Annotated in this window: 41 protein-coding genes (2 of these 41 running past the window's edge); 17 read left to right on the top strand and 24 right to left on the bottom strand. The window is 41.2% G+C overall.

Annotation, left to right across the window (positions count from 1 at the left end; translation table 11 throughout):
• The 7 genes from CL667_14620 to CL667_14590 all read left to right on the top strand — a co-directional run.
• A protein-coding gene (locus CL667_14620; protein MAL18928.1) for a hypothetical protein crosses the window boundary here: on the top strand, window positions 1-1,769 show its 3' portion. Its footprint begins 148 nt before the window's first position; only the last 1,769 of its 1,917 coding nucleotides appear in the window; the start codon falls outside the window, past its left edge; it ends in the stop codon at window positions 1,767-1,769.
• 249 nt (window positions 1,770-2,018) lie between these two features.
• Window positions 2,019-4,001, top strand: coding sequence for a hypothetical protein (locus tag CL667_14615; GenBank protein MAL18927.1), 1,983 nt, complete (start codon window positions 2,019-2,021; stop codon window positions 3,999-4,001).
• A gap of 28 nt (window positions 4,002-4,029) precedes the next feature.
• On the top strand, window positions 4,030-4,959 hold the full coding sequence (locus CL667_14610) for a hypothetical protein (GenBank protein ID MAL18926.1): 930 nt from the start codon (window positions 4,030-4,032) through the stop codon (window positions 4,957-4,959).
• The gene (locus CL667_14605) at window positions 4,937-14,716 is read left to right on the top strand and encodes a hypothetical protein (GenBank protein ID MAL18925.1); all 9,780 of its coding nucleotides are present in this window, start codon (window positions 4,937-4,939) and stop codon (window positions 14,714-14,716) included. The genes CL667_14610 and CL667_14605 overlap by 23 nt, the downstream gene beginning before the upstream one ends.
• A 143-nt stretch (window positions 14,717-14,859) precedes the next feature.
• Complete coding sequence (locus CL667_14600; GenBank protein MAL18924.1) at window positions 14,860-16,194, top strand: efflux transporter periplasmic adaptor subunit; 1,335 nt, start codon at window positions 14,860-14,862, stop codon at window positions 16,192-16,194.
• 11 nt (window positions 16,195-16,205) lie between these two features.
• Entirely contained in the window at window positions 16,206-19,313 is a 3,108-nt protein-coding gene (locus CL667_14595; protein ID MAL18923.1) for an acriflavin resistance protein, read from the top strand.
• A 118-nt stretch (window positions 19,314-19,431) separates the two neighbouring features.
• On the top strand, window positions 19,432-20,379 hold the full coding sequence (locus tag CL667_14590) for a hypothetical protein (protein MAL18922.1): 948 nt from the start codon (window positions 19,432-19,434) through the stop codon (window positions 20,377-20,379).
• 199 nt (window positions 20,380-20,578) lie between these two features.
• On the opposite strand, the gene CL667_14585 is transcribed toward CL667_14590, so the two are convergent.
• On the bottom strand, window positions 20,579-21,598 hold the full coding sequence (locus tag CL667_14585; GenBank protein MAL18921.1) for a hypothetical protein: 1,020 nt from the start codon (window positions 21,596-21,598) through the stop codon (window positions 20,579-20,581).
• A 207-nt stretch (window positions 21,599-21,805) separates the two neighbouring features.
• Here CL667_14585 and CL667_14580 point away from each other — a divergent pair, with 207 nt between their 5' ends.
• Complete coding sequence (locus CL667_14580; protein MAL18920.1) at window positions 21,806-23,461, top strand: beta-N-acetylglucosaminidase; 1,656 nt, start codon at window positions 21,806-21,808, stop codon at window positions 23,459-23,461.
• Between the two features lie 21 nt (window positions 23,462-23,482).
• On the opposite strand, the gene CL667_14575 is transcribed toward CL667_14580, so the two are convergent.
• Both CL667_14575 and CL667_14570 read right to left on the bottom strand, forming a co-directional pair.
• Window positions 23,483-24,568 carry a hypothetical protein gene (locus CL667_14575; protein ID MAL18919.1) on the bottom strand — a complete coding sequence of 362 codons (1,086 nt, stop codon included), beginning with the start codon at window positions 24,566-24,568 and terminating at the stop codon, window positions 23,483-23,485.
• Window positions 24,569-24,663: 95 nt separating this feature from the next.
• Window positions 24,664-25,737 carry a hypothetical protein gene (locus CL667_14570; protein ID MAL18918.1) on the bottom strand — a complete coding sequence of 358 codons (1,074 nt, stop codon included), beginning with the start codon at window positions 25,735-25,737 and terminating at the stop codon, window positions 24,664-24,666.
• A gap of 169 nt (window positions 25,738-25,906) precedes the next feature.
• Here CL667_14570 and CL667_14565 point away from each other — a divergent pair, with 169 nt between their 5' ends.
• The 9 genes from CL667_14565 (at window position 25,907) to CL667_14525 (ending at window position 31,431) form a co-directional block, all read left to right on the top strand.
• On the top strand, window positions 25,907-27,190 hold the full coding sequence (locus tag CL667_14565; protein MAL18917.1) for an amidohydrolase: 1,284 nt from the start codon (window positions 25,907-25,909) through the stop codon (window positions 27,188-27,190).
• A 32-nt stretch (window positions 27,191-27,222) separates the two neighbouring features.
• Window positions 27,223-27,747 carry a hypothetical protein gene (locus CL667_14560; protein ID MAL18916.1) on the top strand — a complete coding sequence of 175 codons (525 nt, stop codon included), beginning with the start codon at window positions 27,223-27,225 and terminating at the stop codon, window positions 27,745-27,747.
• A 143-nt stretch (window positions 27,748-27,890) separates the two neighbouring features.
• Window positions 27,891-28,187 carry a hypothetical protein gene (locus CL667_14555; GenBank protein MAL18915.1) on the top strand — a complete coding sequence of 99 codons (297 nt, stop codon included), beginning with the start codon at window positions 27,891-27,893 and terminating at the stop codon, window positions 28,185-28,187.
• A 20-nt stretch (window positions 28,188-28,207) separates the two neighbouring features.
• Complete coding sequence (locus tag CL667_14550) at window positions 28,208-28,615, top strand: gamma-glutamylcyclotransferase (protein MAL18914.1); 408 nt, start codon at window positions 28,208-28,210, stop codon at window positions 28,613-28,615.
• Between the two features lie 67 nt (window positions 28,616-28,682).
• Entirely contained in the window at window positions 28,683-29,006 is a 324-nt protein-coding gene (locus CL667_14545; protein ID MAL18913.1) for a transcriptional regulator, read from the top strand.
• Between the two features lie 7 nt (window positions 29,007-29,013).
• On the top strand, window positions 29,014-29,571 hold the full coding sequence (locus CL667_14540; protein ID MAL18912.1) for an ATPase: 558 nt from the start codon (window positions 29,014-29,016) through the stop codon (window positions 29,569-29,571).
• Window positions 29,572-29,581: 10 nt separating this feature from the next.
• Window positions 29,582-30,019, top strand: coding sequence for a hypothetical protein (locus CL667_14535; protein ID MAL18911.1), 438 nt, complete (start codon window positions 29,582-29,584; stop codon window positions 30,017-30,019).
• 175 nt (window positions 30,020-30,194) lie between these two features.
• Complete coding sequence (locus CL667_14530; protein MAL18910.1) at window positions 30,195-30,641, top strand: hypothetical protein; 447 nt, start codon at window positions 30,195-30,197, stop codon at window positions 30,639-30,641.
• A gap of 121 nt (window positions 30,642-30,762) precedes the next feature.
• Window positions 30,763-31,431: a hypothetical protein gene (locus CL667_14525; GenBank protein MAL18909.1), complete on the top strand. Its 669-nt coding sequence runs from the start codon at window positions 30,763-30,765 to the stop codon at window positions 31,429-31,431.
• Window positions 31,432-31,485: 54 nt separating this feature from the next.
• On the opposite strand, the gene CL667_14520 is transcribed toward CL667_14525, so the two are convergent.
• The 21 genes from CL667_14520 to CL667_14420 all read right to left on the bottom strand — a co-directional run.
• The gene (locus tag CL667_14520; GenBank protein ID MAL18908.1) at window positions 31,486-33,243 is read right to left on the bottom strand and encodes a hypothetical protein; all 1,758 of its coding nucleotides are present in this window, start codon (window positions 33,241-33,243) and stop codon (window positions 31,486-31,488) included.
• Window positions 33,244-33,348: 105 nt separating this feature from the next.
• Entirely contained in the window at window positions 33,349-33,591 is a 243-nt protein-coding gene (locus tag CL667_14515; protein MAL18907.1) for a hypothetical protein, read from the bottom strand.
• Between the two features lie 47 nt (window positions 33,592-33,638).
• Window positions 33,639-34,280 (bottom strand): hypothetical protein, encoded by a 642-nt coding sequence (locus CL667_14510; GenBank protein ID MAL18906.1) that lies wholly within the window; start codon window positions 34,278-34,280, stop codon window positions 33,639-33,641.
• A gap of 232 nt (window positions 34,281-34,512) precedes the next feature.
• On the bottom strand, window positions 34,513-35,412 hold the full coding sequence (locus CL667_14505) for a GTP cyclohydrolase I FolE2 (protein MAL18905.1): 900 nt from the start codon (window positions 35,410-35,412) through the stop codon (window positions 34,513-34,515).
• 28 nt (window positions 35,413-35,440) lie between these two features.
• Window positions 35,441-35,872, bottom strand: coding sequence for a 6-pyruvoyl tetrahydrobiopterin synthase (locus CL667_14500; GenBank protein MAL18904.1), 432 nt, complete (start codon window positions 35,870-35,872; stop codon window positions 35,441-35,443).
• Window positions 35,873-36,075: 203 nt separating this feature from the next.
• Window positions 36,076-37,206 carry a pectate lyase gene (gene pelA, locus CL667_14495; GenBank protein MAL18903.1) on the bottom strand — a complete coding sequence of 377 codons (1,131 nt, stop codon included), beginning with the start codon at window positions 37,204-37,206 and terminating at the stop codon, window positions 36,076-36,078.
• Window positions 37,207-37,291: 85 nt separating this feature from the next.
• Window positions 37,292-38,329, bottom strand: coding sequence for an arsenical-resistance protein (gene arsB, locus CL667_14490; protein ID MAL18902.1), 1,038 nt, complete (start codon window positions 38,327-38,329; stop codon window positions 37,292-37,294).
• 1 nt (window position 38,330) lies between these two features.
• Window positions 38,331-38,777, bottom strand: coding sequence for a hypothetical protein (locus CL667_14485; GenBank protein ID MAL18901.1), 447 nt, complete (start codon window positions 38,775-38,777; stop codon window positions 38,331-38,333).
• A 42-nt stretch (window positions 38,778-38,819) separates the two neighbouring features.
• A complete protein-coding gene (locus CL667_14480) occupies window positions 38,820-39,434 on the bottom strand; it encodes a protein-tyrosine-phosphatase (protein ID MAL18900.1) in 615 nt (204 codons plus the stop codon).
• A 29-nt stretch (window positions 39,435-39,463) separates the two neighbouring features.
• Entirely contained in the window at window positions 39,464-40,369 is a 906-nt protein-coding gene (locus tag CL667_14475) for an arsenite S-adenosylmethyltransferase (GenBank protein ID MAL18899.1), read from the bottom strand.
• 175 nt (window positions 40,370-40,544) lie between these two features.
• Window positions 40,545-40,877 carry a transcriptional regulator gene (locus CL667_14470; GenBank protein MAL18898.1) on the bottom strand — a complete coding sequence of 111 codons (333 nt, stop codon included), beginning with the start codon at window positions 40,875-40,877 and terminating at the stop codon, window positions 40,545-40,547.
• Window positions 40,878-41,286: 409 nt separating this feature from the next.
• The gene (locus tag CL667_14465) at window positions 41,287-44,199 is read right to left on the bottom strand and encodes a hypothetical protein (GenBank protein ID MAL18897.1); all 2,913 of its coding nucleotides are present in this window, start codon (window positions 44,197-44,199) and stop codon (window positions 41,287-41,289) included.
• Window positions 44,200-44,240: 41 nt separating this feature from the next.
• Window positions 44,241-47,108 (bottom strand): TonB-dependent receptor, encoded by a 2,868-nt coding sequence (locus CL667_14460; protein MAL18896.1) that lies wholly within the window; start codon window positions 47,106-47,108, stop codon window positions 44,241-44,243.
• 130 nt (window positions 47,109-47,238) lie between these two features.
• Window positions 47,239-49,365 (bottom strand): AAA family ATPase, encoded by a 2,127-nt coding sequence (locus tag CL667_14455; protein MAL18895.1) that lies wholly within the window; start codon window positions 49,363-49,365, stop codon window positions 47,239-47,241.
• Window positions 49,366-49,491: 126 nt separating this feature from the next.
• Complete coding sequence (gene thiL, locus CL667_14450; GenBank protein MAL18894.1) at window positions 49,492-50,526, bottom strand: thiamine-phosphate kinase; 1,035 nt, start codon at window positions 50,524-50,526, stop codon at window positions 49,492-49,494.
• A 68-nt stretch (window positions 50,527-50,594) separates the two neighbouring features.
• The gene (locus CL667_14445; GenBank protein ID MAL18893.1) at window positions 50,595-51,044 is read right to left on the bottom strand and encodes a biopolymer transporter ExbD; all 450 of its coding nucleotides are present in this window, start codon (window positions 51,042-51,044) and stop codon (window positions 50,595-50,597) included.
• Window positions 51,045-51,050: 6 nt separating this feature from the next.
• Entirely contained in the window at window positions 51,051-51,593 is a 543-nt protein-coding gene (locus tag CL667_14440) for a biopolymer transporter ExbD (GenBank protein ID MAL18892.1), read from the bottom strand.
• Between the two features lie 12 nt (window positions 51,594-51,605).
• Window positions 51,606-51,872, bottom strand: a complete 267-nt coding sequence (locus CL667_14435; protein MAL18891.1) for a hypothetical protein — start codon at window positions 51,870-51,872, stop codon at window positions 51,606-51,608.
• Between the two features lie 38 nt (window positions 51,873-51,910).
• Complete coding sequence (locus CL667_14430) at window positions 51,911-52,630, bottom strand: flagellar motor protein MotA (GenBank protein ID MAL18890.1); 720 nt, start codon at window positions 52,628-52,630, stop codon at window positions 51,911-51,913.
• A gap of 169 nt (window positions 52,631-52,799) precedes the next feature.
• The gene (locus CL667_14425; GenBank protein ID MAL18889.1) at window positions 52,800-56,207 is read right to left on the bottom strand and encodes a hypothetical protein; all 3,408 of its coding nucleotides are present in this window, start codon (window positions 56,205-56,207) and stop codon (window positions 52,800-52,802) included.
• 130 nt (window positions 56,208-56,337) lie between these two features.
• Window positions 56,338-57,671, bottom strand: partial view of a hypothetical protein gene (locus CL667_14420; GenBank protein ID MAL18888.1) — the 3' portion only. The gene runs 580 nt beyond the window's last position; only the last 1,334 of its 1,914 coding nucleotides appear in the window; its start codon lies off the right edge, out of view; its stop codon occupies window positions 56,338-56,340.

Here is a 57,671-nt window from a genome sequence, read left to right as displayed (position 1 = left end):
CGAACCAAAATGAGAGTGAATCAGCAGCCATTGACCAGCTTCTATCAAAAATCGCTGTCAACATTGAATCCTCTTTCACTAATAAAGTGTCAGAGAACATTTCAGGAAACCAGGCCGAGTATAAAGAAGAGGTCGAAGGCATTGTAAAAACCTACTCCTCTGCAAAGCTTAAGAACTTAAAGACCTTTAAGGAACCTAGAGACTGCGGTATTTATGTATTCCGATATATTGAGAAAGCTTCTGTAAATGAAATTTTCGAAAACCGGAAACAACTGGTAAAAGACATTTTCGACAAAGCAGAAGAGTTTGAGGAGGAGGCTAACTATGCCAATGCTTTAAAATACTATTACTACTCAATTGTTTTGCTGAATTCCATTCCTGAAACTCAGTTGATGCATAACGGCGATAACTTATATGTTGAACCCGGTTTTAGAATTCCAGACATCATGCAATCCGTAACCTTCGACATCATCTCTGATGAGATGTTAACTGACAAGGAACGTGAGATAACAGTAGCCGTACTTTTAGACGGTGAGAAGGCTAAGACACTTGATTTCAGTTTTTGGGATGGAAGTAATTCTGTTTCCGCAAAATCAATTGATGGTACTGCAACTATAAATCTTTACGGTTCAAGCACTCAGTTTAACGACCTCCGTATTAATGTTAAATATGATTACTACGAGAATAAGGGTGAAATTAAAGAAGTGAGTGATCTTTGGGATCTCGTTCAGCGTCCAAAGTTTAACTATCCTAAAGAGCTTGATCTAGATGAGCCGATCACTCAAGCCAAGAAAGAAGAAATTCAGCAGAAAGTACCTCTTGAGCCTATGAGTGAGAGCTTTACGCTGAATACATTTTTGGAAGAATTTAGCAACTCTCAAGAGCAGGTTGAGGAGATTGAAGCTCTTGACGAAGAAGCATTAAAGGAAATAGTGCCCGATCACTTAAAAAATGTACAAGCTTATTTCAACGAGGATAAAGCAAATGATGTTTGGGAGCAGGACGAATTCCTAAGTAGCAAACTCGAAAGACTGGAAAGGCATAATAACCTCAGTATTTCAAACAATACTTCTAAGTCAAACATCAACAAAACACTTGAAGGATGGGAATTCAGACAGCTTTCTTCTACTGCGCGCTATCCTTCTGTTAACATGCAGAGTAAGGAATATTTAATTCCTGATTTTGATAGTACAGGTGCGGTTGTTGATGTCAACTTTGGAATTATGGATGGCATGTATGATGAATTCCGCAGACAATCTACCTATGGAAAAGACTGGGACAAGCGACAGGTGATGATAAAGTTCGTTGAAAAATACCGTACTGCTTACATGACCCGGGATTTAAGCCAATTAGGAACCATGTTTGCAGATCAGGCCGTGATTATTACGGGCCGGGTTTTAAGAGCTGACGCAGATGACACCAATAATTTTGCTTATGAGCAAAATCAGCCAACCCAACCTAATGTAGAATATCTCAGACAAACTAAAGATGAATTCATAGCTCGCCAGAAAATTCTATTTGAAACAAAACCTGATATTCACCTGGGCTTTTCTACCTTTAATATCATCCGTAAGAACAATCAGGAAGGTATTTATGGTATTAGCATGAGACAGAGTTATACATCTACCAACTACTCTGATGAAGGCTACTTATTCTTACTTATTGATTTTAACGGTGAAGAACCAAAGATTTATGTACGTGCATGGCAGCCTCAGGAGTGGTCTGAAGACGCACTTGTAGAATTAGGTAATTTTCGTGTGAATTTTTAAATTGATTTTAGACGGTTCACTCGTCTTTTTGGGGAGGGGAAACTAAGGGCATTAGCAATGGTGCTTGAGGTACAATATTGATTAGTTGGAATTTGGGGATTCCTGCATATCATTTCTTCTCTAACTTTATTCATGGATAGCTCCCATTGGGGGTGCTATACCACTACCCGAATACTACATATTTATGTAGTAAAAGTTTTACTAATAGTTTGTAAGCTCTGCCTAAATCACCTTTAGGGTAACGATGGCATGGGTTTAGACGGTTCTAATTTAAAGAAGTACAAAAAAGTGCATACACAAAGATCAAAGCTGTTACTACTCCCAATTTTTCTTTTCCTGACATTTGGGATATTTCCACTTAACAACCTTAACGCCCAAGAAGCTGATGATGAGCTAGCAACCATGCGTGTTGTAGGTTCAGCTAATAAGGTCTCAGGTGAGATTATTGCTGACAGGGATGATAATAGAGATATAAACGGAAATCTAACTGCCGGTTTGAGAATTGTATCAGACCTTACTGGTTTGACATTCAGGTCAAATAACGGAATTAGTAAAATTCAGCAGTTACCGGGTTATAACCTCCTATATCTATCCACAAACGAACGAGTAGTTCAAATTTTTAAAGAAGGATTCCCTCCTTTCCAGCTTGTTCTAAATGATGAGGGCATAAACTTAGCCGCTGGCGAAGTCTGGGAAATACAAATTACCGGTAATCAAAAATCCACTACTGAACCCGTTCAGTTTACTGTAACTCCGGAAAACAGCCGTATCATTATTGATGGTGAACCTAGCGAAATTGACGGAACTGTTTTTAATACGGAATTAACAACCGGTAAACACTTTATCCAGGTACGGAAAGATCAGTATGAATTTCGGGATGATTCTATCACCGTTTCAGCCGACCGCGTAAACTCTTTTCAATTTTCACTAAACAAGATTAACCCAGTTCCTGTATTGATAAGTTCTGAACCTGAGGGAGCTTCAATCTATATTAATGACAGTCCAGGGTCCAGTGGACAAACACCTCAGCGAATATTGCTTTATCCTGGAGACTTAAAGGTCAGGTTAACACTACCCGGCTATTCAAACGTAGAAGATGAGCTCGTTTTAACAAGTGAAAACCGAGAGCTTAACTATAATCTCCAAAAGTATGTCGGATATCTCACTGTTAACGCCACACCCAGCACCGCTACTGTTTTAGTTGATGATGTGCCTCAAAGCTCTACAGAAAATATTGAACTTGTTCCCGGAGTACACAGCCTTGAAGTTCGTTCTTCGGGTTTTGATGCTGTAAGCCGGACTTTTACTGTGAATTTAGGGGATACTTTAGTTGAGAATGTTTCCCTTGGACAGATTACAGGAAACCTTTTTGTAATCGCTCAACAAGAAAATGTGGAGTTTACACTTAGACAGAATGGCAACATCGTTGAAGAATGGGTTGGGCCGCGAACCATACGAGACCTCCCTGTTGGGAATTACTCTCTGACGGGTGATCTCCAGAATTTCGACCAAAAGACAGAGCAAATCGAGATTCTTCGAAACGACGATAAAACTATTAATTTTGATTTAAACAGAGTTGAAGGACGCGGCAGTTTAACTATAAATAGCTTATTCGAAGATGCAGAGCTTGAGTTAAAAGGACCGGGCTTTTCAAGAACATATACAGAATTACCGCTGCAACTTCCTTCCATACCTTTCGGACAGTATGAGATCAAAATTGAGAAAGATGGATTCGATGATATTGAGCAAAGAATACAAGTAAACTCCTTATCGCAGGAAGTTACTTTTGTTGATGAATATAACCCTCGGAGCAAAGGGAAAGCTGTCTGGCGTTCTATTTTACCGGGAGCTGTTTTTCCCGGTGTTGGGCATGGATATCTAGGTAAGGGCAGAGGATTTTTGTACTTCCTTGCAGGAGCTGGTGCCATTGGGTATTCCGTAAAGTCCTACTTGGATTATGGTTCTTCTTACGATAAATACCAAACGGCCTTAAATGAATATAATACTGCACAACAAAATTTCGTTGAACTTGAAGCCGCTTATGTTCAAGAATATAATAATGCCCAAACAGCTTTAGATGGTCTCAAGCTTGGAATAACTGCCTATTTAGCCGTTAAAGGAATTGAAATTTTTGACCTCTTACTTCAGCCTTCAAACAAGAAAAAGTTTGAGCAAGCCAAGCTGGAATTTAATGCACAGAATTCCGGAATTAGCATGAAGGTAAATTTTTAGAATTATGGACTATCCAATAAAAAAACATATGTCGAAAAAATATTTCAGCCTCCTCGCTTTATTAGGCGCAATTTTTATTGCCACCAGTTGTGATGGAATTATCGATGGAATTAATGAACTACCTGAAAACCCGGAAGATGAAAGGTCAAACCCCAACGATCCTAGATATAATCCATTTGCGTTTCCCGATCTACAGCTTGCAAATGACGGAACTTCTTTAGGTACTGTTTTTACTTTTGACGAAAATAATGAGACCATCTCATGGGAACTAGTTAACCAAACCGTTGACTACTCCAGATATTCGTTTCGTTTCGCTTATGCTGAACCGGGTCAAACAATATCAGCCGGTGACTTTGTTGATGTTGATGCTTTTGATCGGTCTTTTACCCTTACAAACCTTAAAGAAACTTTTGAAGGAAATCAGTATTCATTTGAGCTTCAGGCCTCTTACAGTAATGAGGGAGTAACCGCTGATACTTCTTTTACCGGATTTTTTGCAGTAGACGCATTTCAAAGCCGTGGATTCTTATTTAACCCTGTTACCATTACAAGCAACACCGATGGAACATTTACTGCTGAAATTTACCTTGATGAAATTGAAGAGTCGGATGACTTAACAGCTTTTTCGTTGGTGGTTAATTATCCTAGTTCAAGTTTGACAGTTTCAAATGTGCAGGTTTTTGATTCAGAAGGAAGCTTTTTAAACCCTGACGGATCCAACACTCTTATATATGTTGAGCCCGAAGTTTCTGCAAGCTTTATAACTATTGATGCTGGAATTGCGGGTAATACTTCTCCACTAAGCGGTGGCGGTAAGGTTTGTGAAATCACATTCTCCCCCACTTCCAGCTTTTCAGGAGGAGCATCTATTAGTATTTCGAGTAACTCTCAGTTAAGAACCTCGGTTGGAAACAACATAGATATCCTTGAATTCCATGGGGCGACTGTCCAGAACTAGTCAAAATTTTATACTCTTTATCGACACATATTTTCTATCAGTTTTAAATCCACGTTCAATGAAGTACACAATTAAAAGTTTAGGTTTTCTTCTCCTTTTTTCCAGCGTTGCTATGGGGCAGGCTGTATCACAAGATAGGAATATCAAAGTCGAGCAGGACCCAAGATTCAAAAACTTGGAGCAGAGCCAGAAAAAAGCACCTGCCAGTCTTGATAATTCACTACTCTATGACCTTACCTACGACTTTGAAGCAGGATACCCAAATGGCACTTACTTCTCTGGCGAACCCGGATTTCTTAGGTTTGATACTGGTCAACCAGGTGATACTGTTGCAAATGTAAACAACTACTTCCAAATTGTTCAAGCTATTGATACTACCTACTTAGATAGCTATAGCCTAATGAGCCCCGATATTAACGATTCTGAGGCGGTTAATATCAAATTCTTTGTAAAGGTAGCTCCCGGAGGTGGTGACCTTCAGTTTAGATATAAAGTAAGTTCAGAACCAGGCTGGGATTACTTGCATGTTGAAGTGGATGGTAATCGAATTTTAGATGAATCCGGAGAGATTCCCTGGACACAGAGTGGTTTATACTCCCTAAGCGAAGGAGTCAGAGAAATTGACTTTTGGTATTCCAAAGATGGAAGTAATTCTGCAGGGATTGATGCAGCATTCGTAGATAATATCTCAATTTTTAATGCTGATGGATCACTGGCCCGTATAACCAAAGTTGAGCCTGTAGCTTCAGCGAAAGGACAGGTAATTAATTTATATGGTAGCGGGCTCACCACAGAGAACATATCAAACCGAGTTTATTTTGGTGATACAGGATATTATTGGTTCAACCTTGCTCAGTCAGATAACAAAATGACTTTTCAGGTCAATGAGAATTTATCCCCTGGTAATTATGACTTAACTCTCTCCACCATCATTGGAGAATACACCTACCCTGATTTATTTACGGTTCTGGATCAAACAAATGCTTCTTTTGGAAGCCAGAACCTGATCACAAATTCCAGTGATGCTGCATTTGATGTATACCCTGCCGATTTGGACGGAGACGGCGATCAGGATGTTTTAACAGCTTCCGGTATTGACAACACCATTTCTTGGTTTGCTAACAATGGGGATGGCACCTTTGGTTCTGAATCTTTGATTACCATCAATGCCAGCGATGCAAGAAAGGTACGTGCAGCAGACTTTGATGGAGATGGTGACCTTGATGTCGTTTATACAACAGCCAACAACCAACTTGTTTGGTATGAAAATGATGGAGCAGGAAACTTCTTCACAGAAACTATACTCTCTTCTGGTTTTTATAGTGGCTTAAATGGTTTGCATACGGCAGATATTGACGGTGATGGTGATGTAGACATATTAATCACTTCTCTTTTCGACAATAGGATTGACTGGTATGAAAACTTTGGGGATGCTACTTTTGCACCGGCAGTTAACATATCTACCTCTGCAACACAGCCACAAAATGTTTACACAGCCGATCTAGATAATGACGGTGATTTAGACGTGATTTCCGCTGCCTCTGGTGTCGAAATTGCATGGTACCCAAATAACGGAGATGGCACTTTTGCAGCGAGTACAAATATTGGTGGTGGAGATGTAGCAACTGATGTATTTGCCTCAGATTTAGACAATGATGGAGACATGGATATACTTTCCAGCTCTATAAATGATGACCGTATTGCCTGGTATGAAAACTTTGGAGACGGGACTTTTTCTAATCAGAATATCATCTCAAACATTGCTGATGGAGCAGCTAGTGTTTATACAGCTGATTTGGATGGGGACGGTGATCAAGATGTTCTATCAGCTTCTACTTTCGACGACAAAATTGCCTGGTATGAAAGCTTTGGAGACGGAACCTTTGGAAGCCAACAAATAATTACCGACTTAGCTGATGGAGCTAATACAGTAATAGCTGCCGACCTGGATGGAGATGGCGACTTAGATGTACTCACTGCCTCCGAATTCAATGATGAGATTTCCTGGTATGAAAACACAGGAATTCCATTAGTTACTCCAAGTCTCCCAATCACTTTTGACGACAGCGGCGTTTTTTACGACTTCATAGATTTTGGTGGAAATTCCTCACGTGTTGTTCAGGACCCAGAGAACTCTTCAAATTTAGTAGCTGAAACTGTACGAAGTCAGCTTGCAGAAAATATAGCCGGAACCACTATGGACCTGGCTGAAGCTATCCCTTTCTCCTCCGGTAATACACTAATGAGTGTAAGAGTTTGGTCTCCGGCTGCCGGCATCCCAATTTTGCTTAAAGCAGAAAATACCTCTGATATAAATATTAGTGTTGAGACTCAAGTAAATACTACAACATCCGGTGGGTGGGAAACCTTGTATTTTGACTTTAGTAATCATTTAGATGGCACTTCTGCAATCAACTTTGGAAATATTTACGATAAATTAACCATCTTCTTCAACTTTGGAACAACCGGAGCCGATGCCGGAGAACAGACTTATTATTGGGACGATATTGAGTTCATTGGTAATTTACCTGTCACCCCTATTGCTGATGTACGGAATGCTTCATTAGGTACCACCCTGAAAACAAAAGGGGTAGTTACAAGAGTATTAGGAAATAACATTTCTATCCAAGATGGAAATTCTGGGCTGCATGTTTTTGCTCCATCAGCTTCAGCTATTGATACTGCAATAATTAATGGTGATATCGTTGCAGGAGATTCCCTGATTGTTACAGGACAGCTTACCGAATTTAATAGTCTTTTAGAATTTGATAATGTTACGGATTTCTCTGTACCGTCACGTAATAACGCGTTACCTGAACCACAGGAGATAACTCTTGCTGATTTGGGAGAAGAATATGAATCTGAATTGGTAAAGATCACAAATATTTCCACGCCTAGCTCGGGTACTTTTACAAACGACACTTCATACGACCTTATCCAAGATGGAGTTACCTATCCTTCTACTATGAGGATTGGCGGGGCAATACAGAATGAATTAGATGGTGTTGAGATACCTAGTCTGTTTAACTACGTAGGTGTTTTACGTCAGTCAACCTTAGCAACCGCGTCAGCTAACGGCGGTTACCAACTAACCCCTACCTATGAAGAAGATATAGCCGCAGGATTGAATTTTGCTATATCAAAAGTATTCCCTGAAGCGGCTGCGCCTGGAACTAATATTACTATTTATGGTAAAGGATTTGATTCAAACCCAACATCAAATGCGGTTTCCATTGGAGGCTTTTCAGCAGATGTTGTAGAAGCTTCAGCAACTAAATTGGTCGTAACGGTCCCAGCTGTTAGCCCCGGAAATGCAGAGGTCTCAGTTACAGCTAACTCTTTCTCAGAGACTTATGCGGGTAATTTTACTTCACTCCAACCTATTTCCGCTAACTTTGCCACTCAATCTGTTATTTCTACACTTGGAGATGCAGCTTATAGCGTATTTGCAACCGACCTCGATGGTGATGGCGATCTGGACGTAATCTCTGCTTCCTACACTGATGACAAAATTGCCTGGTACCAAAATAATGGCGACGGTACTTTTGGCACTCAAACCGTTATTTCTACCCTTGCTAACGGGCCTAGTAGCGTTTATGCGGCTGACCTCGACGGCGACGGAGACCAAGACGTGTTATCCGCTTCTAGCTTTGACGACAAAATTGCCTGGTACCAAAATAATGGCGACGGTACCTTCGCCTCTCAAACCGTTATTTCTACCCTCGCTGACGGTGCTGAAAGCGTATATGCGATAGACCTAGACAATGACGGTGATATAGATGTACTCTCTGCTTCTAAATCAGACGACAAAATTGCCTGGTACGAAAATAACGGCGACGGCACCTTTGGCGCTCAAACCACTATTTCTACCCTCACCAGTAGTGGCAGAAGTGTATATGCGGCTGACCTTGACGGCGATGGAGACCAAGACGTGCTATCCGCGTCTTTCTTTGACGACAAAATTGCTTGGTACCAAAATAATGGCGACGGTACTTTTGGCGCTCAAACCATTATTTCTACCTTTGCTGACGGTGCCCAAAGCGTATATGCTATAGACCTCGACGGCGACGGCGACCTGGATGTGCTCTCTGCCTCCAGCCTTGACGATAAAATTGCCTGGTACGAAAATAACGGGGACGGCACCTTTGGCGCTCAAACCATTATTTCTACCCTTGCTGATGGTGCCAATACCGTATATGCCGCCGACCTCGACGGCGATGGCGACCAAGACGTACTATCCGCTTCACTATCTGACAACAAAATTGCCTGGTACCAAAATAACGGTAACGGTTCTTTTAGCACTCAAGCCGATATTACTACTATTGCTGCTGGAGCTGAAAGCGTATATGCCGCCGACCTCGACAGTGACGGCGATCTGGATGTACTCTCTGCCTCCCGCCTTGACGATAAAATAGCCTGGTACGAAAACACGGGTACTCTTAGTGTAAATCTTTCATCAATTGCAGATGCTCGGTTGACGACTAAAGGCTCTTATATTCGGGTGCGTGGTATTGTAACCCGCCGTACAGACAATATCTTCAAATTACAGGATGGTTCTGCTGGCCTGCATGTTTATCGAGCAGCAGATTTTAATGATGTAGTTTTTGGCCAGAATATTCAGGAAGGTGATTCCTTAGAAATTTTAGGACAGAGATCTGAATTTGGCGGACTCATGGAAATCGTAAATATTCAGGAATACACCTCTCTTTCTACCGGAAATACTTTACCTGATCCTATAACGATCACTCTTGATGATGTATCTGAAACCTATGAGTCGGTATTAGTTCGCATTAATGACTTATCAACCGACAGTACCGGTTCAACTTTCCGGGAATTCACATCATATGATCTTTATGAATCTGATATTCTTAATCAAAATAGCTTTCTATACGCTTCAGGCCCCCTATTTACGAATATACTCGGCACTGAAATTCCTGAAACATTTGCCTTTGAAGGTATTGTAAGCGAAGGGGAGGTTGGTGATTATCGCCTTGAGCCTATTAATCAGACTGACATCATTGATTTATCGGTCTCCCCTCCTTCAAATGTGGTAGCTAATGAAGCAGCTTCATCTATTAACCTGAGTTGGGATCAGAGTTTATCTGTCAATGCTTCAGGATATAATATTTATAGAGCCACAGAGCCTTTTACAGATTCTACTTCAGCAACTAAAATAAATCCATCATTATTGACGGGTACTTCTTTTGTTGACAGTAATGTTCAGGCAAATACCCGCTATTATTACCGGATTGCTACTTACAGTTCTGATTTAAATATCCAAAGCGACCTCAGTAATGAAGCCACAAGTGGTTTTGATATCATTTCTGTTTATGGCATCAACACAACAGCCGCTGATGCAGGTACCTCTATAACTATCTATGGTACTAACTTACCTACTACAGCAGGTTCTGTACTTGTTGACATTGGTGAAATTGACGCACCTGTTGTTACCCAATTGCCAAATCAAATTGTGGTAACAGTACCAAGTATTACTCCCGGTAATCACGAAGTTCTGGTTACTGTTAGTGGTACAATATTCTTGCCTCTCCCAGATTTATTTACCGTACTCGAAACAACAGCTGGCGAAAGTGGATTCTTCCAGGAAGCAAACTCAATTTTACCTTCCGGTATTTTGGGAGCAACTACGCTGAGAGCCATTGATTTAGATTCTGATCTTGATAACGATATTCTGGCTTCACTCTACAATCAATCTGCCGGTGAGAATCTAATTTCCTTAGCTAATCAAGGAGATGGAAGCTTTTCAGGAGTTCAGAGCATCGGTAATGAAGGCAACCTCGGAGCCAGAGATGTTGTCTATGCAGATTTTGATGGAGATACCCTGATTGATATAGCTGCTGTTTATGATCGATCTTTAATCTGGTATTCAAACAACGGAGATGGATCTTTTGGATTAGTTTCTACCAGCACCGTTCAATCTTTCCCTGAACGTGTAGGTAATGATTATTCTGAACAATCACTTCTTGCCTTTGATGCTGATGGAGATGGCGATATTGATCTTATACACTCTAGCAGAATTACAGACGATATTTTCCTTTATCAGAATGATGGAACTGGAAATTTCACAACGCAAGTAACGGTTGATTCAAATGCCCCGCTCGTAAATGATATCGCTGGAGTTGATATCAATGAAGATGGTCGATTTGAAATTATTGCAACACTTGAAGGAACCGATCAGCTGGTTTACTATCCGAATAATGGAAGTTCATTTGGAGGACGAACATTAATTACTTCTTCTTTTGATCTGCCAAGAAATGTTATAGCCGGCAATATTGATGGTGACAGTGATGTAGACCTCCTGACCATATCTCAAACAGATTCTAAAGTAGCCTGGTACTCAAACAATGCCGGTTCTGGTTCTTTCTCAACTCAGAAAATTATTTCTGAGGACCTAATTGATCCGACTACTGCAGCAGTAGGTGATCTTAATGGTGATGGATTACTCGAAGTTGTTGTTGGTACTCTTAATGGCGATGTAGTGTTGTATAGAAATTTAGGTTCTGAGAACTTTAGTGCTGCTGAATACTTAGTTACCGGTGCGGGAGAAATCAGAGCTCTTGCTATTTCTGATCTTAACGGCGACGGTGATTTAGATATCCTTGCCAGTGACTATACATCCAATTCTATTTTACAGATCAACAATGTTGACACCCCGCCAGACGCTCCAACCGGTATCACGGCTTCTCGAGATATTGGAAGCGTGATACTGAATTGGGATGCAAACAGCGACACTGATTTACAAGGATATGAGATCTATCGTAGTGTTGAGCCTGTAGATAATTACGTGTCTGTATCAAATGGTGTTCAAACGGAAACATCCTTTACAGACAATGACATCACCAATGCTGTCACTTATTACTACCGCGTTGCTTCTGTTGACGATAACGGAACTCAAACCCGATCTGACAGTGTAGCTATAAAAGCTATTTCTACTCAAATAGCGAACATTGAGCCTTTAGCCGGTGTCGCAGGCAATATTATCCGAATTTCCGGGGTCGGAATTTCAGGAAGCACAACCGTTAACTTTGGTAACACCTCGGCGAACGTCATCGATACGTATCCTAATCTGGTTACAGTTGAAGTTCCATCGGGCTTGTCTGGAACAACTGATATTTCGATCACAACAAACGGTATTAACTATAATTATCCAGCACCTTTCAGGTTACTCACTGAGAATGACGGAACCTTTTCTTCACCAACCGAAACAGCCGGTGGTGGAGGTGGTACAGGTAGTATAGCAAGTGCTGACTTAGACAGTGACGGTTTAGAAGATTTGGTGGTAACAAGACCGGACTTGAACCAAATTGGCCTTTATTATTCTGATGGCTCCAACCCTTACAGCCAGCTAAGAAATATAAACTTAGGCAGCTCGATTGACCCAAATATCATCAAACCTACCAGCATCTTTGGTACGGACTATCCTGATTTTGTGTTTACTTCTTATCAGGATAACGTCTTTCATGTGCTTAAGAATAATGGCAGCACAAATCGGTCTTCTTTCTTAGACCTTACATCTATTACGGTAAGCCACTCCGGTATTACAGATATTGCTTCAGCCGACATTAATGATGACGGATATGAGGATGTCATAATCTCTTCAAGTAATGATGGCAAAATCAGCTGGTATGAGAATACGAGCGTTAATTCTTCAGTATCCTTTGGAGCAGAAAACATTGTTGCCAGCTCTGCCGGAAACATTCGATCTATTTACGCCGGGGATTTCAATGGAGACAGGCTCGTTGATGTTGTTGCTGCAATACAGGGACGGAATATAATTGCCGCCTACTATAATAATGGCGATGGCAGCTTCACCGAAACCACTCTTACCGGTATTAATTTCCCTGAGAAAGTCATAGGTAGTGATTTAGACAACGATGGTGATCTTGATCTTATTTACGCTTCTTCAGATGACGATCTTATTGAAGTTCTGATTAATTCTGATAGTCAAGGTTCATTCACCACCATTACAGGCGGTAGTGGAATTAGCGGCGCATCTGACGTTGCTATAGCTGATCTGGATGGAGATGGACTTAAAGATATCATCACTTCATCTCCAAATACCCGAGAAGCATTTTGGTTCCGGAATACTGGAAATGGTAGTTTTTCATCTTCCAACAATCTGGGTTCAAGCAGCACGAGTATAGACCGAGTTGTTGCCACAGACATGGATGGAAATGGAAGACTTGATGTAGCGTACAGATCAAATTCATCTTCTCAGATTGGTTTGTTTAGAAACTTCACCATTAATCCGCTTCAGATCACAAGACTGGATGCTGGAAGTAATAACATTATTAGGGTAAATCAGGGTTTTTCACTCTTTTTTAACTCTTCAAACGGTATCAACAGCATTCCCAACTTTACTGACTTCTTCTCGGGAGCCATAACTATCACTACAAGAACAGGAGAATCATTGCCTGTTGGGGACCTCTCCATTTCAGGAAATGAATTGCTGGTCGAAAACATGAGTTTTTATGCATTAGATACTCTCTCTGTTGAAGTGTCTTCACAGGTTGTTTCGGATAACAGTGGCGGACAATATTTCATCGATACTGATGATGATGGACAGCAAACTAGTTCAGATGATGTATTCGCTTCTCAGGATTTCTACACAACCATGATTGGAGATTTCACCGCTGATTTTGAAGTCAACCTGACTGACCTCGTCAGCTTTGGCAACGGGTGGAGAAGTGATAACTTTAGTTTTGAGACAGGTCCTTTGGACTTTAGCTCAAGCTCATTCCCATATGCACGCTTAGCTCCTGATAATAACTTCAACGTTGATGACATCGTCGCCTTTATTCGCTACTGGAACCTAACCCAGGAACGTAATAAAGCAGCCAAAGCAAACTCCTTTGCGGCTTTGAGAAAATCATTCAACGGAACTAATACCACCGCTCGAACAACTTCTCGCCAAACTAATGGGCGGAATGAGCTAGATGGTACCTCAGACATTAACAAGACTGCAACAGGCCCAAGCTCAGCTTCCAAAGAGTTAATGGATGAAATCTTTGCTGATTCGCTGACTTTCATCAGTTATAAAAAAGTGGAGACTCAAGCTGAATATGTAACCAATCCATCGCAAGCAAAGCGGGAAGTCACCTATGACTTTAGCCTCTCCCACCCTGACAGTGTGGAAGGCTTGTCATTAATTATCGATTATGATGAGGACAAGCTTACACTCGAAGGTGTTGAAGACCGCGGTCTATTTGATATTCATAGTGAGAATGCGAATGTATTTCTTTCTCATGCCGATACTGCCAACGGTATCCTTACGCTGAACATCGCAAACTTTGGAACGCTTTCTTCTATTACCGACCGAGATATGGTTTCTGTAACTTTTAGTGCCCTCAGTGATGAAGACTCCGAGATGGTCATCAGCTCTGATATTCGTGCCAGAAATCAGCCATCACTACAACAGACAGCGATGAAAGCTGTTCAGGTTCGTGAAGATCTTCCGGAAACGTTCACACTTTCACAGAACTATCCGAATCCGTTTAACCCGTCTACAAGTATTCACTATGAACTGGCGGAACAAGCGAAAGTGAGTCTGACGGTGTATGACATCCTCGGACGTAAAATTGAAACGTTGCTGAATGAGAACAGCATCCGCGCGGGATACTATAAAGTGAACTGGGATGCCTCCCGATATGCCTCGGGAATGTACATTTACGTACTGAATGTGCAGTCACAGTCTGGTAAATTTTACACCGCCACTAAGAAAATGATGATGGTTAAGTAAAGCCATCTCTCTCAAGCTTTTAAAGCCCCCGTAGATTTCACTTAAAAGTGACTATTTATGGAGGCTTTCTTTTTAATAGCATTTAACAAATCAGAGGGAGCGCTTTTCCACATAATCGGGTTAACTTTAATCGAACCCAACTAATGATTATGAAAAAGCCTTTTAAAGTAACCAACCTTCTTTTATCAGCATTGCTGATTGCATCACTGAGTGCATGCTCAGATAGTGATAGTAATAATGCCCAAAATACAGATAGAGGTAACTCTGTCATTCCATCCGTTGAGGCAGTTCAAGCCCGATTTGGATCACTACCACTCGTAGAACGATTCAGTGGTAATGTGAGATCCGAAAATCAGGTTCCTCTATATCCTCAGATATCGGGAACGGTTGAACAAGTTTTCGTTCGCAACGGACAGTATGTTGAGAAGGGCGAGAAATTAGTCCAGCTAAATACAGATGTACTACAAAAACAGCTACAACAAGCTGAAGCAGGCTATAAAATCAACAATGCTCAGCTAAAGCAATCCAAAGCTCAGCTTGCCGAGGTCCAGTCCGAATTCAAACGTACCAAACAGCTCGAAGAAAAAGATTTAACCAGTGATGTTGAAGTTGAGCAAATTGAGGCACAGTTACTTTCAGCAGAAGCTAACGTTGAGCTCGCTGAAGCACGACTAGAACAAGCAGCATCATTAGTAGAAGAACGTAGAGATGAACTCGACAAAGCTGTTATCCGGGCTCCCATTTCGGGAACAGTTGGGCAACGAAATGCTGAAATTGGGATGCAGGCAAATACAGGCACTCAGCTTTTTCTTATTGGTGATCTTACAAAGTTAAAAGTCGAGATCATCCTAACTGAAAACATGCTTAATAAAATACAGGTAGGTCAATCTGCACGTATCATAGTTGAAAACGGTGATGGCCAGAAAGTTCCAATTAATGCTAAGCTATCCCGCATCTCCCCTTTTCTAAATGAAATTACACGAAGTACAGAGGCTGAGATTGATGTAGACAATGTAAACGGACTTCTTCGTCCAGGGATGTTCGTTCCTGTAGATATTTTCTTTGGTGAAAGTCAGCAGGCTACCCTCATTCCTGTAAGCGCTCTTTACACAGATCCTACAAGTGGAGAGCAGGGTGTATTTATTGCTTCCTCACTTGGTTCTGAAATTAAGCCTGTTAGCGACACCAGTAATAATGGCGCTGTCAGACCAAGATCCATGACCGAACCAACTCCCGTTCAGTTTAAACCAGTTGATGTAATTGCTCAGGGTAGAATGGAATTAGGGGTGAATGGTTTAGAAAGCGGGCAATGGATTGTCACTGTAGGTCAAGATTTATTGTCTGAGGGACGTACACAAGCTCGTATTCGCACTATGAGTTGGGAACGTATCTTCCAGCTGCAACAGCTTCAGCGGGAAGATTTATTGAAAGAAATCATGCAAGAGCGTGATGGTGCACAAAATAACGTAACTCTCTAAACGCCACGATCATGCCAATTACAGAAACCTCTATAAAGCGTCCTATTGCTACTTCGATGGTCTTTTTGATCATTATTACCCTTGGTGTAATAGGCTTTCGTTTCCTGCCAGTTGATCTCCTCCCGCCCATCGAATACCCGCAGCTTACTGTTGCTACTGAGTATCCCAATGTTGGGCCAGCGGAGATGGAGCAAATTATAACAGAGCCTATTGAAAATGCTCTGGCCGGTGTCCCCGGAGTTGAAAGAGTCCGTTCCAGTTCTAGTGAAGGGCGCAGCCGGGTGACTCTTGAGTTCGCTCAAAGCGTAGATGTGGATGTAGCTTCTAATGATGTCCGAGCTGCCCTAGATCGAGTTCGGGGAACAATTCCCCCTGAAGCCGATGCACCCCGCATCTGGAAATTTGATCCCAATAATTTCCCAATCGTTATTATCGGTGCTAACTCAGATATGAATCTGGCTGAACTAACGGTTCTGCTCGATCGCGAAATCACCAAACGATTTGAACAAATAAATGGTGTTGGTTCTATTGATATATGGGGTGGTATTAACCGTGAAGTGAAAGTCGACATCAAAAGAGACCGGCTTATTGCCAGTGGACTTTCCACGGCTCAGGTACAGCAAGCTATTGCTCGTGAAAATGCAAATCTCCCCGGTGGTAATGTAAACTCCGGGCTCCAACAGCTTTACGTTCGTACTTTAGGTGAATATGAGTCCATCGAACAAATTGCGAATACAGTTATCACGACCGTAGACAGCAAACCTATTCGTGTTAAAGATGTAGCAAATGTCTCCTTTGGTTATCAAGATTTAGACCGGGTTGTTTCTATTGATGAGAAACCGATGGTTCGATTTGGAATTCGTAAACAAACGGGAGCAAACACAGTCGCTGTTGCAGAAGACATCCGAAAAGAAATTGAACAGATCAATAGCCAGCGAAGTGATCTAAACCTTTTTATTACTACCGACCAAAGTGAATTTATTCAAAGTTCTATAGACAATGTGCAAAGTTCAGCCATGTGGGGAGCTTTACTCGCGGTGGTAGTACTCTATGTCTTTTTCAGAAATGGCTCATCCACCTTTATTATAGCGATGGCGATTCCAATTTCCATCATTGCCACTTTTGCGCTTCTCTATTTCAACGATCTGACCCTCAATCAAATGAGCTTTGGAGGACTGGCTCTTGGTGTTGGCCTCATTGTAGATAATGGAATTGTAGTATTAGAAAACATCATCCGGCTTCGGGAAGAAGAAGGCGAAGATTTAGAAACCAGCGCTTTAATCGGTACTAAACAGGTAGCCGGAGCTATTGTAGCCTCCACTTTAACAACTTGTGTAATTTTCCTTCCTGTTGTTTTTATGCAGACCGTCTCTGGTTTATTATTTCAAGAATTGGCACTGGTAGTAGTCTTTGCCCTTGTCTGTTCATTATTGGTAGCCCTGACGTTAGTTCCTATGCTTTCCAGCAGGTTCCTTACCGTTCAGAAGGGAATGGACAACAAGAAAGGAAAATTTCAGAAATTCTTTTTGAAGCTGGAAACCAAATATTCAGGTATTCTTGAAAAAACGCTCCAACACAAACCTATGGTTTTTGTAGTCACTGCTGTATTGGTCGTGGGCAGCTTCTTGCTCGTTCCTATTATTCCTGTTGAACTAGCCCCACAGACAGATGCTGACGAAATTGATATCGATTTAGAAATGGCAGACGGAACCAACATAGCTGTTCAAAATCTCTATCTGAAAGAGCTCGAAGATATTGTACGCGCTACGCTGCCCATGGAGGATGTTGAATATTTCACTACTGAAGTACGGGATGGCCGTGCTGAGGTTGAAATAGCCATGGTACCTCAGTCTGAGCGATCTCAAAGCACCTCAGACCTGGCTGCTGAAATTCGTGAAAATTTAACCGGCAAAGTTCCGGGTGCTGATATCAGAGTTGATGCTCAATCCGGATTATGGATCCTTCGCCGTGTATTTGGCGGCGGTGGCGGCGAGGACGTACAGTTTGAACTTCGCGGTTATGACATTGATAAAGCCTATGAAATCGCTCAAGAGATTAAGCTGCGTGTAGAAAACATTCCGGGTATTGTTGAGGTACGCGCCGGGAGAAGTGAAGGTACTCCGGAAGAACGGATTTTGTTTGACCGCGAGAAAATCGCCGATCTGGGCCTTTCGGTACGTGAAGTAGCACAAGTTATACAGACAAATATTGGCGGTAGCCGAGCAGGTTCTTACCGTATTGGTGGCGACGAATATCCAATCACCGTTCGCCTGCAACCTGAAGATCGCTTAGGAACTTTGGATATTGATAACATTTCAATTCGTACACCTGACGGAGGTGTGATACCCGTCTCTTCTGTCATAAGAAAAGAAAGCGGTCGCGGACCTGAAGATATCAACCGTATCAATGGACAGCGAGTAACAAACATCACCGCAAACCTTGAAAGTGGAATTGCACTCGGTGAAGCGGTCGAATCTATTCAGGCTGAACTGTCTGACTTCCCTCTGCCATCCGGTTTCACTATTGTTTTCGGTGGAGAGTATGAAGAACAGCAAAAAGCTGCTGATGACTTCGCCATGTCAATCATCATGGCCCTCATTCTTATTTATATGGTGATGGCCGGACAGTTCGAGCGTTTCCTTGATCCGCTGGTGGTTATGTTCTCTGTACCTTTAGCGATGATTGGTGTAATCCCCGCCCTTTTATTAACTGGAACTACACTAAACATCCAAAGTTTAATGGGGATGATAATGCTCGTCGGGATTGTGGTTAATAATGCCATCGTTCTGGTCGATTACATTAATCTCATGAGGCGGGAAAAGAATATGCCGGTTTTAGAAGCGGTTATTGAAGCAGGACGTTTACGCCTCCGACCAATCCTTATGACTACCTTGACTACCGTATTGGGCCTTCTTCCTCTTTCGTTTGGATTGGGCGCCGGAGCCGAAATTCAAGCTTCTCTTGCCAGAGTTGTGATTGGTGGATTAACAGCTTCTACTCTTGTTACGCTGATCTTTATCCCTGTTGTTTACATTACTACAGATCAACTGCTAGAAAAGGCAAAAGCCATTAATTGGAATCCTTTTAGCAGTACTAAAGAAGTAGAACTGGCTAACTAACAGTTAAGACTCTCAATATTATAAAGGCTGCTGATTTTCAGTGGCCTTTTTTATTTTGAAACGATTCATCCTTTTCGTTGATTCTTAGTATCACATACCTTCAAACTAATATTTTACCATGAGCTCCTGGACCCTCAAATCCATCCCTCCTCACGACTGGTTTCTTTGCCTGGATATCGAATCATATTTCGATCATGAACATGAGCCGGAAAAAGTTTTTGAGGAAGGATTTACGCGCCCTATTCCAGTTGGAGATACTGATATCATCGTTACTATTTTCTTTAATGGCGACCCTGAGAATCCGGAATTTCATATTGAATCCCCGGAGTCGCTTTCCAAAGAAGAAATCGGATTAGCCAATGAAAGTCTGGCAAAAATTTTTGGCACCGACATGGATTTGCGTCCACTTTATGACAAAGCTGAGAAAGACCCTGTTTTGGGGGATAAGCTAACAGACCTCTACGGACTTAAGCGAATGACCCGCGCTAATTTGTTTGAGGATATTCTATATCGCATTGTACAGATGCAGATGAATCACAAGCCGACCGCTAAAAAGATGATGTTCAAAATCCGGGAAGGCTACGGAACCGCACTTACCTTGGGTAAGAAATCTTTACCCGCCTGGCCTCGCCCCCATCAGCTGATGAAGGCTGACCCTGCCCAGATCCGTAAAATGGGTCCTACTCTAAGAAAAGGGCAGTATCTGGTTGGATTGGCAAACGATATTGTAGCGGGTGAAGTCGATATGGACCACTTGATGAATTGTGAGCCTCAAGAGTTCTACGACAAAATCACCAGTATTAAAGGCATCGGTCCCACTTCCGGACAGGATTTGATGATGATGCGCGGACGAACAGACGCCGTTTTCCCTTCCAACAAAAAAAGCGGAGAAGAGAAAGGATTGCGACGCTGGATCATCTGGAGCTACGGAGAAGATCCTCACAATACATCTGAAGAACGATTTCAGGAGCTGATTCAAAACTGGAAAGGCTATGAGTCTGCAGCGCTTGAATTTCTATATGCCAATTATATCCTGAAAGAAAAGGAAGAGCAGGCGAAGAAGTAATGTTTCTTAAATCCCAAGTTTCAATGACCAATGACTAATGACCAATGACCAGTGACGGTTGACGATTGTACGTCTTGATTTGTCATCCCGAGTGCCTGGGATTCTTTTCGAGGAATCAATTATCAAACACGAGGGATCTCAAGTTGAACGGATTAATCTTTATGATTTTAGAAAAAGCACATAGTACTTCAAAGTACTGCTAATTTTGCACCTCACTGATTGGATTTTCATATAGCGCAAAAGTTACATCATCCATTCGCACACCAAGATGCTCATCAGATACGTGCATTAAGATACTTTCTTTGGGAAGGTTAACAGCTCTTAGAATCTGTCCATCCATATTTACTACAAACCACTTTTGGTAATTTCCCCGCAGGTTCGACTTTAACCAGAATTTCCCGTCGTGGTAAAGCATTTTGTCAGCCTGAGTTTTAGTCTCTGGAATCATATCCTCCATGGTATCCCATTGCTCTTTCCTATTTTCCTGCTCAATAGAATCTCGTTCAGCAGAGTTTACTTTCTCAATAGGCAAGTTTACTGGTATAGTATTTAGGGTGTCATAATTTGCATCAATTTCCGCTATAAACGGTGAATCTGTATTGAATATAAAAATGGAATTATTATTCGCATTTGGATAGGTAAGCTGATCGAAGGCAAATGGAACGTTTCCAGCACCTACAACTCTTCCAGCTATTCTCAGAATCGCATATGGTTTATCAGCAACAGACCATTCCTTACCAAATTCCTCCTTATTGTCATCATATTGAACAAAAACCTTCTCTTTTGTTTTGTCCGGATTATTGAGATACTCAAAGGAATGCAACTCAAAAACAAAATTTCCTTTCCCGACTTCATAAGCATAAGAAACGGTGCTGCTACCATACTCTTGGGGAAAGTAGCTTTCAAAAAATTCAAACTCATCATCAAATTCTAACAGCTTATTATTGTCTTGATCATAAGTAAACAAATGACCTTCACTATTTACCGTAAAACTGTAAGCATCCAATATTTCTCCTGGTCCTCTCCCTTGTCTTACTAGTTTTCGAAGCTCACCTTCAGGACTAATAACAAAAATATTAGATAATTGCCGATCAGCAAAAACGATATTCCCGTTTTCCAATACTTTACTCTCATATCCTAAATGACTAAAGTAATTACCCTCAATATGATCAAAACTTCTTATCTCATTAGGTGTGAATGAAACGATGTCATTCAACATGTTTTGGTTTATCTCACTATCGTTGCTGCAAGAGATTGATATAGCCCCGGCTAATACTATTATCAATAACTTTTGTAAGGAAGAGTAATTCATCTTAAATAGACATCTACTGTTTGTAATTAAAGCACTTAAGAATAGATAAATTAGAGTACTTATAATTAAAGAGAAATGCTATTTTAGATTCAAAATTGAACTGAATTGTCTAAAATGACCCACCGAATTCAATACTCTGCTCTTTCTCTGTTTACACTCAGCCTGATTATTCTTTTTTCTACTTTTGAAGTGAAGGCCCAAACAGTGATCCCAAAACCGGTTTCTATGGTTCAGGGTGGAGGTCATTTTGAGCTGACCCGAAGTTCGGATATCATTCTATCTGAATCATCTGAGGAGATGGAATCCCTTGGAGGATATCTCTCCGATTTACTCTTCTCGGCCACCTGGATTAAGCATCACATCGTTTCGGGTACATCTGCTCCCGATTCCGGAATCTACCTTCATTTAAATTCTGAATCGGGTATTCAGAATGAGGAAGGGTATCAACTTTCTGTGGATGAAGATTTAGTTACCATCTCTGCCCCAACCACTGCCGGACTTTTCTACGGAATCCAAACCCTTCGCCAGCTGCTACCGGTCGAAATTGAATACCAAAAACCATCGATGGCGCCGGTTAATACGGAGTGGAATATTCCGGCTGTAGAGATCACCGACTATCCTCGATTTGAATACCGTGGCATGCATCTGGACGTTGCTCGCCATTTCTTTCCGGTTGAGTTCGTAAAGAAATACATCGATCTGCTGGCTATGCATAAAATGAATCGCTTTCACTGGCATCTCACAGAAGATCAGGGCTGGCGCATTGAAATCAAGAAGTACCCTAAGCTCACCGAAATTGGAGCCTGGCGCGACTCAACCCTGATTGGCAACTACGGATCCGGAGTGTATGACAACGTTCGTCACGGCGGCTTCTACACCCAAGAGGAGATCAAACAAGTTGTAGCTTATGCACAGAAAAGACATATCACGATTATACCTGAGGTTGAGATGCCGGGTCACTCAAGTGCAGCTTTGGCGGCTTACCCAGAGTTTGGCTGCTTTGACAAGGAATATCATGTTACATCTACCTGGGGAGTTTTTGAGGATATCTATTGTCCTAAAGAGGAAACCTTTGATTTCCTCGAAGATGTGCTAGTGGAAGTCATGGAGCTTTTCCCAAGCAAGTATATCCACATTGGCGGTGATGAAGCTCCTAAGAAACAATGGGAAGAAAGTGAGATTGCTCAGGAAGTAATCAAACGGGAAGGGCTGAAAGATGAACATGAATTACAGAGTTACTTCATCGAACGGATAGAGAAATTTCTAAATGAAAACGGCCGGCAGATTATTGGCTGGGATGAAATCATGGAAGGCGGACTTGCGCCTCAAGCTACCGTTATGAGCTGGCGAGGCGAAGCTGGTGGCATTCAGGCTGCAAAAATTCAGCACGATGTTATCATGACACCCAATGGCACCAACTACTTCGACCATTTTCAAGCTGAACCAACGGCAGATGAACCGATATCTATTGGCGGCATGACTACTCTGGAGGATGTTTACAATTATGAACCAATTCCTGAGGAACTCACTCCTGAAGAAGCAAAATACATTCTGGGATCTCAGGGAAATGTGTGGTCAGAATACCTTCATTCCGGCAAAAAAGTAGAATATATGGCTTACCCAAGAGCTACTGCGCTGGCGGAAGTGGTGTGGTCTTCGGTTGAGAATAAAGACTGGGAAGATTTCTTAGAACGACTTCAAACACACTTCAACCGGCTCGATATTTTAGATGTGAATTATGCGAAGCATTATCAAATGGAGAAAGAGTAATAAAGTATTGATAAGAAAAAATCACTGTATCCAGTACTTTGAATCACTATTCCTGGTTCCAACCCGATAAAAGTAATTGCTGGTGCTTAATATCAGTACTCCTCCATTCCTAAAAGAATGCACTTCACTGTAGTTCATTGGAAGGTCTTCAGAGAAACGTTCATATTTTTCGGGACCATAAAACTTAAACAGGTTATCCTGTTTTTCACTATTTATAAAGAAGCCTAAGTAATTAATGGTATATTTATATCCATCTGCAGATATATCAAAATCAGTTATAAACAGTTGTTCAATTTCCCCTTCTTCATAGTTTTCCATTGTATAGTCTGAAATGGTCCAGTTCTCCCCAGAATCGGTGGACTTCAATATTTTCGAGCCAACACCATACATTACTTCATCTTCAATGATGATTTTTTCTACCCAGTAAAAGCGTTCAGAAATCTCTTCTGTAACTAATTCCCACGACCGCCCCTGATCTTTTGATCTGTAAATAGCATCTAAAGTCCCCGCAAATATTGCCCCCTTACTGTTTACTTTCAGCTCTTGAACATAAAGACTATTCTCACCATCAAATTGGAACTCAGCAGCATATTCTTCTCCTGTACTTAAGTTGTGTACTACTACTCCATTTTGCTCTCCAACATACATTAAGTCCTGATGCTTTATGAAGTCAAACATCTGAAAAGGACCTGAAATTTTCGCCCAATTATTCCCATCTTTTGAAGTGTAAAGATTAAAAGCGCCACCAAAAAAAGGCCGATCCAGTGTATCACCTGCGATAATGTAAAAATCAGAAAGTACCTGCCCTTTCCCATAATACGTTTGCCCATATTTCTTAACGGCAAAACTCAGAACCTCATCAGGTACATCAAATTCGGAAAACGTTTCTCCATAATCTGTTGATAAAAACCAAGCAGAATCGCCCCCTGCGAAGATATGATCGTTGGGAGACACCCAAATTCTTGGAGCTAAATCCGGAAATGACTTCTCGCTACCCCAGAAAAAGGGTTCTATTTCTTTCTTTTTAGATGAGCTAGCGCTGTCAAATAAATCGCAGCCAATCAGTAGAAATGTGGATGTAAATAATATTGGAAGGAGCTTTTTCATAGTACCCGAATCATTACTCTCTACACGAATATAACAATCGGATCTTAAATAGCAACAGTAAACGTTACAGTTACTTAGCGACTAAAAGAAAAACCTTATCGGTTTCTAAGGTGCCCAATAAATTTAACAGTGGCTAAGACCACCGTTATCGGAATTACAATCCATAGCATCCCCCACTCCATTGTCTCCTGAAAAGGATGCCCTATAGATATTAGAATTAGGTAGGCCATGTACAACGCATAGTATAACAGGAATCCGCTCGCTACGGGTCTGGTCAATTCTTTGGCCGGCCAAAATAGAGGCAAACATGTGCATGCAACAATGATCATGAATGGCATATCAAGGTTTAGGGCATCGGGAGAAACGGTTAAAGCCCCCGGTGCTACAATGATGGTCAGACTTAAAGTGAGCAGAATATTATAAAGATTACTTCCCATCACATTGGCAACCGCTGTGTCTGAATCTCCTTTTCTTACTGCTGAAAGTGAAGTGGCAACTTCAGGCAGTGAGGTTCCTATAGAAACAATAGTCAGTCCAATAATTAATTCTGAGATGCCCAAAATATCAGCTATTTCAACGGCCGCTTCTACCATCCAGCGAGATCCCATCACAATTAATACTAACCCACCTAAAAGAAGAAATATATATTTGCCGTAAAATAAAGTTGTCAGGGGTTCATCAAGCTTTGGTTTTTCATCAGCTGACTTCTTTTTATTAGCATCACGATCTTTCTTGATCTGTGTATACATAAAAACCGAATAGGCAATAAGACCACCGAATATGATCAATCCATCGGTTAAGGTAAGCAGGCCATCCATAGCCAAAACATAAAGCAATGCACTCGTCCCTATCACAACCGGAACATCAATTTTAATAATCCGATTGGTTATCCTAAGCGGCTTCACAAGCCCAGCAATACCGAGAATAAGGAGAATGTTCGCAATATTACTTCCCAGAATATTACCCAAAACAAGATCCGGCCTTCCATCTGCCGCCGCTTGCAAACTGATGGCAAGTTCCGGGGCGCCGGTTGCAAATGCCACAACCGTCAATCCCATAACAACGGGAGAAACACTCCAGGCAAGCCCAAACTTATCTACTGACTTGAGAAACAGCTCAGCCCCGCCAATCAAGGTTACCAAGCCAATGATGAATAATAAGACCGTCATTAATCCTCTGTTTGTGGATATTAAAAAGACTTCAAAATTACCATAAAAAAAGCTCTAAAGTGAATAAAGAAGCTCCAATATTTTCCATACTTAACAAGTCCGGAGACTCACTTTTATTTGACTTCATTTACCTATATTGCGCCAAATCAAAGAACCAATCAAAGTTATCATGGACATCAAAACACTTTTCTTTTCCTTTATCATTCTGATTTTCACATCTTTTTCTGCTCATGCACAACGGACTATAATTCATGCAGGGACTTTGATTGATGGTATCTCTGATAATCCGCGCAGTGAGGTAAGTATCATCGTTGAAGGAAATGAGATAACCGGTATCCAAAACGGTTATATAAATGGAAGAGACGGAGATGAAATTATAGATCTTAAATCAAAAACGGTTCTTCCCGGTTTAATTGATTTACACGTCCACCTGGAAAGTGAAACAAATGCGGCTAAATATTTGGAGCCTTTCACTTTTAACGATGCCGATAAAGCCTATCGCTCAGTTCTATTTTCGAAGCGAACATTGATGGCTGGTTTCACAACTGTTCGGGAATTGGGAGGTTCCGGAGTTAATATCTCGCTCAGAGATGCTATTAAAGGCGGATATGTGGTTGGACCAAGAATTATCACCGTTGGTAAATCACTGGCTACTACCGGCGGTCATGCCGATCCGACTAATGGCTGGAAAGAAGATTTGATGGGAAGCCCGGAGCCTGTTGATGGTGTATTAAACGGTGTTGCTGAAGCACGAGAAGCGGTACGTCAACGATACAAGAACGGTGCCGATCATATCAAAATTACGGCTACGGGCGGAGTATTAAGTGTTGCAAAATCCGGTGATGCCCCACAGTTTTTTATGGATGAATTAAATGCCATTGTTGAGACAGCCAATGAATACGGCATGCACGTGGCAGCTCATGCCCATGGCGCTGAGGGAATGAAACGTGCCGTTGAAGCAGGAGTGCTCACCATAGAACACGGCACAAAGATGACTCCTGAAGTCATGGACCTTATGATTGAAAAGGGAACTTATTACGTGCCTACCATTTCAGCAGGAAAATGGGTAGCAGAAAAAGCTCAAATTGATGGATATTATCCTGAACTGGTTGTACCTAAAGCACTGGAGATTGGGCCTATGATCCAAAATACATTTGCTGAGGCCTACAAAAGAGGCGTTAATATTGCATTTGGAACCGATGCCGGAGTATTTCCTCACGGACTAAACGGTAAAGAATTCCAATACATGACTGAAGTTGGAATGCCCACCATGGAAGCGATCAAAAGTGCAACTATGACCGGAGCTACCGTTTTAGGAATGCAGGATCAAATTGGTTCTATCGAAGCTGGAAAATTAGCTGACATCATAGCAACTGATGATAATCCATTAGAAGATGTAACAACACTCGAACGAGTTTCTTTTGTTATGAAAGATGGTGTGATTTATAAATAAAATAAATTCACTATGCAGCCTTTATTTTTTCTATGTCTTTAGGATCCCAAAAAAAGAAGCTACTAAAACGCCTTCAGTGGACTTTCCAGGTTGAAGGAATGAATGTGGTGATGTTTTTTGGGATTTTACTTTTTATCAATTTCCATTACGGCTTTTGGGATTACATCTTTCTGTCCTATGGTCTCATACTGATGTGCTACATCTTATTTCAAGGCACATACTACTGGTGGGTGAAGTTTTCTTCACTGAATGAAAAACCGATTTTTGAACGAACTATCTTATCCCGTTTTCGGGCCTTTAAAAAGCATAATCGAGTTGCCATAGGTTTAATCCCGATTATTCTATTGATTCAGTGGTACATCTCGGGTAAAAGCTTAAATGGTGACAATCTATTTGGCTGGGCAATCTTTGCTAATCTTTTTGCTATCTGTGAATACATCAATTATTACCATAAACAGTTGATGTATGATAACAGAAACGATCTGGATTACCTGCTTCAGAATCGACAACTAAAAGAAGCTTCTCTCCATAAAGATCTCAGAGACAACAAAATCTGAGTTTATCCTGATTTCCGTGTAACTCTATCAGTAGATAAGGAAGCCCTCCTGAGATTTAAACTGAAGATGAATAATGACTACATTTCGCAATAGTGCAGTCATTTTTGTAAGATGTTTGTTCAAATTCACTTAACCACCGATTTATGACCATTGATTCCATTAAAGATCAGTTAAAAACGGCAAATCATCCTATTGCTAAGTCCTTTCATATTGGAGACCATTTTAAAGTATTAGTATTCGGTTTTAACAAGGGAATGAAACTTGAGGATCATAAAGCCCATCACCCTACCAAGTTATTAGTGTTGGAAGGTGAAGTGATGTATCACCAGGGAAAGAAAGATACCCGTCTCAAGCAGTTCGATGAAATTGAAATCCCTGCAGAAGTTTCTCACTCTGTAGCCGCACTTAACGATGCTTTAGTATTACTAACTCAAGGGTAATCAGAGTACCTTCTTTCATTATGAAAAAGGAAACCAACATGCTTTTTGTATATGGTACATTGATGAAAGGTTGCGACAACCCGGTGGCACGATACCTTCATTCAACACAGACTTTTATTGGAGAAGGTTACTTCCCCGGCATCCTGTTTCAAGTTAGCTTCTATCCGGGAGCTGTGTACCTCCCCGATTCAAAGAACAAGGTGTATGGTCATTTGTTTGAAGTAACTCAGAATAAAGAACAACTCCTGCAAAAATTAGACGATTACGAAGGAATTGGCTCACAATTCAACCTGCCTAATGAGTTTAAACGTGAGATTATTCCAGTCGTTATTGAAGGCGATACAATACCTGCCTATACCTATCTTTTCAACAATTCATATAGTCAATTTCCTGCTATAGCCTCTGGTCGTTTTTCCGAGGAAGTATAAATTTATTTGCGTAACTAAATAGTTACATATATATTTGTAACCAATCAGTTACGTAATTATTTATTGTATGTCTCAAGATGTATTCCAGGCCATTGCCGATCCAACTCGCAGAGAAATTTTTGATATTCTGGCCGGGGAATCTATGCCGGTCAATGATATAGCAGAGAAGTTTGACATAAGCCGTCCGGCGGTATCAAAGCATATCAAAATTTTAAACGAGTGCGGTTTAATTGTAATCCGAAAAAAGGGAAGAAAGAGATATTGCAGGGCTGACGTTCAAAAACTGCAAGAAGTTATGGCGTGGCTTAAAAGATATCAGAAGTTCTGGGATCAGAAGCTGGACGCTTTAGAAGCATTAATGAACGATCTGAATTCACCATCAAACAAATAGTAGAGCTATGAATAAGAAACATGGAGTTTTTACAGAACCGGGGACCATTTGCTTTGAACGCATTCTCAATGGATCAGCTGAGGAGGTATGGAAATATTTGACAGAATCTGAATTTAAAGCAAAATGGCTTTCAGCCGGTGATGTTGAGCCGAAAGTTGGCGGAACGGTAACGCATGAATTTGATCACTCACGACTATCCAAAGAAGACGACCCCCTTCCAGAAAAATATAAGGATTTGGAAGAAGGACAGGTTTCCAAGGGAGTAGTTACCAAATATGACCGCCCCCACGTTTTGAGCTACACTTGGGATGAAGGTGATGGCGAAGGTTCTGAAGTCACTTTTGAGCTGGAATCCCACGGTGAGGAACAAGTTCTGCTTAGGCTTACTCACCGTAAATTACCAACAGATTCTGATACTAAAGCAGGAATTGGTGCCGGCTGGCATACTCATCTTTCTATCCTAATTGACTGTGTGGATAATAAAGACCCGAAGCCTTTTTGGAATGTCCACATGCCGCTGGAGAAAGAGTATGAACAACTGATTTCCAACTTATCCGATAATTAAAACTACACTCATGAAAGCAAAGAGCTTTGATATCTTCCACTTTTTGGTAATCAAAAAAGACAAAAAGGAAGTATTTGATGCGATCACGAAACCGGAGCATCTCAATAATTGGTGGCCGTTAAAAAGCTCAGGCGAACCCAAAGTCGGGAGTGAGTACAACTTTTATTTTGGAGAGGAATACGACTGGTATGCTGAGGTCATTGAATCCGTTACCAATACTTCATTCCATGTTAGAATGACTAAATCCGATAAAGACTGGAACCCTACCAGCTTTGGGTTTGAGTTGAATGATGCGGAGGATGGAACTGAAGTAACTTTCCAGCATACCGGCTGGCCTTCTTGCAATACTCACTTTAAAACGGCTTCATATTGCTGGGCCATTTTATTGAAAAATTTAAAAGAGTATGTTGAGCATGATACTATTGTACCCTTCGAGGCAAGGTCTTGATAAACAAATAAGAATGCTTTTGGGGTTTTAGTTATCGTCTATTCTTATGAAGATGCTACCGTGTTTCTATTTCTAATTGTTTTTGGATTCTATTTTCATATTTTAACCACTGTTATTAATGGGGTTACTATTATAACAGCATTTTTAAATATATAACTTAATAGAGGGTACAACTATGAAAATATCTAAAGCAATTCTTTTACTAACACTAATCTCAACTTTTACGTTAACGGGTTGTTTTCATGCAACGGTAGAAACGGGGAAAGCAGCTTCAAATGAAGTTATTGAACAACCATGGGCACTCAGTTTTGTTTACGGGTTAATCCCCCCTGCAACAGTCGATGCCTCTGAAAAATGCACGAATGGTGTAGCAAAAGTAGAAACACAAATCAGTTTTTTAAACGGTTTAGTGTCTGCAATTACGTTTAGCCTTGTTACTCCTATGAATATCAAGGTGACCTGTGCAGCCGGTGGTGGAATGGCGAATGATATCACTAGTCCTTCTGAAAATACCGTCACATTATCAAAAGACGCTTCGGTTGAGGAGACGAAAGAAGCTTATCAAAAAGCCACTGATTTAGCCATAAAAAAGAATGAAACGGTATTTATTCAATATAATTAATCCGTCTTTTTTTGATCTTTTTCCAAAGCTATGCTTCACGGCATAGCTTTTTTTATTATAAATAGATTTTAAGGTCTACCACTTTATTCTACCTTACCATCTGAAAGAATACCTACATCAATTGGCTGATCTAATACCCAATTTTATGGACCCAAAAGAACTTTCAAATCAGCTTAAAAAACCCACTGGAAAAACAGGGCTTGAAGTAGCTAAGGCCCTCAATGAATCAAACCAGGGACTATATGATCTCGCTTTTGAATTACTTGACCTAAAACCAGATCAAAAAGTGCTGGAAATCGGTTTTGGGAACGGGAAGCATTTCTCACAGTATTTTACTGTTGAACCAGGTTTAAATGTCACTGGTGTAGATTTTTCGGAAGATATGTGCAAAGAAGCCGAACATCGAAATTCGCGTCTAATTGATGATGGTAAACTTAGTATTCAGTGTTCAGAAACCTCTTCCCTGCCTTTTCAAGACCATACATTTGATTGCATTATAGCCATCAATGTCATCTACTTTCTGAATCCACCAGCTCTTCATCTGCAGGAAATCCGAAGAGTATTAAAACCTGAGGGCACTTTTTTGGTTGGCTACCGTCCTCGACACTCCGTTGAACATTTTGAATTCACCAAGCACAATTTCGCCCTTTATGAGTCAGATGAGTTAATCGCCCTTATGGAATCCAATAGCTTTAGTATTCTAGGTCAGCAGACAAATGCTTATCAAAAGGTTATGGATGACAAGACTGAAATTGAAGTTAAAGATGCTTGCCTAGTGGTAAAAAAATAAACCCCTCAAATAATTATATCTGAGGGGTTTAAAGTCTTTTAGTAAAAGATTGATTTACTTAATCAACATCATTTTCCTTGTCAGTTGAACTCCATCACCCGTTGAAAGCTGATAAATATACATTCCACTGGAAAGATTAGAAGCATCAAAAGTAGCTGTATAAGAACCGCTGCTTAAACGTTCTCCATTAACCAATGTAGCAATTTCTCTCCCAAGCATATCATAAACCCGAAGTGTAACCTCACTGTTTTCAGCTACACTATATTGGATATTAGTCGTTGGGTTAAATGGATTAGGATAATTTTGCTCCAAAGAGAAATTTACCGGCTGGCTTGCACTTTGCTCTTCATTCCCAACTAATGTAGTGAACTGAAATCGGGTCCAGATGGGGTAATGGCCAGATGTAGAACTTAGATAGCTTCCGATATAAGAGGTATTCTCGACTCGCTGAGCTTCCACAATATGTTCGTCAACCAACTCAGATGTAATAGTGATATGGTCGATAAAAGAACCCGAGGCCTGAGATTGAAATCCTTGCTCTTCCAATGCTTTGGTCAAAATGGTGTATTCTTCATCTTCATCGAAATTGTCATATGGAGAATCCTGACCATCAGATATCGAACCTTCAATGGTATCATTATAATCCCCAAGGAAAATGACATTTGCATCGGGACGGGTATTGTCCAGATAAAGCTTTAATTCACGGGAAGCATTTTCGCGCTGATTGTAAGAATCAATGTCACCAAAAGCTTTGGCATGAATGTTATAGGCATAGATTTCTCTGCTCTCATCATTTATGGTCACATTAAACCGAAAGAATAATGGATAGCGGCCATTAGCCCAGTTTGACTGAGTTAATCCAGTAGTTATTTGCCCGGAATCCAACGAATCTACGGTAGCTCTTTTAAATAAAAAGGCTGTTTCTTGGCTTTGGGAAAAGTCAGCTAAAAAGCCTCCATAGCCGTCCAAAGAGAGAATGAGTTCCGCAAAAGCCGATGGATTGGCAATTTCCTGAAATGCATATACGTCGGCATCAACTTCTGAAATAACACGTACTACATTTTCCATTTGTTCTTCTTCATTATCCGGACCATTGCTGGCAGAACCAAACCATTCGATATTCCAGGTGGCAATTTCAAAGGTTTCGTCTTTAGAAACTTCCTCACCAGGATAAACGACCTCTTTAGCATCAATATCATTAAAGTCACGCGGTAATAGCTGGTACGTGCCTCTGAAAATCCCGACCACACCCACTATGGTGGTTATACCTTCCGGAGCTGCTGCACCAATTACTTCCGTATCATCATTGATATAGAGCACCCCGCTTCCGGTTCTATCGGTGATAGTGTATTCATCAGATTGGAATGCTCCTGAGTGAATAACATCAACACTCATAGATACAAGCTGGCCTTCAAAGTCACCCGAATTTAACTCTTCAACCGTAATGACTGTAGGTTCTATATTCTTATTTCCTTCAGGAAAAATTTCGTATTCCGTATCTCCTACAATTTGGATAAGATCATTGAATTCGCCCAGTTCGCCAGTTATCACTATAGAGTCACCACGATTTACATCCAAGGCAAATCCATCATCTCCTCGCATCAAACCAAAATCAAACCATGCAATTCCTCCGGTTTCGTCTTGAAAATAAACCGGCCCCTCAAACTCATCAGTTACCGTTAGATGTCCGGTTACAGTGACCGTGCTTCCGATAGACTGCTGACGGGCTTCCGAAATGGAAATGGGTGTTTGTGAAAAGGCAGGAAATGAAAATAATAAAAGGGCGACTATTGAGTAGAAAATCTTAGGCATTACAGGAAAGAATTTTTTGATGAATTGTTTTAGAAAAGATAAGGCTTATTTAATCCGTGTGCATAATTCATAAGCCAAGACTTGAAAAAAGTTAGAAAATATCCGCTATGAATAAACCTTCAGCTTCTCTAACCCCTTCAGAAGAGCTTCATATTCTTCTTTACACTCTGCACACTTTTCAAGGTGCTCTCTTACCAATGGCATTGCTTCGTCAGGAGATTTACCTAGCAATTCTAGTTCGGCAAACTCATGGATTTTATCAAAACATTCACCACACGCAATTTCATTATCGTGAGTAGAATGAACAGCACCTAATAAAACCTTTAATATTTTGTGATCTAGTTTCATATCTGAATAACTCTATTATTGAATTGACGCAGTGAGATCTTCATTTCTTACATCTCCTCCAAAATTTCTTCGGGATCAATCCCATCAAGTTCGAGGCTATTCTTGAGTTTTAGTCGGGCATCGTATACCAACTTATAAATAGCATTTCGATTTGTATTCATTTTCTCTGCCACAATCGTTAATGGAATCTGGTCTATAATTAAATACTGCAATACTGTTTTTTGTTTCTCAGTAAGCTCTTCTTCCATAACTCTCATGACCTTTTCAACCAGCATTGACTCATGCGTAATTTGATCCGGCAGTGCTTCTTTCTCTTCCACTTCTATGGCGTGCTCTGCCTCACCTTTCGGGTTTACATAGTCATGAAGTGAAATGTCATTATATCTTTTCTTGCGAAGTTCTGTATATCCCTCACGTACAGCAATTTTCATAGCCCAGGTGGTGAATTTGCTTTCACCCCGAAAAGTGTGAAGCTTATCCAGAATTTTGAGTAATGAATCCTGAGCAATGTCTTCAACGAAGTCGCCCAAGTTTTTATCAACATACTTATATAGAGAAGCTTTTAGGCCTTTCACCAAGTAACCCCGGAGTTTCGCAATTGCTTTATCTAAAGGCGGAGGACTTAAAGCCTCAATCCACTCTTCATTGCTGTAAGAAGTTGCTAGCTTTTTTTTGAACCAGTTAAGCATTCGCTAAGAATTCGTTGTGACTTTGATACATTTGGAAGGAATAAGGCTAGATGAAATTCAAAACTAATTTAATGGATGACAGACTCATTTCACAACTAGATATGACCCTGACATTTTGATTTTTTTATTAATAGACCTTCAGAAAAGTTATCCGCTCATCTCTATGTCATAGAATAAAAAAAGCCTCACTCTAAAAAGAGCGAGGCTTAAGTTTAAATAAACTATTTCTGGGTTATCTCAATCCATTTGGAAGGCCTTTACAAATTCGGCTAACGGCATCATGACTGTGCAGACTTTCCATATGTACACATCGTACAACGAAGTCATGGATACTGTTGTAGCTGTCAAGTTCATCATATAGAAGTCGTGCGGCGTCTTCCACAAACTTTTGGAACGCACCATTCATTTCAGCAAACGCCTGCTCGTCTTCTCGCTTAACCATCACCTGAGTTTCTGTTTGAAGAGCTGTTCGACAAATTTGAACTAAGTCTTCGACGAAAAATTCATCCTTGAGAGCCACCGTTACGTTGGCCACGCTTCTTTGGCTATGCGGAATAGAAGCAACACCTCGTTCTTCACGGGCATGCTCAGCAAGTTCATAGCTGCAAGGGCAAGCGCTGCTGTATTCAAAATCTAAATGCATGTGTTTCTGGAACTGATCGTAATTATCAAGACGACCTTCCAACTGCACCTTATAATACTGATATCCTTTCATCCCTGAACGCAGACTGTCTTTCAGCAGCGGATAGTTGAAACTCACTCGAAGAAATGATTCCTGACTTCCTAAATCTTCTTTGTATGCTTTTAGAATTTCTTCCAGGCGATCTATATGGAATACTTTGTCCTGAAACTTATAGAAGGTTCTCATGATGCGGCTCATGTTGATCCCTTTCTTATCCTTTTCAAGACTTACATAGCCATCTATGCTTGCCTCAAGCGTAACAGGCTCTCCTTCTCTTCTGCGGAACTTAAGAGGGAGCTTAAAATTTGAAATGCCAACTTGCTGGATAGGCACGTTTGCCCCTTCAATCAAGGAAGCTGGCCCATTTTGCAAATCCGGCAGAGAGTCTTTGTACTCTTTCGTTACCGTGAAAGTTGGGTCGTAAAATCGTTGTACTTCATTCGTAATCATATCTTTACTGCTAATAATGAATAGTCTTTTATAGTCCTACGTATGGACAATATTCGGCTATATTTCGTTCGGTTTCGAAAAGCTTAACCTTATATAGTTTCCCGCCACGGGCACATGCTTCTTCCACATCCGGGCGAAGTTGCTCGTAAAAAGCTCTCACTAAATTCTCTGTAGTTGGAATAATTCCATCCAGAAAATCCACGTCCAAATTGAGGTTTCTATGATCGCAGGGATCCAAGACCTTTTCTTTCATGATTGCCTTTAGTTTTCCAAGATCAATGGTATAACCAGTCTCAGGGTCAGGCTCACCCGACACCGTTACCTCAATGACATAATTATGTCCATGCCAATTCGGAAGGTTACACTTCCCAAAAGTCTTCTTATTCCATTCTTCACTTTTGTCTGGATTATGGAGGCGGTGGGCTGCGTTAAAATGTGCTCTGCGTGTTACAAACGTCAAAATTTTTCTTTTTAAAATTGTTAGTGATGAGGTATCCTAACATTCAGAAATTATAAACAGTTCTGCAAATGCTAATATTTTTTTAAGAGAAAGTGTGGAATGGGTTTCGTTGGAATAATTCAGTGATGATGTTGAGTGTTTTCAGAATTGCAGTATTGAAAAAGCACCTAAATTAATCAGGCACCAAATCTATTCAACCATATTTACTGAATGCGGCTAAGCCAGTTAGGATAGTCCTTTTCCAACAGATTCTGCGCCCAGTCTCCCAGCCATAAATAGTTTATCCGCCGTTCATAAGGTAGTTCGGAAAATGCGGCATGAACGGTGCCTTCCCTATCGACAAACATGGGGTAATTTGTCCCGATTTCGTAAAAACGGGCCCATAGCAAAGATTCACCTGTGGGGTCAAAACCTATGACTTGGTCATACCCTTCTGAGAGCTCAGGTCTATCTACATCAACAATTCGAACATCGGTTATCTTTACTTTATCAAACCAAGCAACTGCACTTTTCACCGCTGTGATTACCTCTGGAGAAGGGTTGTCTATTTCCATCAAATAATTGACAATACCCACGCTTTCTGAACCGCTTAAGGAAATAAGTTCATACGATCGCGCTTTGGCTGGGCGTAAAGTTACAGGATCATATTGTGCACACCAGACCGTCAGCTCACCGTCTACTTCAACTTGTGTATCTAAAATGACCCGCAAGCCTCGGTTGATTGCATCGGCTGCTTGTTGTCTGCGGGCTTCATCTACAAAGGAATACAACGATTCTCCCTTGGCCACATTCCGCAAGGTGTCCATCACCCTGATCATAGCCCCGTCGTTGTACGTAATATTCTCGTAATACCCGTCTCTCAGCGGATAGAACTGAGGCCAGCCCCCATTGTCATACTGAGCTTCTAGCAGATAATCTAATCCCTTCAGTACTCCTTCTTTAAAACGATCTTGTTCTGTTGCTGCATAAACCTTAACGAGATATCTGATCTGTGCTACGGTCGCTCCATTATCTATTGTGATTTCATTGAGCGAGCTATCTTCTGATTTCTTCTCTTCTTTGATACGCTCCTTTTCCTTTTCAGAAAGTCGAGAAGCCATATCCAAATTTTTGGGCCAGCCTCCGCTTTCATGCTGATACATCAATACATTGTCGGCGATCCGAACAGCCTCCTTGCCTTCATACCACGAAGAAGACTGCAATTGTGCATCCGCCCATCTTATCGTGCTATCGGATGTTTGAGCGACCACTGATGGTGCACATCCAACCTGTAGCAAACTGATTAAAAATAGAATGAAAAGAACATTGAGCTGAAATTTTTTAGATTTCTTCATACAGCTGTAACCTTGGTTAAAACTAAAATATAACCAATGATTATCTAGATTGCTTAAACTGACCTTTCAAGCGGAATCCTGTAAATTAATAACTCGCCCTCCTGCTATTTGCGTATCGTACTAAGGAAAGCATGATTGGAACTTCTATCAGCACTCCTACCACGGTAACCAAAGCTGCTCCGGACTGAAGACCAAATAATGCTATAGCCACGGCTACCGCCAATTCAAAGAAGTTACTGGCCCCAATCATGGAGCCCGGTGCACATACTTGATAAGGCAACCCTATTTTTTTCCCGCCATACCATGCCAGTGCAAAAATAAAGTACGTTTGAATAATCAGCGGGATTGAGATCAAAAGAATGTCTATAGGCTGATTAATGATCCGCTCTCCCTGGTAAGCAAAAAGAAGGATCAGTGTAATTAATAGGGCTGAAATTGAAACCGGCTTAAATTTTGGCAGAAACTTCCCGGTGTACCATTCTTTTCCTTTTCGGTTAATGGCTACTTTATGCGTCAAATAACCGGCTACTAATGGAATCACTACAAAGATGAGGATTGATGCAGCCAGCGTGTTCCAAGGAATGGTTAGCTCAGTGATACCCAGTAATAATCCCACGATGGGTATGAACAAAATCAAGATCAGCAGGTCATTCACAGAAACCTGAACAAGCGTATAATTAGGATCCCCGTCTGACAAATACGACCACACAAATACCATGGCCGTACAAGGAGCTGCTCCCAATAAAATAGCCCCGGCTATGTACTGATCAGCCAACTCCGGACTTAACCAAGCGGAGTACATCTTATCAAAAAAGATCCACGCAAAAAACGCCATCGTAAAGGGCTTGATGGCCCAGTTAATAACAACGGTCCACACGACCCCTTTCGGTGACTTACCGATCTCCTTTAGCGAACTGAAGTCAACCTGAAGCATCATAGGATATATCATCAGCCATACCAGAATCGCTACCGGGATATTTACTTTATAAATTTCCCAGCGGCTTATAGCTTCAATCGAATCTCCAGCTACATATCCCACACCAATTCCGATTCCTATACATATCAGTACCCACAGCGTGAGGTATCGTTCAAAGAAATCAATTCGTTTTTCTGATTTTGTCATCTTAGCAGCAGGTTACTTTTTCTGAGGATTTTTCTAAACTTGGTTTGCATGCCGTCGGTTTCACCGTCATGTCTACAGTCATACGTTCAGCGCCTTCGTATATGTCCTTCACCGAATAGCGGATGGTAGGGTGATTCGAATCTCCAAATTCGATGAATAGCTCGGCAGCATCCCTATACTCTATTTTCTTACCGACAGTCTCAAATATGCTGAGCGCTTTTCCCGCTATCCACTCGGCATGTTTGCTGGAGTTTTCATTGATCCAAAGCTGAACCACGGTTTCATCATACTCATGTGCGTTTCCTCCACAATCTACTGAGTCTACCTTGTGGTTTTGAATTTCAGTGATGTGAAGATCTCCTGAAATTATGGATTCGTCAGGTAGTTTAAACTGAAGTTCTTTACCTGAATTTTGAACGAGTGACTGTATAAAGGTTGATGTATTCATTTTATCGTATTTATGCGATTAATATGGGTAAATTTTTTTCTTTTACTTTACTTGGTTCATCATATAGAACATCTCAGTAGCAATCTGTAAACAACGAGTGCTATAGGCTTCCTTTTCAATTGCAGTTCCATCTGATTCTTTGGGATCACGGTAGGTAATTGCCTGTCGGAATTCAGCTCCAGGCACAAACGGACAATTTTCGTCTGCATCAGAGCAGGTCATGATAGCTGCAAATTTTTTATCTGGATTGAAGTCATCATCAAATTTTTTGGAGAAACAAATCATGGGCTCAGCATCCTCATCAAATCTGATTCTATACTTCGGATTATCTCCTCCTGGATTTTCTACTCTAAAACCAGCTCGTTCAACAGCTGCTACCGCTCTTGGATTAAAAGCCGTTGCCTCCGTTCCTCCGGAATAGGTTTCCATATCTTCGATTCCGAAGTAGTGAGCCGCTGTCGCTGTCCAGACCTGAGCCAGATGACTTCGCCGGCTATTGTGCGTGCAAATGAAATTTAGTTTTGCAGTTTCATCGTTTTCAATCTTTGACTGGATATACTTCGCTACTTCTTCCAGCTTTTCTTTGCGTTCTGATGGAATAGCATTCAAACCAGACTCTATACTTTTCAGGTACTGCTCTAATTTTGGATACATAATTTATTCATTGATTGGATAATTCGTTGCTATTAACAGCATCCTGAACCGGGTTCACAAGAAGCACCAAGGTCGCCCAGCATTTTTACTTGTTTTTGGGTTGATGACTGCCCTTCTCCACCTGCCTTCTGTGCAAAGACTGTGATACTATAAATTCCCGTTCCGCCTGAATTAAATTCAGCTATTTCATCCTCGTTCAGATATTGCGACAGAATATCCTCTGGAATCTCGATCGGTTTTTCTTTTTGTACGGTGATGTTTCCAAAACCAGCTTCTTCTATATAGCCTAAGTAGTTTTGCTTCTGAATGGCCCCTGCAACACAACCTGCATACATTTCGGCATCTTCACGAAGAGCTTCAGGTAGATCTCCTTCCAAAACAATATCCGAGATACTGAAATGTCCGCCCGGCTTTAGTACTCTGAAAATTTCGGAAAAGACTTTGGGCTTGTCAGGTACCAGGTTCAGCACACAATTACTCACCACCACGTCTGCTACGTTTTCAGAAACGGGCATGTCTTCAATATCACCAAAACGAAATTCTACATTATTGAACCCGAGCTTTTCTGCATTTTCACGAGCCTTTTTAATCATCGGCTCAGTGAAATCTATACCCAGTACTTTTCCTTCGGCACCTGTTTCATGTCGGGCAACAAAACAATCGTTTCCGGCACCTGATCCTAAATCAATTACATAATCTCCTTTCTGAATTTTGGCAAACTGAGTCGGCAATCCGCAACCCAAACCTAAATCAGCATCCTGACTATAGCCTTCCAGCTCGCTGTAGTCGTCAGTCATGATATTATAAACCTTGGTTGACTCTCCCCCGGCTCCGCAACACGATCGGGCATTATAATCCGCGCCCTGCTCGCTAATCTGACTATACTTTTGACGTACCGTTTCTTTGAGTTCTTCCGGTGATTTTTGAGTCGCTTTCATAATTGGGAAATTTTGAATTAGGGATTATGAATGTTGAATTAAACCAGTCATGCTGAGGCTACTGCCAAATCATCTTTGTCAGAATTGCTTGGTAAACATTATCTGGCAAAGATTCTTCACTATCGTTCAGAATGACTTATTATTTTAACATTCAAAATTCATCATTTATAATCGCTTAACAACAATTTGAATTTTGGGTAGAAAGATTCTTGAACAGAGTCCCCATCACATTTTTCAATTCTTCCAAGTTTTCCTCATCAAGGCAGTAACAGGTTCTTACTCCATCAATTTCACCTTTGATAATACCGGCTGACTTCAGTGCCTTCAAATGCTGAGAGACTGTGGACTGAGCTAAAGGGAGTTCATCCGTAATATCGCCGCAAATACATGTAGCTCTGCTTGCGAGTATTTCTAAAATTGCAATGCGTGCAGGATGAGCCAGCGCTTTTGCATAAGCTGCTGCTTTTACCTGATCTTCCTTAAATAATTGTGCTTTTGTTAGTGCCATAACCTTATATCGTAATTATACGATTAATGGTAAGGATTTAACTGTTGAGTGTCAATACTTCCTTAATAATGATTTCTGATTTATTCTGGTGAAAACGGGAATATTGCCTGGTTCTGTCCAAGCGGATGCTTGAATCAGGTTGTGGCGCTAACTGAAATTAATTAGCAGTATAGAAGTCATCTCGCGGCGAATGCCGGAGATCTGGGTGATTCTTTTTTTGGCTTTTGCCTTGAAACTAAATCCAGATTCCTGCCTTCGCAGGAATGACTTGTTTAAGCGTACAAATCTGAATAATCCTATCATCCAAAAATCTGTGCTCAAAAAAAAAGAGAGCCCCAATTCCTCGGAGCTCTCTCTGATCAGCACACCTCACAGTGATGTGAGACGTATATGTGAGTTGAAATAGTTCTTACTTAATAAGTGTCATCTTACGCGTTACTGCTACATTACCGGCTGTTAAGCGATAGATGTACAGCCCACTTGAAAGATTGCTTGCGTTGAAGTTCAGGGTACTCATGCCTGAAGAAAACATTTCTCTGTTAGCAAGCGTAGCCACTTCACGACCAAGCATGTCATACACTTTCAGCGTTACTTGTTGTGCCTGTGGCAGCGTAAAGCTAATCTGTGTAGTTGGGTTGAATGGATTCGGATAGTTCTGATTCAATGTGATTGAATTCGGAACTTCTGAAGGATCTTCTTCAGTGTCAGTTACAATACCGTCACCTAAGAATCCGTAGGCATCAAGTGCAGTCCAGCCTGCAGCCCAGTTAGTGCCATTAAATGCACCAGCATAATTAGTTGTATAGAACCAATCATCAGCCATAGCAACTGCAGTACCATAAACAGGACTGTTTGGATTTGGACGTGGGTCCAAGCCTGCGTCTGTTGTTCGGCTTATTCCTCTAAGCATAGGGTCTACAGTAGTATTGCTATTAGCGGTAAGCATAGTTGCTTCGTAACCATTAGTAGCCAATTCAGCTAAAGTTGTACCTGTTCCAAAGCTGTAGAAAATACTGTTGGTGATATTCAATGAATCCGCTTCAAGACGAGCTCTCGAGTCAAAGTCATCTACACCGTCTACATCTTCAACTCGAAGAGCATTACCCGGGTGGTCTGTGAATACAGAGTTAGCATAAAGAGCACCTGTATTGTCACGGAACTCAAGCATTTGTCCCGGATCTCCGGATGGAGTTGAAGAAACACCAGGTCCAATGTAAGTAGCATTTGAAATCACAGGATGCGCAAACGGAGTACCTGTTTCGTCTCCACCGGCACCGTCCATTTCAGCTGAACGACCTGCTTGGTCACTATCCTGAATAACAAACCAGAATTGTCCTTTTCCACGGAATCCCTGATCCCAGTCAAAAGCATCATCATTATTGAATGCAGAGATCAGGTATCGGGTATTAACAGTTCCACCGAACCACTCATATCCATCATCGCCACTTGCAAATGATTCTATATATTCTATAGTAGTTCCGGCACCAACTCCACCAAGGGTTAAACCTTGAATTTCGTTACCAGAGCTTGAACCAATATTGATTCCTGAGTGACGGATAGATACATATCGGAGTACACCTGAGTCATCCATATCGTCAGTACCACCATAACCTACTAAGTCAGGATCTGATGAAATCTCATTTACACCTTCAATAGTAGCTTCTACCACATTATTGGTTGAAGCACGGCCAAGAATTACAACTCCACCCCATTCTCCAACATCATCTTTGGTTAAGTTGGCATCATTCTCGGCAGTGAAAACAATAGGATTATTTGAAGTACCTTCAGCAAAGATTTTCGAACCTCGGGTAATTACCAGACCAGATGCGTCAAGATCCTGCCCCTCTCCACCACGTACAGTAGTTCCAGCTTCGATATAAAGATCAGCTCCGTCAGTCACAAATACCATTCCATCGAGAAGGTACTCGTTGTTAGCTGTCCAGTAAGTATCCTCTGTGATATTTCCTGAAACAGTTACTGAACCAGGAGTACCTGCCTCACTTAAATAACCATATTGGTCAAGAGCAGTCCACCCTGCTAACCAGTTATTTCCACCAAACGCACCTTTGTAAGAAACCTCGCTGAAGAAAGCATCTTCTGGTATATCAGCACCACTTAAAACCGCGCTGTTACCTGGACGAGGATCTAAACCAGCATCATCAGTTCGGCTAATACCGCCTAACTCAGGGTCAATAGTAACGTTATTATTTGCTGTAAGCATAGCTGCTTCATAAGCATTAGTTGCCATGTCAGCCAATGTTGTTCCTGTTCCAAAGCTGAAAAATACGCTATTGGTAATATTCAAAGAATCAGCTTCGAGACGTGCTCTGGAGTCAAAGTCATCTACACCATCTACATCTTCTACACGAAGAGCATTACCTGGGTGGTCTGTGAATACAGAGTTAGTATAAAGAGCACCAGTATTATCACGAAACTCAAGCATTTGTCCTGGATCTCCGGATGGAGTTGAAGAAACACCAGGTCCAATGTAAGTAGCATTTGAGATCACAGGGTATGCAAATGGAGTACCTGTTTCATCACCACCGGCACCATCCATCTCAGCAGAACGGCCTGCCTGATCGCTATCCTGAATTACAAACCAGAATTGTCCTTTTCCGCGGAATCCCTGATCCCAGTCAAAAGCATCATCATTATTGAAAGCAGACACTAAATACTTCGTATTAACAGTTCCACCGAACCATTCGTAACCATCATCGCCACTGGCAAATGACTCTACATATTCAATAGTAGTTCCTGCACCAACGCCACCAAGGGTTAGACCTTGAATTTCATTACCTGAGCTAGAGCCGATGTTAATACCTGTATGGCGGATAGATACGTAACGCAGGATACCCGAATCATCCATATCGTCAGTACCACCATAACCAACAAGAGCAGGGTCACTGGTAATCTCGTTTACACCTTCGATGGTAGCTTCTACCACATTGTTTGTTGAAGCACGGCCAAGAATTACAATTCCGCCCCACTCCCCAACATCATCTTTGGTTAAATTAGCATCATTTTCCGCTGTAAATATAATTGGATTTTCCGCTGTACCTTCAGCGAATATTTTTGAACCACGGGTAATTACAAGACCGGATGCATCAAGATCCTGACCTTCACCACCACGAACTGTAGTCCCTGCTTCAATATACAGATCGGCTCCTCCTGTTACGAAAATCATACCGTCAAGTACGTATTCGTTGTCAGAGGTCCACTCTGTGTCATCAGTAATGTTTGCACTTACAGTCACAGTAGTCTGCGCCATCGCGAGGAAGGGTAAACTCATCAAGACTGCTATTAGTAGCGTTGCTTTCTTCATTTGTACGTGTTTTTATTTTAGGGTTTTAAGTAAAATCTGCTCTAAATTTTGTATTTGATACCCAAAGAAAATGTTCGTCCACGTCGATATCGTTGGTAATAGTATTCGTCTCCATTAAACTTCTGAGACTGAATAATATCCGGATCAAGAATATTGCTGACCTTAAGGCTCAGTTCGAAATTTTTAGCAATAGTTTTATTAGCTGTTAAATTGAGTGAACCAAAACCTCTTTCGTATATATCAGGAGTTGCACCTTCAGTAACGATACCCAGTCGATCTCCAAAGAAATTGTAGCTCAAAGATGAATTGAATTCGATATCAGGATTTGCATATCCCAAGTCAAAATTGAAAAGGAAGGGCGATTGCCCCTGAAGGTCTCGGGTATCTTCAGCATCTGGTCGAGCATTTCTAATTACCAGCAACTCAAGCTCAGGGATATCTACAAATGATCTAACCAGTGTATAATTAGTAGAAAGTGAGAAGTGACGAAGATCTTCAGTTAAAAACCCAAGATTCTTGCGCACTTCAAATTCAAGACCATATACTCTACCCTCCTCCACATTTTGGATGGAAAGAGCATCATTTCCAATATCGGTCCTAATCACACGCTCAAGTGGATTTTCGAGCTCCTTATAGAATCCACTTACGGCCAATATTTCACCAGGACCTGTAAATAATTCCCAGCGTAAATCATAGTTTGTAATCAGAGTACGCTTCAGGTTTTCATTACCCTGAAAAAGTAAACCTCCAACAAAATCGAAAGTGATATAGGGAGCTAATTCACGGAAAGTAGGTCTGGCAACCGTCTTAGTGTAGGCTACACGAATATTCATATTATCCGTAAAACTATATATCCCATTTACAGACGGGAGGTAGTCTGTATTTGATAATGAACCCACTGCTAATGCAGTATCCTGACTGATTACTTCTATATCAGCATTTTCGACACGAACACCACCAATAAGCTTAAACTTGTCGGTGACGGGTAGTTCGGTCATTAGGTAAGCTGCAGAAACTGTTCTTGTAGCATCATAGTTACTTCTTGGTGTAGATGCATTTTGTACGTAGTTACCGAATTGTGGGCGGCCGTTATTAGCGTAACCTAAGATTCCTAATGAGTCAAAGAATGCATCAACATCTCCTTCCACATCATTAAGTGTAAAGTTTTGAGTATCGGTATAGAAGTCAAACCGCTGCTCCCTAAAGTCACGTTCAACATCAACAAGGTTACCACCAAATTTGATATTACCCGCTACACCATTAAAAGAATTGAACGGGATTGTAACATCAACTCCGGCATTCCTATTATTCTCTTCCAGATTTCTATAGAAACGTCCTGGACGTTGAAAGTTATTTGTTGGACTGGAATAAAGAATAGCTCCTGAAGCAAAAGTATCTACTTGAGTGGTGAAATACCTGAGATCTGGTTCATCTTGAGTATTTGTTGCATTAGCTGCCTTCCACTCAACCGTTGTTTTCAGGAAATTTTCAAAGTAACTTTTCCCACTAAGCTGAAATGAGGTCAAACTACGTTCAGTATATTGAACTACCCGGGTTTGAAATAGAGCATTAGGAATGTCATACTGAAAGCCTTCGAGATATCTACCTGCTCCTGTACCACTTTGGGTCTTTAAAAAGCGAGCTGAGAATCTATGGTTATCAGTAAGACGATATGAAACCGTTGCCATACCACCCCAGTCTACATTTCTTTCTCCCTTAACATCATTCACATCCAAACGACGGAACAGCTGCTCTGAATCGTCAAAATTACCTACCAAATCATAGCGGGCAACATCTCCATTATTATAGCCAGAATATCCCTGACTGTAGGAGAAACTTGCCGTATAACCTAAGTCGTTTCCAAGAAAAGGAACCTGGTTACCTATCGAAAAGCCGTAGCTCTGATTCATTACACCGTATTGCTCTCGTGGCTGAAATTCGTTGTTGAATGAATTCGACAATCGGTCTAATGTCTCTGCAGCTTGTGGATCATTCCTTGTATCTCTTAAGGTTGGAATCTCTTGCCCACTATTAAGATAGTCGCGAACTTCTTTTGGGATTTCGCGACGTCCTCCATCAAACCCAAAGGCATCTGTACTACTTGGATCACCGATTCTTAAATCAGAAAAAGTGGCCTGAGTATTATACCCCGTAGAAGCGGACAACTGAAAGGAAAATTGCTCCGGAAAATCCTTTGTAGCTATATCTACCAAACCGCCACTAAAGTTTCCGGGCTTATCAGGTGTGAATGTCTTCAGGGTTACAATATTCTCGAGAAGATTTGATGGAAAAATATCCATCTGAAAAGATTTCCTATTTGGATCTGAGGATGGTAACTCGGAGCCGTTTAGGTGAGTACTTGTGTACCTATCACCTAGTCCTCTGATAAAGACGTATTTTCCGTCAACTACTGACGCACCCACCACTTTTTGCAAAGCACCGGCCGCATTACCTGCTCCGGAACTTGAAATACTTTCAGCTGAAATAGCATCGCTGAAAGAAATGGATTTCTGACGCTGACGTAGTAGCCCTGCTTCGCTATCTAAAATAGCATCAGCGGTAATTACTACATCTTCGAGGGTTTCTGTTTCGGGTTGAAGGGTGATATCGAGTTTAACCGTTTCACCTGCTTCAATTTCAATTCCCGTGATGGTCTGCTTCTGAAAAGAAATATAGCTGACCACTAAGGTGTAGGTACCGGGCTCGATACCTCTTATTGAATACCGACCGTCAAGGTCAGTTGAAGTACCCTTCAGGGTACCTTCGATAAGAACATTAACTCCGATAAGAGTTTCGCCTGATTCGGCATCTACAACGGTTCCCGTAAGGGTTCCTGTTTCTTGCGCTTTTAGATTAAATGAAATAGAAAGCGCAAAACAAACGAGTGCTGATAATATGTGTTTTTTCACGTGTGCTGATGTGTTTTAGTTTTGCTTTCATTACTATGATGCAAAACTAACTCTCAGCCTTTGCGCTACTGTTAACCAGCAGTTATCCTTTCTTTACCTGTAGATTACCTGAGTGTTAAGAGTCCGGCTATTACGCCTCAGACTCTTCACTCTCTTTTTTATCAGATGTGCTTTCGGAGTCTTTCTTAGGCTTTTTCTCCGTTTCTTGGTTCTTTTCTGCTTCTTTTGTTGGTTCTGAATCTTCAGAACTTTCTTCAGCCTCTTCTTTACCGTTTTGAGAAACACCGTTTTTCTTTGAATCCGGTTTGCTCCCAAATATTCCTTCAGGATATTTTCCATGCGGTCGGTCACCTAACAAGTCACGAAGTGCGTGGTGATCCAGTACTTCTTTATCCAGAAGTGTTTCGGCTAATTTCTCGAGTTCGTCACGGTGCTTATTCAACAACTCAATAGTGCGATCGCGATTCATGTCGATGATCTTGCGAACTTCCTTATCAATCTGCTCACTGGTTTGCTCTGAGTATATTTTATTAAACCCATAACTATTTTCAGCATTCTGAGAATCTTTAAGTGAAATATACCCAAGCTTCTCACTCATACCGTATTCAGCTACCATAGCAAATGCCATCTTAGTGATTCGCTCAAGGTCATTCTGCGCGCCTGTTGAAATTCTGCCAAAAATAATTTCTTCAGCAACACGGCCTCCAAGCAATGCACAAATTTTATCGTTCAACTCCTCAGTAGTCATAAGGAAGCGCTCTTCCAATGGAGTTTGAAGTGTGTAACCTAAAGCTGCCAGTCCACGAGGAACAATGCTTACTTTTAAGACAGGATCCGTGTGCTCAAGGAACCATCCTACAATTGCATGACCAGCTTCATGATAAGCTACAATCTTGCGCTCATTAGGACTGATAAGCTTATTCTTACGCTCAAGACCTGCAATTACTTTTTCAATGGAATCCTGAAAGTCTTCCATTTCAATACTGTTCTTCTCTCGGCGGGCAGCAAGTAATGCGGCTTCATTACAAAGGTTTGCAAGATCGGCTCCTGCAAATCCAGGTGTTTGTGAAGCAAGTACTCTTAAGTCAATATCACCGGAGAGTTTTAATTTCTTACTGTGCACTTCAAGAATTTGGACCCGACCGTTGAGATCTGGCTTATCAATCATAATCTGGCGATCGAATCGACCTGGACGTAATAAAGCTGAATCCAAAATATCGGGTCTGTTGGTCGCAGCCATCAGGATAACCCCTTTATCGGAGTTGAATCCATCCATCTCACTTAACAACTGATTAAGTGTATTCTCACGCTCATCATTAGATCCCATAGCCATTCCACGACCACGAGTACGACCTATAGAATCAATTTCATCAATAAAAATAATACAAGGTGCTTTTTCCTTGGCTTGCTTAAATAAATCACGAACTCGTGCAGCACCTACACCAACAAACATTTCCACAAAATCAGAACCACTTAAACTGAAGAATGGCACACTGGCTTCACCGGCTGTAGCTTTAGCAAGTAACGTTTTACCTGTTCCGGGGGGGCCTACTAATAATACACCCTTAGGAAGTACACCGCCAAGTTTGGTGAATTTCTGAGGACTCCTTAGAAACTCTACCACTTCCTCGACTTCTGCTTTTGCTTCCTGAAGTCCTGCTACATCTTCAAAGGTAACTTTCGTCTCTTTTTGCTGATCATAAAGCGAAGCCTTGTTCTTACCTATGTTTAATACCTGTTGGCCTGGATTCATTTTTCTAAAAATGAAAATCCAGATAACAACGAGAAGTGCGATAGGTATCAACCAAACAAAAATCCCGCTAAACCAATCTTCTTCAATCCTTACATCATATTCAACGGAATTAGCATCCAATACAGGGCGAATTTCATCGCCACGAAGCATGGTTGTTCTGAACTTATTGAATTCCTGATTTTCGCCCGTTGCAAATGGGAGGTTAGTATCCTCTTGTTCAGGTCTGGTAATAATTCCATCACTAATTGCCTTATCAGAATAATTACCTGTTACATCAACTCCGTTGGTAATTGTAATTTCCGTTACATAGCCTTGCTCTACATATTCAAGGAATTTGCTGTACTTAATACGATTTCCCGTTTCCGGAGAAAAGAAAAGTACCTGAGCAAGTAGAAGTATGAAGAATAGTACAAATATACTCCAGGTAGGGAATTTTGGCGCATTTCCGCCTTTATTGCCATCTGGCTTAACTGATTTTTTCTTTTTCTGGTCTTTCTGAGCCATTAAAACAAGCTTATAAAATTATCTTAGAATATAATATAACGAACCTTACACTCAGATGAGCTTACCACGTTAAATTATCTTTATTAGTTGAACTGATATTTGGCAATAAACGTGCCACGTTTTTCTTTATGACAAATCATCAAAAGAGACAACGTCTCCTTCTGCTGTCTGCATTTTCATTCCCTCTTCTTTCGGAACCATGCGCCCTATTACAACAAAGTCATTAAAATGATTCACGAATTCTTCGACTTTTTTCTCTGAAAGAGTAAACATGAGCTCTAAGTCTTCTCCGCCAAACAATGCATAACGATCTACATCTTCTTGCATCTCATCAGCAACCTGCCTTGTTTCTATGGCTATAGGTAGCGCTGCCTGGTAGATATAGGCACCTAAATCGGATGCCTCCGAAACTTCACTGATTTCATTTACCAACCCTTTGGTTATGTCTATCATTGAAGTTGGAATCATTTTCTTCTCCCTCAACGTTTCAATGAGGTCTTTTCTTGCCTCTGGCACAAGCTGTCTCTTAACTACAAACTGATAGTCGCCCAATTCTGGTTGAATGGTTTCATCACCATGTTCTTCCCAAAACTTTTTTTCTCTCATCAAGATTCTCAGGCCGGCAAGAGCACCGCCCAAATCACCAGTAACACATATTGCATCCCCTTCTTTAGCTCCTTTTCGGTATGTGACATGTTTCTCATCGACTTTACCATACACACTGACAGATACAACCAAGTTGGCATGATTTGCTTTTAAATCACCACCAACTACTTCAACTTCATGAGCTTTACCTGCTGCGTAGATGCCACCGTACAAATCTTCGATCATTTGAACAGACATTCTATTCGGAACGGCGAGATTTACCAATACGGCTTCAGGCTTCCCATTCATGGCGTAGATATCACTGACACATGCCGAAAGTATCTTATAACCAAGATGATTAAATGGAGTATAGGTTGGGTCAAAGTCTACCCCCTCCACATAAGTGTCGCTGGTTAGTAGCGTAAGTTCATCATTCTCTTCATTGATGACAGCTGCATCATCTCCAATAGATTGAACTACCTTCTTATTTTTGTAGGCATCAAAATTGGAAATCTTTTCAAGTAGCGCTTTGCTACCTATGCTTTGTATGGTCTGAAATTCATCTGACATAAACAGAGGTGTTTAAATAAAAAAAGGCACCTGCGTCAAAGAACACAGTTGCCTTAATTTTTGAAAAATTAATTCTAATTAGGTTCTCGACGAGTGGAGTAGTTAATCCTAAAAGTACTTGCCTGCTTTAATTCTTCCTGAACATCTGTGAGTAATCCAAATTCTGAATTCTCATCAACACGTAAGGAAACAATTAATTTAGGCTGTTCACGGAGCTTATCATACATTAATGTTCTGATGCCTCCGATGTCTTCTATAATTGCATCATCAATCTGAACCTTATCTTCACCCAATCGATTTCCGGGTAATCTTTCAGGGCCGATGTATACATAAGAAAGCAAACGTTTCTGTTCGATTTTCTCAATGTTTTCAGCCTGTGTAAGGTTAACTCGAACCTGAAGGGTCACTTCTCTCAATACAGTAGTTACCATAAAGAAGAAGAGCAACATGAATACAACATCCGGCATGGCAGAAGTTGGTACTTCCTGCTTACTTCCTGCATTTTTCTTTTTAAAATGAGCCATGATTGATTACTCGTTGGGTTCTGCTATTGAAATTTTCTTAGGATACATATCCTTTACTTGCTCTTGCTGAGGGCTATCTTCTTCCAGAGAACCATAAGGGACTCCGTAGTTAGCTCTTGAAGCTTCGTCTCTTAAATCCTTGTAAGCACCCATCACCTCATCCAACATATCCACATAAATTCTATATGGAGTTTCGCGTTGAGTTCTAATGGACACGATCGCTAAATCTGGCGTCTCAGCCAAATTAGGATCTGCTGTCGGATTTTTGATAAACTCGATAAGTCGAGCTTTAACTTCACCGAGCTGATAGAATTCTTCATCCATCACGATACGGCCTTCCTGATTCACAAGAATGTTCATCAGGTTTCTTTCCTTAATGGGTGGTGGTTCAACATCATCCTCTAAAGGAGGAGGAAGAACCAACCCAATTCCGGTATCAACGTTAATCGTTGTTGTTACCAGAAAGAATATCAGCAAGAGAAAGGCGATATCTGCCATGGAAGATCCATTGATCTCCGCACTTTCTCTTTTTCGTTTTTTGAGTAGCATATTGTGCTCCTACTAAAACTTAAATGTTCCACGTAGTCCGGTAAAGACTATCGTGAGCACCATAAAAGCCATCATTATTCCAGCGGTAGCTACTCCTGCTGTGGCATACTTACCTGACACAGCAAAAGTGATTCCGAAGATTACGAATGGGACGGCCATCATGCCTATTTTCTTAAAATCTTGCTTGCCTAATGTCAAGCTTCTGATTCCGGCAACGATCATCGTTACCAGACCCAGACCTATCAATAATCCAGCAAGTCCTACACTTATTGCAGCCATTGTTATATCCTTTTTATTGTTTTTGGATTCTATTCTGCTTACGCGTCAGATTCCGATGTTGATGGAGGAACTAAATCTTTTCCTTCGTTTAACATGATGATGGAATCAATAAGAGTAATTGAACTCTCTTCCATATCAGCAATCAAACGGTCAATTTTGGATACACAATAGTTGTAACCAATCTGAAGAATAATACCCGCTATCAAACCACCGGCTGTAGTCAAGAGTGCAGTTTTAATACCACCCGCTACAATACTTGGGGAGATATCCGCTGCAGCTTCAATATCATCAAACGCCTCAATCATACCTACTACGGTACCAAGGAATCCAAAGAGTGGAGCAATTGCAATGAATAGTGACAACCATACAAGTCCTCTTTCGAGAAAACTCATCTCAATTGAGCCGTAAGCTGAAATTGCTTTTTCAGCGGCTTCAATACCTTCGTGTGAACGCATAAGTCCGGCCTGGAATACAGACGCAACTGGACCACGTGTTTGTGCACAAAGTTCTTCGGCAGCTTCTATACCACCATCTTGAAGGGCTTCTTGTACGTTGACGATAAATTTACGTGTGTTGATGTCAGCAAGGTTGAGAGTAATAATTCTCTCTAAGAAGATTGCAAGACCGAGAATCAATGTAACCAATACAGGCCACATCCATCCACCATCATTACCTTCGTTAAATTTTGCTACAACCACATTGAAAAACCCTTCGTCAGCAGGGGCTTGTAAAAGAAAAAGAGCAATCGACGATATCATGTCTACTCCACTTATAGTTTAAATGTTAAAGGCTAAGTTTAATGAAGCGAAAGAATAGTTCATTTTATACTAAATGTCAAAGTAACATCAACCATAAAAAAGCATTTTTACGTAATGTTACCCGCTTTTTCTTTCACTGATACAAGTTACATATTATTAATGACTTTTATTAAAAAGTTGCGCTTACAACTAATTTTATAGTATGTACTGAAGGGCGGTCTGTAACCGTTCTTCCGTCATAATTGAAACTTAGCCGAATTAAATTGCTTGCTCGGTATGTACTATTGAGCGACCATATGAGATTTGTTCCTTCCCCCGTTCCTTCCGTCAATTCATAACTACCATAGGATGAGGAACTTCCATTTACACTTGTACTTCTAATCTCAAGTCGGGCATTTGACTGCAGCTTTCTCCATAAATACATTCGGTGAGTAGTTGAGATCTTTAAAAGATTAGCGGTTACATCTTCTACAGGAAACCGGTCCTCTTTTTGAGCATAAGAGAATTCCAGTCCGGCATTCCACGAGCGATTTATAGTGCCATTAATGCCGGGCTTAAAACTCAATGTTTGAATATTATAGTTTCGGTTTTGAAGGCGGCTGCTTTCACTTCTGTTTGTGGTACTCTGTGTTTCAAAGTTTAACCGAATCCGATCGGTTATGTCATACGCTGTATTTAAAAACCATAAGTCTGTATAACTTTGTATGGATTCTGTGCTTCGCTGATTCAAACTCCGGCTTTCCGTATAACCCAATCTTAAGTCTGCCCTATCAAGACCGTTCAAGAGATTCAGTTCTTTCTCCCAAAGCAAACGTCCCTGTACAGTGGATGAATCATTTCGAAACGTAGATACATTTAATAGATATACATCCCTGAGATCCTGAGTTGTAGAGTTTTCGGTGATATCTATTCTTGACTGAATGGTTATTTCTGATAACCAGCTATCGCCGCCAAGCTTTGCGAGCGGTTTAAGGGTATTCAATAAACGAACGTTTAAATCAATAACCGGGAGCAACTCATCAGACGGAAGAAACTGCCGTATAAAAGTTCCTTCATTCGGACTTACTTCCAGGAAGAATTCATCCACCTGCTGGGTCCCGTCTCCATTTAAATCATCCCAAACATACTGTCCTATTTCAGGTCCAACTTCTATATAGGTTTCCTGAAGTAAAGCCTGCCGCTGTGTGTTGGCTTCATAGAAAAACTCCCCGTCCAGAAACTTACCCTTTGTTGAGTAATTTGTTATAGATCGAATAAGCAATCCTTGCCGGTTTCTGCTTCCTTCTTCCTCAAAAGCATCCGTGAACTGCTTATCTCTGTAACGGATTTCATTGGTTGTAGAGAAATTAACTCCCGGCCTGTAGCTTACTTTATACCGCTGCTCAAAAGCCGTGGCTTCTTTTTGTAAGCTGTTATCTAAGACTCCTTCTTCTTCCCGATATGCTATAGAAGCGTCCAACTCTAGATACTCAAATTCTAAGGATACACCCGGCCCTACATCATAAAATTTTTGAGAAAGTTGGGTTAAAGAATCCGTTAAACTATTACGCTGTTCCTGATCTTCTTGCTCAAAGCCAATATATGGGGTGACTGTTGCCGAATTCATATCGAAAGCCTTGCTGACATTACCACTCTGTCTAAACCAGTTTCCTTCCTGATTCGTGAATCTATCTTCACTTTGAACCCAGTCTTGATTATAGGCTACTTCTAAAACGCCAACTTCATTACTACTAAAGGCTGAGGCCTGCCTCAATCCTGAGAACCCATCGCGCTCAACCAATCCAAATTCACCAGTAATTGTTGTTTGATCAGTGGGACTAATACTCAACTTGGCCTCATTAATCTCCTCCCTACTTTGAGCTGTTCGCGTAATGTTCCATTTTCGATCAAACTCAACATCCCGGGTTCGTTCAAAAAACTGAAATCTGCTTCCGGAATAACGCCGACTAGCCGATACATTAATTTCTCCAAGTAACGATTTCACCTCTTTGACCCTCAATCCTGACTCATAAGCCATATCCGTATTGTTGCCATCATCGAGCGATGAAAACCGGTTCGCATCGAAGTCACTGGCCGCCCACTCACCAAAGACTTCTATGTTTTCAGTGAGATCAAAACTGCCGTTCAAAGCTACCATTTGCTGTTTTTCTGGAGCTGGCAATTGCCGAAACGGTTCATAGCTTCCAAGACCGGGACCTACCCACTCATATAAAAGTCCATTAACCTGTCCGCTTGACCGTCTGTAGCTTCCCTCTCCTTCACCAACATTCGAAAACTGAACTCGATAAATCGCATCTTCCGATCCGGGCTGATTCTGATAGATCGTATAAGTCTGCCCGTTAACTACAGTATCAATTTCAGCATATAACAAAAATTGATCCCGCTCTTCTTCTGTAGCGATCCGAGCTCCGCTTACAACTGCTCCTTCCAGGTTATCTCCTACATCCTGAAGTAAGTTGATGTCACTTTCGGTTAGAGTTTGCTGGGAGAGCAAATCATCTCCATCAGCCTGTCGAATAACGGTGGCCCCAATTTTCAATCTTCCATCTAAGAAAGAATCTCCACCTTCAGCAGCAACCATGGTTCGATTAAAATCCTGATCAACATATTCGTATTCAATGACAATGCGGGTTTCGTCTTTGATGAGCAGATTGTTCGTAAAAGTAACTTCACCCAGCCCATAGTCAATGATGTACTCATTTTCTGCCCCACGCTGCACCTGCTCACCATTAATATACACCCGCTCTGTTCCGGCAAGGATGATCACAAATTGTTCATCATTTCTGCCCGTCAACCGATACGGCCCCTGCACCCCATCTTGCCCACTAAAACTCAGAGATTTAAACGTGCCGCGTACCACCGAAGCCGCTCCGGTATAATCTCCATAGTCAGAATTCACATATCCCGCCGCTCCCTGAAGCCGCCGGTTAAGTTGGGCGAATGTGCTTTGATCAAGACTAATATCTACATCTCCCATTTCAATCGAGGTATTCGGAGCTTCGACCTGTATAAAGACTTTATCAAATTCACGAAGGTTTTGCGTGGTACCGTCTGGTTGAATGGGAATGCTCTGATCGGTAAGAGAAGCATTAATATTAATGTTCTCGGTAAGGGCTCCGCTTAGTTCGAAATTCAATCCACTTTCCAAAGCAAAATCTTGATTGGACCCTACGATTATTCCACGGCTTAAACTTCCTGACTGCCTTAGGTTTGATTCACTGTAAGGCGATGGTCCCCGAGCTTGTTCGAGTTGTTGATTCAATGAATCAGGATTCTCAAAATAAGAAGAGTCCAGCTCTATGGGTTCGTTGGGTTGAAATGTTCTTGGAATAGAAAATGGATAGGCCTCAAAACTGGCTATGACTTCCAAAACCTGATCAAATTCACCCCGCCTAAAAGAAAGTAAACCTGTTTGCTCCTCAAAATTCCAGCTCTGGGGTGAAATTGATTCACCGTCAATAATGATCTCAATACTTTCGGGCACCACCCAGTCACTCAGGTAGTAAGAAGAGTCTGGATTAAAAGGCGATAAAGTCTTTTTCTGACTGATTGTGGACTGAGCCTGACCAGCAATCACGCAAAACAAGCACACCAAAAGCGTGAGTGTAATTTGATAAGCGGATTTTTGAAATGCCGTTGCCGTCAGGGGAATCTATATTAATTAAGAAGTCATTAAGGCTAAAGCTTTCCACGGAAAGGGTCAACAATCAGCGGTTATTATATGCCTGTAGTCCTCTGTCCAGAAACGCCACAAATTCGTCTTTCTTGCTGTAGCCTAAACTTTGTGTAATAACTCTGCCCGTTTCAGGATTGACGATGGCATATGTTGGGAGCGCAACATTTCCGGTTAGTTCAAACTGAAACATCTGATTTTCAGGTCCATTTGGCCCTCCATCAGTGTACAACTTTACAAGTTCCATTTGTTCAAATCGTTGTACCACTTCTTCCAGTGGAAATACATTTGATTCCATGGCACGGCAGTTGGTGCAGGTATAACCCGTAAAATCTACGAAGATAGGTTTTCCTGACTGTAGGGCTGCTTTCTTAGAAGCTTCAAAATCTTTAGACCAACCATCATCAGCGCTGGTTGAGGCTCCAGGTCCTCCTGTTGTCCCAATCGAAGCGACCAAACTTACATCCGTTGCTTGTTTTGGGGGAAGGAAAGCATCCCAAATTCCCAGAGATGAACCCAGCAAACCGGGAATCAGGTAAAAGCTGAATAACAAAAATGGGATTGATAGCAACATTCTTCCGGTAGAAATACTTTCAGGCTTTTTTTCATGCTTAAGGGAATAAGAACCGAGTAAATATAAGCCGGTCAATAAGAAAATCGCGATCCATGCTGCAATTGCTAGTGGACGAGAAACAATGCCCCATTCCCAAACCAGGTCAACGTTTGATAAGAATTTAAAGGCAGCAGCGAGCTCAATAAATCCAAGAAGAACCTTCACGATATTCATCCAGGAACCACTTTTAGGTAACGATTCCATCCATTTTGGAAAAATAGCCAGTATAACAAATGGACTAGCAAATGCTGCAGAGAAGCCAATCATCCCAATGATTGGGTAGAACCATTCACCCCCAGTTGTGGCTGCAAAAACGCCCCCTACAAAAGGAGCCGTACAGGAAAAAGAAACTGCACTAATTGTTAGGGCCATAAAAAGAATACCAGCTATTCCTGAACTCTCGTTGCTCTGACGATTCAGCCAGTTGGTTAACTGATGTGGTAATCCAAGTTCATACATCCCCAATAAACTGAAAGCAAAAGCAACCAATACAAAAGCGATAAATAAATTTACCCAAGGATTTGAAGCGAAATTCTGAGCACCTGACACCCCAAAAAACGCAGCCAATAACACCCCAAGAATTGTAAACGTGGCTACAATAGCTATCCCAAATAAAACAGCTTTACCTGCCCCACTCCCGGAATCTTCCTGTTTAGAAAAGTAGGAAACGGTAAGTGGGATCATTGGAAAAACACAGGGCGTTAACAGTGCAGCAAATCCGGCTAGTATAGCTATCCAGATAAAGGAAAAGATTC

The sequence above is a fragment of the Balneola sp. genome, from assembly GCA_002694685.1.
In the GTDB taxonomy this organism is placed as follows: domain Bacteria; phylum Bacteroidota; class Rhodothermia; order Balneolales; family Balneolaceae; genus Gracilimonas.
This window is presented reverse-complemented; position numbering and strand designations above follow the sequence as displayed.

What these genes read in the sequence shown, in the direction of transcription:
- CL667_14435 (MAL18891.1), bottom strand. Translation starts at nt 51,872, where the DNA reads ATGGCTGCAATAAGTGTAGGACTTGCTGGATTATTGATAGGTCTGGGT.
- CL667_14575 (MAL18919.1), bottom strand. Translation starts at nt 24,568, where the DNA reads ATGAAAAAGCTCCTTCCAATATTATTTACATCCACATTTCTACTGATT.
- CL667_14430 (MAL18890.1), bottom strand. Translation starts at nt 52,630, where the DNA reads ATGATATCGTCGATTGCTCTTTTTCTTTTACAAGCCCCTGCTGACGAA.
- CL667_14615 (MAL18927.1), top strand. Translation starts at nt 2,019, where the DNA reads ATGGGTTTAGACGGTTCTAATTTAAAGAAGTACAAAAAAGTGCATACA.
- CL667_14560 (MAL18916.1), top strand. Translation starts at nt 27,223, where the DNA reads ATGTCTTTAGGATCCCAAAAAAAGAAGCTACTAAAACGCCTTCAGTGG.
- pelA (MAL18903.1), bottom strand. Translation starts at nt 37,206, where the DNA reads ATGAAGAAATCTAAAAAATTTCAGCTCAATGTTCTTTTCATTCTATTT.
- CL667_14475 (MAL18899.1), bottom strand. Translation starts at nt 40,369, where the DNA reads ATGAAAGCGACTCAAAAATCACCGGAAGAACTCAAAGAAACGGTACGT.
- CL667_14595 (MAL18923.1), top strand. Translation starts at nt 16,206, where the DNA reads ATGCCAATTACAGAAACCTCTATAAAGCGTCCTATTGCTACTTCGATG.
- CL667_14585 (MAL18921.1), bottom strand. Translation starts at nt 21,598, where the DNA reads ATGTTGAATGACATCGTTTCATTCACACCTAATGAGATAAGAAGTTTT.
- CL667_14610 (MAL18926.1), top strand. Translation starts at nt 4,030, where the DNA reads ATGTCGAAAAAATATTTCAGCCTCCTCGCTTTATTAGGCGCAATTTTT.
- CL667_14605 (MAL18925.1), top strand. Translation starts at nt 4,937, where the DNA reads ATGGGGCGACTGTCCAGAACTAGTCAAAATTTTATACTCTTTATCGAC.
- CL667_14565 (MAL18917.1), top strand. Translation starts at nt 25,907, where the DNA reads ATGGACATCAAAACACTTTTCTTTTCCTTTATCATTCTGATTTTCACA.
- CL667_14470 (MAL18898.1), bottom strand. Translation starts at nt 40,877, where the DNA reads ATGGCACTAACAAAAGCACAATTATTTAAGGAAGATCAGGTAAAAGCA.
- CL667_14465 (MAL18897.1), bottom strand. Translation starts at nt 44,199, where the DNA reads ATGAAGAAAGCAACGCTACTAATAGCAGTCTTGATGAGTTTACCCTTC.
- CL667_14550 (MAL18914.1), top strand. Translation starts at nt 28,208, where the DNA reads ATGAAAAAGGAAACCAACATGCTTTTTGTATATGGTACATTGATGAAA.
- CL667_14455 (MAL18895.1), bottom strand. Translation starts at nt 49,365, where the DNA reads ATGGCTCAGAAAGACCAGAAAAAGAAAAAATCAGTTAAGCCAGATGGC.
- CL667_14590 (MAL18922.1), top strand. Translation starts at nt 19,432, where the DNA reads ATGAGCTCCTGGACCCTCAAATCCATCCCTCCTCACGACTGGTTTCTT.
- CL667_14600 (MAL18924.1), top strand. Translation starts at nt 14,860, where the DNA reads ATGATTATGAAAAAGCCTTTTAAAGTAACCAACCTTCTTTTATCAGCA.
- CL667_14540 (MAL18912.1), top strand. Translation starts at nt 29,014, where the DNA reads ATGAATAAGAAACATGGAGTTTTTACAGAACCGGGGACCATTTGCTTT.
- CL667_14555 (MAL18915.1), top strand. Translation starts at nt 27,891, where the DNA reads ATGACCATTGATTCCATTAAAGATCAGTTAAAAACGGCAAATCATCCT.
- CL667_14510 (MAL18906.1), bottom strand. Translation starts at nt 34,280, where the DNA reads ATGCTTAACTGGTTCAAAAAAAAGCTAGCAACTTCTTACAGCAATGAA.
- CL667_14570 (MAL18918.1), bottom strand. Translation starts at nt 25,737, where the DNA reads ATGACGGTCTTATTATTCATCATTGGCTTGGTAACCTTGATTGGCGGG.
- CL667_14535 (MAL18911.1), top strand. Translation starts at nt 29,582, where the DNA reads ATGAAAGCAAAGAGCTTTGATATCTTCCACTTTTTGGTAATCAAAAAA.
- CL667_14530 (MAL18910.1), top strand. Translation starts at nt 30,195, where the DNA reads ATGAAAATATCTAAAGCAATTCTTTTACTAACACTAATCTCAACTTTT.
- CL667_14520 (MAL18908.1), bottom strand. Translation starts at nt 33,243, where the DNA reads ATGCCTAAGATTTTCTACTCAATAGTCGCCCTTTTATTATTTTCATTT.
- CL667_14485 (MAL18901.1), bottom strand. Translation starts at nt 38,777, where the DNA reads ATGAATACATCAACCTTTATACAGTCACTCGTTCAAAATTCAGGTAAA.
- arsB (MAL18902.1), bottom strand. Translation starts at nt 38,329, where the DNA reads ATGACAAAATCAGAAAAACGAATTGATTTCTTTGAACGATACCTCACG.
- CL667_14580 (MAL18920.1), top strand. Translation starts at nt 21,806, where the DNA reads ATGACCCACCGAATTCAATACTCTGCTCTTTCTCTGTTTACACTCAGC.
- CL667_14545 (MAL18913.1), top strand. Translation starts at nt 28,683, where the DNA reads ATGTCTCAAGATGTATTCCAGGCCATTGCCGATCCAACTCGCAGAGAA.
- CL667_14445 (MAL18893.1), bottom strand. Translation starts at nt 51,044, where the DNA reads ATGGCTCATTTTAAAAAGAAAAATGCAGGAAGTAAGCAGGAAGTACCA.
- CL667_14505 (MAL18905.1), bottom strand. Translation starts at nt 35,412, where the DNA reads ATGATTACGAATGAAGTACAACGATTTTACGACCCAACTTTCACGGTA.
- CL667_14440 (MAL18892.1), bottom strand. Translation starts at nt 51,593, where the DNA reads ATGCTACTCAAAAAACGAAAAAGAGAAAGTGCGGAGATCAATGGATCT.
- CL667_14515 (MAL18907.1), bottom strand. Translation starts at nt 33,591, where the DNA reads ATGAAACTAGATCACAAAATATTAAAGGTTTTATTAGGTGCTGTTCAT.